Below are 55502 nucleotides of genomic sequence, written 5' to 3' on the forward strand. Positions count from 1 at the left end.
GCCGAAACCTTGACCGGCTCACTCCGCCGGTCCTCATGCCGGGCAGCCCTGTCCATCCGATCCGCCCTCTTCCTGAGCCTTGACCGCTACGCCAGCCCGTCTACCCAGGAATGCGTGAAACATCACCGGCCGCAGCGACCACAGGGTGGCAGCGGCACCACGCTCGTACGATGGCCGTCGTGGATCTCAGCGCCGTACGCACCTTCGTCGCCGTCGCCGAGGCGGGGCAGTTCCAGGTCGCCGCCGCCCGGCTCACCGTCACCCAGCAGGGCGTGTCCAAGCGGGTCGCCGCGCTGGAGAAGGACCTGGGGGTGACGTTGTTCACCCGGACCGCGCGTGGAGCCCGGCTCACGATCGACGGGCAGGCGTTCCTGCCGCACGCCCGTGCGCTGCTGGACGCCGAGGAGCGGGCCGTCGCCTCGGTGCGGCCGGGGCGCCGTCCGCTGCGGGTGGACGTGATCGGCAGACGGGCCGCGACGGCCGGTCTGCTGCGTGACTTCCACCGCGCCCGTCCCGACGTCGACCTCGACGTGGTCACCCTCCCCGACGCGCACACCGCCGTCGCCGCCATCGGTTCCGGGGCCATCGACGCGTCGTTCCGCTGCGTCACCATGCCGGGCCGGCGGCTGCCCGACGGCATCGAGGCCACGCCGGTCTTCGACGAGCCGCTCCAGTTGTTCACCGGGCCCGCCCACCCGTTCGCGAAGGCACGGGCGGTCACCCCGGGGCAGCTCGCCGGGCAGCGCGTCTGGATGCCCGGGAACGTCCCGGGCACCGAGTGGTCGGCCTACTACGACGCGTTCGCGGCCGAGTACGGGTTCACCGTGGACGCGATCGGCCCGAACTTCGGCGTCGAGGCCCTCCTGGACACCATCTCCGAGTCGTCGACGGTGTCGACCTTCCTCAGCGAGCACACGCCGCTGGTCTGGCCGGCCGGCCACGACCTGCGGCGCATCCCGGTGCGCGATCCGGCGCCGGTCTATCCGCACTCCCTGCTCCGGCACACCGACAACGCGCATCCGGGGCTGGCCGCGCTGCACGCCTACCTCGTCTCGCGCCCGTCCGTCCGGCTCGACACGGAGGTCTGGTCACCGGCCTGGGCCCTGCGCCGCGGGGCGCAGGGCGCGGCCGGCCGGAGGTGAGGTCTCAGCCGCCCAGGGCGCCGAGGACGACGAGCTTGGCCTCGTCCTGCACCTGCCGGAGGTGGTCGGCGCCGAGGAACGACTCCCCGTAGATCTTGTAGACGTCCTCGGTGCCGGAGGGGCGGGCCGCGAACCACGCGTTCTCGGTGGTCACCTTGATGCCGCCGATGGGCGCGCCGTTGCCCGGTGCCTCGGTGAGGACGGCGGTCACCGGCTCGCCGGCGAGCGTGTCGGCGGTGACCTCGGCCGGGGACAGCCGGGCCAGCCGGGCCTTCTCCTCGCGGGTGGCGGGGGCGTCGATGCGGGCGTAGGCGGGTTCGCCGAAGCGGGCGGTGAGCGCGGCGTAGTGCTCGGAGGGGCTCCGGCCGGTGACGGCGGTGATCTCGGAGGCGAGCAGGGCGAGGATGATGCCGTCCTTGTCGGTGGTCCACACCGAACCGTCCCGGCGCAGGAAGGACGCCCCCGCGGACTCCTCGCCGCCGAAGCCGAGGGAGCCGTCGAGGAGACCGCCGACGAACCACTTGAAGCCCACCGGGACCTCGACCAGCCGCCGGCCGAGGTCGCCGGCGACCCGGTCGATCATGCCGGAGGAGACCAGCGTCTTGCCCACGCCCGCGTCGGCGGGCCATTCGGTGCGGTGGGCGTAGAGGTAGGCGATGGCGGTGGCGAGGTAGTGGTTGGGGTTCATCAGGCCGCCGTCGGGGGTGACGATGCCGTGCCGGTCGGCGTCGGCGTCGTTGCCGGTGGCGATGGCGAAGCGGTCGCGCTTCTCGATGAGGGAGGCCATCGCGTGGGGCGAGGAGCAGTCCATGCGGATCTTGCCGTCCCAGTCCAGCGTCATGAAACGCCAGGTCGGGTCGGTGAGCGGATTGACCACGGTCAGGTCGAGGCGGTGGTGCTCGGCGATCCGGCCCCAGTAGGCGACGGAGGCGCCGCCCAGCGGGTCGGCGCCGATCCGTACGCCGGCCGAGCGGATCGCGTCGAGGTCGAGGACGGCCGGCAGGTCGGAGACGTAGCGGTCGAGGAAGTCGTAGCGTCCGGTGCCGGGGGCGGCGAGCGCCCGGGCGTAGGGGATGCGCCGTACGTCCTTCAGGCCGGCCGCGATGATCTCGTTGGCCCGGTCCTGGATCCAGGAGGTGGCGTCCGAACCGGCCGGTCCGCCGTTGGGCGGGTTGTACTTGAAGCCGCCGTCGGCGGGCGGGTTGTGCGAGGGGGTGACGACCACGCCGTCCGCGAGGCCCGAGTCGCGGCCCCGGTTGTGGGTGAGGATGGCGTGCGACACCGCGGGGGTGGGGGTGTAGCCGTCGCCGGTGTCGATGAGGACGGTGACGTCGTTGGCGGCGAACACCTCCAGCGCGGTGACCCTGGCGGGCTCGGACAGGGCGTGCGTGTCGGCACCCAGGAAGAGCGGGCCGTCGGTGCCCTGCGCGGAGCGGTACTCGCAGATGGCCTGGCTGGTGGCGGCGATGTGGTCCTCGTTGAACGCCGTCGCGAGGGACGAACCCCGGTGCCCGGACGTGCCGAAGGCCACGCGCTGGGCGGGCTCCGACGGGTCCGGGTGCAGGGTGTAGTACGCCGTCACCAGCCGGGCGACGTCGATCAGGTCCTCGGGGCCGGCCGGCTTCCCGGCTCGGTCGTGCTGCATGCGCCCACTCCTCCGCATCGGTAGGGACTTCGCTCGCGGTCCCATCTTCCCCTGTCCGGGGAGCGGCGCTGTGCCTTCCGGCCGGGGCCGTCCGGTAACGGCGTCAGATCCGGCCGCCGGTCATGCGGGTGAGGGGCCCCTGCGCGTGGCGGCCCGACCGCCGGCCCACCGCGTACGAGGCCGCGCTCAGGGCGGTGATGCCGGCGCCGACGCCCGCGGCGACGAGCTTGCGGTGGGCGATGACCGTCCAGGCGGTCTTCGCCCCGGCAACGACCTGGCCGGAGGTGGTGATGACGGCCTGACGGCCCGCCTCGACACCCTTGGCCGCCGTCTGCACGGCACCGTTCGCGGCCTGGGCGGAACGCTGGGCGCCGGCCTTGGCGGCCGACGTGGCGTCACCCGCCTTGTCGGCGGCGGCCCGTGTCGCCCGGGAGGCGGGGGCGGTCGCCTTCTTGGCGGCGCTCTCGGCCTTGGCCTCGGCGGTCCGCGTAGTGGTGGGCTTCTTGTTCGTGTCCTTGTTCGGATCGCTCATGGACACCGCATTGCCCCTCACCGCGACCGCAAACACCCGCAGTTCGCGCGGTCTCCGATCTCAGCGGGCGGCGGTGGGCGGCAGTTGGGCGGGGCTCACCTGTTCGCCCAGGACCTCCGCCATGAACTGGACGAGCCAGCGCTGCGCGGGAGCGCGCGAGGACTCGTGGCGCGCGTACAGGGCGATCTCGATCGGCTCGGTCTCGAACGGCAGGCGCACCAGGCGCACCCGGTGCGAGGCGGTGAAGACCTCGCCGACGAACTCGGGGACGATCGCGACGAGGTCGGTCTGCTCCAGCAGGTAGGGCAGCATCGAGAAGCGGGTGGCGTCGACGGCGACCCGTTCCAGGAGTCCGTGCGCGGCCAGCACCGCCCGGGGCGCGACGTGTCCGCTCGGCCCGAACACCGTCGCGTGGTGCTCGGCGGCGAGGTCGGCCAGCGTGGCCGCGTCGCCCCGGATGCGCGGATGGTCCGCGGCGACCATCAGGACGTAGCGCTCACGGAAGAGCGGGACCCGCACGGTCAGGTGCGAGGTGATCACCGGGGTGGCCACGAAGACGTCGAGGTCGCCGCGGCGCAGCTGGCTCTCGGCGTCCTCCACGTCGAAGGGCCGGACGGTGAACGACACGCCCGGCGCCCGCTCGCGCGCGGCGGCGAGCAGCCTCGGCAGCAGCGTCGCCTCACCGAGGTCGGACAGCGCGATGGTGAAGCGCCCGGACATGGTCGCGGGGTCGAACACGTCGCCCTGCCGGACCGTCCCGTCGATCTCCGCCAGGGCGCGCTGGAGCGGCTCGTACAGCCGCCGGGCGCCTGCCGTGGGCGTCAGTCCGCGCCCGTTGCGGCGGAACAGCTCGTCGTCGAAGTGGCGCCGGAGCTTGCCCAGGCTGTAGCTGACGGTGGGCTGCGTGACGTGCAGCGTCTCGGCGGTGGCCGTGACGCTGCCGGTCTCGTACAGGAGCACGAAGACCCGGGCGAGGTTGAGATCGAAGCTCCCCATATCGACGGAGTCTATATCGGGGCACCGAAACATCTATTGGTGCCCATGTCGCGGGGTGCCTAGCGTGTCGGACGTCACTTCGAAAGGAACGTCCGTGTCATCCGTGCGTCGTGTCTCCCACGATTTCCTGGAGCGCCAGGGACTCACCACCGTCTTCGGCAATCCGGGCTCCAACGAGCTGCCCTTCCTCGCCGGACTGCCCGACGGATTCCGCTACGTCCTCGGCCTGCACGAGGGCGCCGTCGTCGGGATGGCCGACGGGTACGCCCAGGCGACCGGGCGCCCGGTCCTGGTCAACCTGCACGCCGCCTCCGGTTCCGGCAACGCGATGGGCGCGCTGACGAACGCGGTGGCCGCGCGCACCCCGCTGGTGGTGCTGGCCGGCCAGCAGGTCAGGCCCGCGATCGGCCCGGAGGCCAACCTGGCCAGCGTCGACGCCCCCGCACTGATGAAGCCGCTGGTGGGCTGGGCGGCGGAACCGGCGTGCGCCGAGGACGTGCCGCGCGCCCTCGCCCAGGCCGTGTTCGAGGCGCGGCTCCAGCGGCGGCCGACGTACCTCTCGGTGCCGTACGACGACTGGTCGGCCGAGGCCGGCGACAACGCGGCGGCGGTGCTGGACCGGCGGGTCGAGCTGGCCGCCGTGCCCGGCGCCGGGCAGGGTCACCGGCTCGTCGAGCGGGTCGCCGCCGCCCGGCGCCCCGCCCTCGTGCTGGGCGGCGACATCGACTCCGACGGCCTCTTCGACGACGCGGTCCGGCTGGCCGAGCGGCTGGGCGCTCCGGTGTGGGCGGCCCCCTCGCTGTTCCGGCTGCCCTTCCCCAACCGGCACCCGCAGTTCCAGGGGGTGCTGCCCGCCGGGATCGCACCGGTCTCGGCGGCGTTCGAGGGCCACGACCTCGTGCTCGTGCTGGGCGCGCCGGTCTTCCGCTACCACGAGCACCTCCCCGGCGCCTATCTTCCCGAAGGCACCCGGCTGGTCCAGGTGACCGGGGACGCGTCGGCCGCCGCGCGGGCGCCGATGGGCGAGGCCCTGGTCGCCGACCCCTCGGCCGTCGTCGACCTGCTCCTGAAGTCGCTGGACGCGCCCGCGCGGCCCGCGGCGCCCTACCGGCCGGTGCCCGCACCGCTCACCGCCGAGGGTCCCGCTCTCCACCCCGAGCAGGTCTTCGCTGCCCTGCGCGACGAACTGCCCGAGGACACGGCGTACGTCGTCGAGTCGACGTCGACCAACGCGGCGTGGTGGCGCCAGATGGATCTGCGCCGCCCCGGCTCCTACTACTTCCCGGCGGCCGGCGGGCTCGGTTTCGGCCTGCCCGGCGCGGTGGGTGTCGCGATGGCCCGGCCCGACCGCCCGGTCGTGGCGGTGGTCGGCGACGGCTCGGCCAACTACGGCATCACCGCACTGTGGACGGCGGCGCAGCACCGGGTTCCGCTGACCGTCGTACTGCTGCGCAACGGCACGTACGGGGCGCTGCGCTGGTTCGGCGGGCTGCTCGGCGTGCCGGACGCCCCCGGCCTCGACATCCCGGGGCTGGACTTCACCCGTATCGCGGAGGGCTACGGCGTCGCCGCCCGGCACGTCGAGGGCGCCGAGGAGCTGCGCGCCGTCCTCGCCGAACCGGCGGCCGGGCCCCGGCTGATCCAGGTGGACACGGCGCTCACCACTCCCTCCTGACCGCACCGACACTCCGAGCATCCCGATAACGCGCACGAAGAGCACGAGGAAAGGGACACGATGACACTCCTGGACAGCGACGTCTGGGGCCGGAAGTTCTACAGCGACGGCTGGCAGGACTCCCCGGTCGAGCATCCGGTGACCGAGCCGGCCACCGGCGACCGGCTCGGTGCGGTCGGGCTGGCCACGGCCGAGGACGTGGGCCGCGCCGCCGCCCGGGCAGCCGAGGCCCAGCGCGTCTGGGCGGCGACCGGGCCGCAGGAGCGGGCCGCGGTACTGCGGCGCGCGGGTGAGCTGTTCACCGAGCACGCCGCCGAGATCGAGGACTGGCTGGTGCGCGAGGGCGGCTCGGTACGGTCCAAGGCCGCTTTCGAGGTGGGGCTCGCGATCGGCGAGTGCTTCGAGTGCGCGGGGCTTCCGACGCACCCGCAGGGCGAGGTGCTCACCTCCGAGGAGGCCCGCTGGTCGCTCGCCCGCCGCCGGCCGGCCGGTGTCGTGAGCGTGATCGCACCCTTCAACTTCCCGCTCATCCTGGGTCTGCGCTCCGTGGCGCCGGCGCTGGCCCTGGGCAACGCCGTGCTGCTCAAGCCCGACCCGCGGACCGCGGTCGGCGGCGGTGTGGTCATCGCCCGGATCTTCGAGGAGGCCGGGCTGCCCGCCGGTGTCCTGCATCTGCTGCCGGGCGACGGCGTGGTCGGACAGGCCGTCGTCGAGGCGCCGGAGGTACGGGTCGTCTCCTTCACCGGCTCCACGCCGGTCGGGCGGGCGATCGGCGAGCGGGCCGGGCGGCTGCTGAAGCGGGCCCATCTGGAACTCGGCGGGAACAACGCGCTGGTCGTGCTCCCCGGCGCGGACGTGCCGAAGGCGGCCTCGGCGGGCGCGTTCGGCTCCTACCTGCACCAGGGGCAGATCTGCATGACGACCGGCCGGCACATCGTGCACGAGTCGCTGGTGGAGGAGTACACCACCGCGCTCGCCGCGAAGGCCGACGCCCTGCCGGTCGGCGACCCGGCCCGCGAGGACGTGGCGCTGGGCCCGCTGATCGACCGCCGTCAGCTGGAGCGGGTGCACGGCATCGTCACCGACAGCGTCGCGGCCGGCGCGAAGGTCGCCGCGGGCGGCGAGACCGACGGCGCCGGTTACCGCGCCACCGTCCTCACGGGTCTGACGACCGACATGCCCGCGTGGCGCGAGGAGATCTTCGGCCCCGTCGCGCCGGTCATCGCCTTCTCCACGCTGGAGGAGGCCGCGCGCATCGTCAACGACTGCGAGTTCGGGCTGTCCGTCGGCATCCTCGGCGACGTCGGTACGGCGATGAAGCTGGCCGACCGGATCGACTCCGGCAAGGTGCACATCAACGAGCAGACCGTGAGCGACGAGCCCAACGCCCCCTTCGGCGGGGTCAAGTCCTCCGGCACCGGCTCCCGTTTCGGCGGCGCCGCGGCCAACGTCGAGGCGTTCACGGAGACCCAGTGGGTGACGGTCCGCCCGGACATCGCCGACTACCCGTTCTGATCCCTCCGGCCGCCCCGGCCGTTCCGGCCCCGCTCACTCACACCCGTCCCCCGGGGGGAGAGTCACCATGGCTTCCGCCACCACGTCCGACGCGCCCGCACAGGCCGGCCGCGCCGGCAACAGCTCCTGGACGGTGGTCCTTTGCTGGATCACCGTCCTGCTGGAGGGTTACGACCTCGTCGTCCTCGGCGCCATCATCCCCACCCTGCTCAAGACCCATCACCTCGGCATGACCGCGGGCGACGCGACCACCATCGCGACGCTGTCGCTCGTCGGCGTCGCGATCGGCGCGGTCTGCGTCGGTCCGCTGGCCGACCGGCTGGGCCGCCGCCGGCTGCTCATCGGCTCGGTCGTGCTCTTCTCGGTGCTCACCGTCGTGGTGCCGCTGGCGGACTCCGTCGCGATGTTCGCCGCGCTGCGCCTCCTCGCCGGTCTGGGCCTGGGCGCCTGCATGCCGGTCTCGCTGACGATGATGGCCGAACACATGCCCGCGGCCCGCCGGGCGCGCGCCAGCACCCTGACGATGACCGGCTACCACACCGGTGCGGTGATCACCTCGCTGCTGGCCCTCCAGGTGGCCGACGACTGGGAGATCCTCTTCTACCTGCTCGGTGTCGTCGGCCTCGTGATCGCCGTCGTCCAGTGGTTCAAGCTGCCGGAGTCGGAGGCGTTCGTCCGGGCCAAGCAGGAGGGGGCCCGGCGGCTGCCGTTCACCGAGCTGCTCAAACCGGCCTACCTGCGGGCCGGCGTCGGCATCTGGGTCGCGTCGTTCATGGGCCTGCTGCTCGTCTACGGCCTCAACACCTGGCTGCCGAAGCTGATGAACGACGCCGGCTACCCCGTGCCGACCGCCGTCACCCAGCTCCTCGTGCTCAACGTCGGCGGTGTCGTCGGCCTGGTCCTCGGCGGGTTCGTCGCCGACCGGCGGGGCATCAAGGGCACCACCATGGTCTGGTTCGCGGTCTCGGTGGTGATGCTGGGGTGCCTGAGCATCCGCATGGAGAGCGACCTGATGCTCAACGTCGTCGTCTTCCTCACCGGCGTGTTCGTCTTCTCGGCGATGGTGCTCGTCTACGCCTACGTGACGAGCTTCTACCCGGCGTCCGTGCGGAGCACCGCGCTCGGTTCCGCGTCCGGGATCGGCCGGATCGGCTCGATCGTCGGCCCGTCGATCACCGGCGCACTGGTCGCCTCGGGGGTCGGTCACCCGTGGGGCTTCTACTTCTTCGCCGCGGTCGCGGTCCTCGGCTTCCTGGCCGTCATGACGCTGCCCCGCGTCCGGGGGGCCGATCCGGCGGAGGCCGCCGCGCCCGCGGGGTGACGGCGCACGGCACGCGGAACGGGAGCAGTGGGTCCGGTGACCCGCTGCTCCCGTCGGCGTCCGGGGTTCGGTGACTCAGTCGTTGTCGACGTCCTCGGTCAGGACCTTGCCGTTGGCCGCGTCGACACCGACGGTGGTCTTGTTCCAGTTGTCGGTGGAGACCACGTCGACGGCCCAGACGACCTGCTGGTTGTCGTTGTCGCCCAGTTCGACGTGGGTGACGGTGCCCTTGGCCGCGCCGGTGGCCGCCTTGACCGCCTGCTGCGGCGTCTGCTTGGCCTTGCCCAGCCAGTCGGCCGTCTGCTGCTTGTCGTCGGCGTCCTGGTCCGGGTCGGCCTGGACGCGGAAGACCTTCCCGCTGACCGCGTCGACGTCGACGCGGTGCACGGTGCCGTCGGTCTCGGCGACCTTGGCCTCCCATTCCGGCGCGCCCTGACTGGGCGCCGGGTTCGGCATGCTGGGGCTCGGGGAGCCGGTCGGCGACGCGGTGGCGTCGGCCTCGGTGCGCTTGAGTTCGAGGTCCACGAGCTTGCCCTCGGGAACCTCCTTGACAGCGGTGTCGGCGGCCTTGTCCCAGGTGACCTTGGTCGCCGAGACGAGGTCCTTCCGCTCGGTCTGGTCCTCGTTCAGCGAGGGAGACCCGGAGGGGGACGCGGTGGAGGAATCGGTCGCGGTCGGAGACCCGGTCTGGGCCGCCTCCGCGACGCTCGAACGTGTCGTATCGGCGTTCGTGCAGGCGGTCAGCAGCAGAACGGAGGTGCCCAGGGCACCCATCACGGCCAGCGAACGCAGCGGCGGGAGTCGTCGTGCAGAGCTCATGATGCTCTCCGTAACCCCTCCGTCACCCGGACACACCGGCCGGTGGGAAAATCACTCCATCGGCCGGACCGCGGGCTCAGCGGGCCCGGACGAACTCGACCCGGTCGGTGCCGCCCCCGGTCAGCGGGCGCCGGGGCAGCATCCGGATCCCCGCGCCCTCCAGCCACTCCCGGTACGCGGTGGACTGGCGGGCCACCTCCCAGTACGCCTCCTCCAGCGCCGGGAAGACGGCGTCCAGCTCGGCCCGGGTGCGCGCGGCCAGCAGCAGGCGTACGCCGATGGGGTCGCCGTACAGGCGCCGCACCGCCATGTCGGGACGGGACTGGGAGCTGGGCTGGCATACGGTCACGACCTCGCCGGTGGCGACGAGGGACGCGGCGGTGTGGTAGTCGCCGTGCAGGACACGCGGGTTGAGGCCGACGGCGCGCAGCATGCGGTGCACGCCGTCCCACTCGCCGTCGACGGTGGGGTCGACCATCCAGCGGTCGTCGGCCAGGTCGGCGAGGCGGACGACCGGGCGGGTGGCGGCGGGGTGGTCGGCGGGCAGCATGACGAACTGGGGTTCGCGCTCGACGAGGACGCGCAGGCGCAGCCCCTCGGGGACGTGCAGGGCACTGCCCTCGACCTCGTGCACGAAGGCGACGTCGAGCTGCCCCTCGGTCACCCGGCGCAGCAGCGCGTTGGCGGAGACGTCCATCTGGAGGGTGGGCTCCAGGCCCGGGCGTCTGAGCCGGCGCAGCCAGCCGGCCAGGGCGCGGCTGGCGGTGGAGCCGACCCGCAGCCTGCTCTCGCCGCCGGCCGCGGCGGCGCGGGCCTCCAGGACCAGGGTGCTCATGTCGGCCAGCAATGGACGGGCCCGGCCGAGGACGGAGCGGCCGAGCGGGGTCGGGCGGCAGCCGGTGCGTTCGCGGACGAACAGGGGGCCGCCCAGGGCCTGTTCGATGCGGCTCAACTGGGTGCTCAACGTGGGCTGGCTGACACCGAGTTGGCGCGCCGCCCGATGCAGGCTGCCGGCGTCGGCGATGGCGCACAGCGCGCGTAGGTGCCTCACCTCGAGCTCCATGCAGGGAGCGTAGGGCGGAACAGTTGGTTGCGCCAGGTGAACAAAACGCGGCGGATCAGGGCGAGTTCTGCACTCCGGTCCAAGCCGCACCCGAGTCACGGTGAACGGTGATAGCCCGGGCCTATCACCGTTTGCCATCATCACAGCGGGCTCACGGGCGCTCCACACTCACCGGTGACGACTTCTCCCCACTCCCCCACTCTAGGAGTCATCGATGCGCATCAGCATGCCCCTCCTGTCCACCGCGGCCGGTCTCGGCCTGACGGCGGCCCTGCTCGGTACCGCTCCCGCCGCGACGGCCGCCACTCCCCAGGAGCCGTCGCACGCCGCTCACCTGGGCTTCGAGCCCTCGGCCGGCTCGGGCGAGGACGCGGCGGCGAACCGGGCGTTCTTCGAAGCGGTCATCAAGTCCGTGGCCGAGAAGCGCGCCGCCAGTCCGTCGTCCGCGGCGGCCGTCACCGTCTACTACAGCACCACCAACGCGCCGAGCTTCCGCTCGCAGATATCCCGCTCCACCCAGATCTGGAACGGCTCGGTGTCCAACGTGCGGCTCGCGGAGAGAAGTTCCGGCGCCGACTTCGCGTACTACGAGGGCAACGACTCGCGCGGCTCGTACGCCTCGACGGACGGGCACGGCAGCGGGTACATCTTCCTCGACTACCGGCAGAACCAGCAGTACGACTCGACGCGGGTGACCGCGCACGAGACCGGGCACGTGCTCGGCCTGCCCGACCACTACTCGGGGCCGTGCAGCGAGCTGATGTCCGGCGGCGGCCCCGGCACGTCGTGCACCAACGCCTACCCGAACTCCGCCGAGCGCAGCCGGGTGAACCAGCTGTGGGTCAACGGCTTCAAGGCGGCCCTCGACAAGGCGCTGGAGAAGACCTCCGCGCGCTGACGGCCCGGTGACACACGCGGGGGCGGCCCGGCCGGGGCCGCCCCCGCGTGCGCGTATGCCGGCCCGCTTGCCCAACCCCATCGCGGGTAACCGGAGTTCACATCTCTACGACCTCCGTGAGGAGTCCGACATGGACGAGCGGCAGACGCCCGCCGGCAGCGATCTCGGCGACCTGGAACCGGGCACACGCCAGCGCGCCCAGTTGCGCACCCGCCTGTCCGACATCGCCTGGACCGCGCTGTGCACCGTGCTCGCCCTGTGGGCGGTGTGGAGCGTCGTCGATCTCGCCCGGGGCGCGACCGCGTGGGCGTACAGCGCCGTGGCCTGGGTGCTGCTGGCCGCGGCACTGGTCCTGCGCACGATGGCGGTGCGGCGCAGGACGTCGTTGTAGCGGGGGCGCCTGGTCACCCGGGGGCGGGCAGCGCCGCCCCCACGGCCCGGTGGACTGCGCGGGCCAGCCGGGCTCCCCATTCGGAACGGGGGCCGGCGAAGGAGTGCGTGACCTCGGCGCCGCGGGGCGCCCGGGCGGCGACGCACACGGCGTCCGTGGGGGTTCCCGAGCAGTTAAGTCCCGCGTCCAGCAGCGCCTGCACCTTGGCCTCGGTCGCCGTCATCACCGCGTTCACCAGTGCGGCGTCGCTCAGCGCGACCGGCACCGCGGCGACGATGTTGATCGTCCCGGGCGGGGCGGCGGCGGGGGCGCCCTCCTCGGGCGAGGCCGCCCAGCCGCGTACCGAGACACCCGCGGTCACGACGGCTTCGGCCCCGCCGTCGCGTGCGCGGGCGAACGCGGACACGTCGGCGGCCGTCATCAGACCCACCCCGGGCCCCCGGGCGCCGGCGGCGCGGGCGAGGCCCGTCAGGTGGCGGGCGGGGTCGGTGCGCCGGTACCCGTGGGCGACCTGGGCGTTGAGCACCCACGCGCGCTCGGCGATCCCGCCGCCCAGCACGGCGCTGCTGGCCATCCGCCAGCCGGGGCCCGGACGCCAGAGCAGGGCGTGCAGCCGTTCGCCGTCCTCCAGCCGCGTCAGGTGCTCCGGGGCCGGCAGTCGGTGCCCGGTGCGGGGCGGGGGCAGCAGGGCGGGCACGAGTCGGGGCTCCTCGGGGTGGCCGGGCTGGGGTCCGGGCGGACCGGACGATCGTACTCAGCGGCGGTGCGCCCGGAGCGGTGCCGGGTGCGCCGTGGTTCTGGGGTGCGTTGCGGACCCGGTTCGGGGGACCTTCACTGAACACAACTTCGCCACCAGGCGACGGATCGGAGGCCGCGATGCTGTCCCACACCCTGGAGCATGGGGTCCTGGTCATCACGGTGGACCAGGACCCGGGAATCGACGGGCGGGCCACGCTGACCACGCACATCACCAACCTGGTCGACGCCCATCAGCCGACCCCCGTCGTCATCGTGCTGACCGACGGGGCCGACGGCCACGCGGCGGTCAGTGCCGTACTCCGGGCCCATCAGTGGTGCGGCCGGCTCGGTGTCCTGATGTCCGTGGTCACCCACAGCGCGCCGGTCCGGCGGCTGCTGGAGAACAACGCGGACACCTCAGGTACCCGACTGGTGGTGCACGCCCGCGTCGACACCGCCATCACGACCGCGTTCACCGCTGCGGCCTAACGTCCGCGCGCGATTCCGCCATGCCGGTGCGCGTGGGGCCGGCGGCCGCTACGAGCGTCCGAGCCAGAGGTCGGGTCCGAAGACCTCGTAGTGGACGGCCTCGGCGGGCACACCCCGGCGCAGCAGCTCGCCGCGGACGGCGCGCATGAACGGCACCGGGCCGCACAGGTAGGCCGTGAGCCCCGGGGGCAGTTCGACTCCGGCGAGGTCGACGAGACCGGCCGTCGCCTCGGGTGCCGCCGCACCGGGCTCCTCGTAGAACAGGTGCAGCCGGGCGTCGGGCAGCGCGCGGACCAGGTCGCGCTGTTCCCGCCGGTGCGCGTGGTGGGCAGGGGTGCGGTCGGCGTGCACGACGGTGACCGGCCGGGTGGCGCCGGCCGCGGCCAGGTGGTCGAGCATGGCCAGCACGGGGGTGACGCCGATGCCGGCGGAGGCCAGCAGCAGCGGTCCGTCGTCCTCGGCGAGGGCGAGGTCGCCGAAGGGGGCGGAGACGGTGAGGACGTCGCCCTCGCGGGCGTGCGCGTGCAGCCAGGAGGAGACCTCGCCGTCGGGCCGCCCGTCGCCGTGCACGTGTTTGACGGTGATGCGCAGGCCGGTGCGGCCGGGTGCGGCGGAGAGGCTGTACTGGCGGATCTGCCGGGAGCCGTCGGGCAGTTCGGAGCGGACGCTGACGTACTGGCCCGGGCGGAAGGGAGCCGCGGGGTGGTCGTCGGCGGGCCGCAGGACGAGGCTGAGCGCGTCGGGGCCCTCCTCGCGCCGTTCGACGATCTCCATCCGGCGCCACACGTCACCCTCGGCCACGCCGGCCTCCGCGTACAGACGGGCCTCGACGGCCATCAGCGCGTTGGCCATCAGCCAGTAGACCTCGTCCCAGGCGGCGGCGACCTCGGGGGTCACGGCGTCGCCGAGGACGTCGCCGATCGCGGCGAACAGATGGCGGTGGACGGTCTTGTACTGGTCGGAGGTGATGCCCAGCGAGGCGTGCTTGTGCGCGATCCGGGACAGCATGACGTCGGGCCGGGCGTCGGGCCTCTCCAGCAGCAGGCCGGCGAAAGCGGCGATGGAGCCGGCCAGGGCCCGCTGCTGCTCCCCGCTCGCCTGGTTGCCGCGGTTGAACAGGTCCCGGAGCAGCTCGGGATGGGCGTCGAAGAGCTTCCGGTAGAACAGCTCGGTGATGTCGCCGATGGCCGCTCGGACGGCGGGCAGGGTCGCGCGGACCACGGGGACGGACTGTTCGGAGAGCACGGCGGCTCCTTAATTGGTAGATGATATTCGTGTTTTAGGCCGCGGGTACCCGCGGCCGCGGGCGCGCGCCCGTCAGCCGGAGGGGCGGTCCGAGAGGCCGACGAGCACCGGGCCGGTGGGCGAGGCCACCAGGTCGGCGACGGTCAGCGGGTCGAGCGCGGCGTAGAACGCCTCCTGGGCCTCGCGCAGCGCGGCCCGCAGCCGGCAGGCCGAACGCAGCGGGCACGGCGGGTCGCCTTCGCAGGCGACGACCTCACCGTCGCCTTCGAGCTCCCGCACCAGCCGGCCGACCGAGGCGTCGCGCCCCGCGCCGGTCAGCGCCAGCCCGCCGCCACGACCGCGCCGCGCCTCGACCACTCCGAGGTGCTGGAGCCGCGTGACGGCCTTCGCCGCGTGCGTGTACGGCACGCCCATCGCGTCGGCCACCTCGCGAGTGGTCAGCGGGTCGTCACCGTCTTTCACGACCGCCAGGCGCATGACGGAACGCAGCGCCAGGTCGGTGAACTTCGTCAGCCGCACAGCCGTGACGCTATCAAATACGCATAATGGATTCGTGTTTATTGACGGCTATGACCCTGTGGCACGCGTCACCGGGCGCGGAAGGCACGGTGACCGCCGATGACAGGGCACGAAGACGGCTCCCCCGCACCGGCACCCGGCCCTCCCCTCCCCCGGGTCCTGTGCGACACCGCGCGACTGCTGCCGCCCGGCGACGAGGCGGCCACCGGCGCGCTGTGGCGACTGGCGGAGCCGGGGCGGCAACTCGACGCCAACGTCGTCCGCCTCCCCGCGGCGGGGCGGGTCGGCACGCACACCGAACCGGACCTCGACGTCCTGCTGCTCGTCCTCGACGGGGCGGCCTCCGTGGCCGGTGCCGACGGCGACCACCCCCTGCACCCGGGCGTCCTGACCTGGCTGCCCCACGGTTCGGCCCGGAGTGTCGTCGCGGGCCCGGACGGGGTGACGTACCTGACCGTGCACCGGCGGCGTCCCGGCATGCGTGTGCAGCCGCCGGGCGCGGCCGGCCGGCTCCTGCCCGGCGGAGACTGACACCGGGCCGTCCGCACGGCTCAGGCCTCGGCGCGCAGTTCCGTCAGGGACCGCGCGGTCAGGGGGCGCGGGGCGTCGTCCGGGTCGACGAGGACGACGGTGCAGGTGGCGGCGTGGGTGAGGGCGCTGGTGAAACTGCCGTCGGCGAACTGCTCCAGCGGGCCGCGCGGCGAACGGCCGACGGCGACGGTTCGGGCCCGCGTCTCGGTCGCGTGCCGGGCCAGGGCGCGACCGGCGGCGGCGTGGTCGCCGACGCCGCCCAGGACCTGGCCGGTGGCGGCGACACCGAGGGCGCTCAGCCGGTCGAGGTGGGCGGTGACGGCGCGCCGGGCCTCCTCCTCGGTCTCGGTGTCGACGGCCTGTTCCTCCACCACGGCGGTCAGCCGCACGTGGACGATCTCCAGCGGACTGCCGGTGTCGCGGGCGAGGAGGGCCGCGCTGTCGACGATGACGCCGGCCCGGTCGTGGGCGCCGACGGCGACGATGACGGGGCGCGCGGCGGCCGGGGTACCGGTCCCCACGGGGGTGAGCGACGGGGCCACCGCTTCGCCGTCGCCGGCGCCCGCCTCGGCCTCGCGCAGCAGCCGGTGGCCGCAGGCCAGGACCGGGATGGCGAGGAGGAAGGTGGCGGCGCCGAGGTAGAACGGGACGCCGAGGTCGGTGGCGTCGGCCAGCTTCCCGGCGACGTAGGGCGCCAGGCCCCCGCCGATGAAGCGAAGGAAGCCGTACGCGGAGGAGGCCACGGGGCGCTCGACGGGCGAGACGAGCATGACGGCCTGCGTGGTCAGGGTGTTGTTGATGCCGATGAACGCGCCGCTGACGATGACCGCGACGACGACGGTGGCGGGACTGGTGACGCCGGCCGCGATGACGGCCATCACGACGCCGAGACCGAGCAGGTTGGCGTACAGGACCGGCGCGGTGCCGAACCGGGCTTGAAGGCGCGGGGCGAAGAAGACGCTGAAGGCGGCGACCAGCAGGCCCCAGGCGGTGAAGACCAGCCCGAGCCGGTGGGCGTCCAGCTCCATCGGGTACGGGGCGTAGCCGAGCATGGTGAAGAAGCCCCAGTTGTACAGCAGGGCCATGATGCCCATGGTGAGCAGGCCGCGATGGCGCAGCGCACGCAGTGGCGCCATGGGTGAGGTGCGCCGTGCGGGTCTGGGCAGGTCGGGGACGAAGGCCAGGGTGGCGACGAGCGCCACGGCCATCAGGACGGCGACGCCGAAGAAGGGGCCGCGCCAGCTGATGGCGCCGAGTTCGCCGCCGAGCAGCGGGCCGACGGCGATGCCGAGGCCCAGGGCGGTCTCGTAGAGGATGATCGCGCCGCCGAAGCCGCCGCTCGCGGAGGCCACGATGACCGCGAGGGAGGTGGCGATGAACAGGGCGTTGCCCAGTCCCCAGCCGGCGCGGAAGCCGACGATGCCGTTGATGGAGCCGGTGGCGCCCGCCAGGGCCGCGAAGACGACGATGATCGCCAGGCCGGTGACCAGGGTGCGCTTGGCGCCGATACGGCTGGAGACCCAGCCGACGAAGAGCATGGCGACGGCGGTGACGATCAGGTAGCTGCTGAACAGCAGGCTGACCTGGCTCGGCGTGGCGTCGAGGCTGTCGGCCAGCGCGGGCAGGATCGGATCGACCAGACCGATGCCCATGAACGAGATGACGCAGGCGAAGGCGACGGCCCAGACGGCCCTGGGCTGACGGAACGGGCCACCGGAGCTGCCCGGCTCGCCGGCTTCTCCTCGCGATGCGCTCATGTGCGGTGCTCCTCCGAGGTATCCGGGTCCTGGGGAGTTTCCCTGAGCGCATGATGCATTTAGATGTAGCGTGAATCAAGATGCATGAGGCCGGCTTCCGCTGTTGCTTCCGCGCCCCTGAGGGCACTCGCTTGCAGGAAGCGAGGGAGGTACCGGCATGGACTGGCGCGGTTTCGCGCAGCAGATGGCGTCCTTGGCGCGTGATCTGCTGGCCCAGGAATCGGTGAACGACACCCTGGAGCGGATCACCGGCTCGGCCACGGAACTGGTGGACGGCTGCGACGCCGCGGGCATCCTCATCCTGCGCGGGCGCCAGGTGCGGTCGCTCGCCCCCACCGACCAGGTGGTCGAGGAGAGCGACGCGCTCCAGGAACGTATGGGCGAGGGGCCGTGCTTCGACGCCGCCCGCACCACGGACGGGCAGCGGCAGTACCGGATCGCCGACTTCCGCGACGAGGCGCGCCGCTGGCCCAAGTACGTCCCCGAGGCCCGCAGGCTGAAACTCGGCAGCATGATGGGGTTCCTGCTGTTCACCAAGGACGAGGACCTCGGGGCGCTGAACCTCTACTCCTACCGTCCCGGCGCCTTCACCGAGGCCGACGAGACGGCGGGCTGGCTGCTGGCCTCGCACGCGGCGGTCGCCTTCTCCACCGCCCGTACGCACGCCCAGCTCCAGGAGGCCATCGGCACCCGGCACACCATCGGGGAGGCCATGGGCATCCTCATGGGCGGCCACCGCCTCACCGAGGAGCAGGCCTTCGCCACATTGCGCCGGTACTCGCAGGACAACAACGTCAAACTGCGCGATCTCGCGGCCCGGGTCTGCGAGTTGGGGCGCCTGCCCTGAGTGCCGTGCGCACGCATGAGCAAAGATTGACCGACTTCCTCTCGTTTCGATCACGAACTCTCGTATAGTGATCGTCCGTTGAGTGGCGTGTGACTACCCCCTGCTCGCACGCGCCCCGTTGGACGACACGAGGGCCGCTCCGGCGGCCTGGCGAGGACCCGATTGATGACCGCGCCCGCCCGCCCCGGCGACCGATCCGCTCCCCGCACCCTGGTGGCCGTGGCCCTGCCCTGCGCCGTGGTGTCGGCGCTCGCCGTCGGCGGCGCCGTCGCCGCGGCGCCCTCCTCGGTACGCCTTCCGCTCGGCCTGGGCGCGAGCGCGGCGGCGATCCTGCTCTGTGTCGCCGTGACGGTGGCCGTGCACGCCGTCCGCCGGGAACGGGCCGCGCGCCGGCTGCTGGATGCCGCCCGCGCGGAGGCGGGAGCCCTCGCCCAGGAGCGCGGGCAGCTGTCCGAGCGCGCCCGGCAGGAGCGGGAGCGGCTGCGGGCGGAGGCCGACCGCGAGCAGGCCGACCTCGTCGCCCAGGCCGACCGCGAACGCAGCGTCCTGCTGGACGGGTTCGACCGCGAGCGGGAACAACTCGCCGCCGGTTTCGAGCAGGAGCGGATCCGGCTGGCCGAGCGGCACGCGCAGGAGGTCGCGCGGCTCGCCGAGGAGACCGGCCTGCTGCGGTCGCGGCTGGACCGGGCGCGCGGCGAACGTGCCGCCGCTGTCTCCGCGACCGCCAACGCGGCCGGCCGGATGCAGGCGCTGGCCACCGGGATGCTCGCGGACCTGCGCGCCATGGAGGAGCGGCACGGTGACGAGGACGTCCTCGCCGACCTGCTCCACCTCGACCACCGCACCGCACAGGCGGGCCGGCTCGCGGACTCCGTCGCCGTCCTCACGGGGGCGCGCTCCGGACGCCGTTGGGCGCGGCCCATCGGCATGGAGTCCATTCTCCGCGGCGCCATGGGACGTATCGCCGGGTACCAGCGGGTGCGGGTGCACTCCGCCAGTGACGCCGCGGTCGCCGGGCACGCCGCCGAGGGTGTCATGCACGCCTTGGCCGAGCTCCTCGACAACGCGGCGAACTTCTCGCCGCCGACCGCCGAGGTCCACGTCTACGTGGAGGCGGTGCCGGCCGGGGCGATCGTCTCCGTGGAGGACAGCGGACTCGTGATGGGCGAGGTGCAGCTGCGCCGGGCCCAGCAGGCGGTGGCCGGCGAGGCCGCCGGGCTCGGTGGTCTGACCGGCACCCGGCTCGGCCTCGCGGTCGTGGGCCGGCTGTCGGCCAAGTACGGCCTGAAGGTGTCCTTCCGGCCGTCGGCGCGCGGTGGCACGGGCGTGCTGATGCTCATCCCCCAGGACATTCTGAGCGGCCCCGGCGCTTCCGACGGTCCGGCGGCCCCCGCCGAGCGGACGCGGGGCTCCGCGCCGACCGCGACCGCCGACGCTCCCGCGCGGGAACCGGGAACCGGGGTGGCCTCGGCCGAGGCCACGCCCCTCCTGGAGACCGGAGCCGCGGAGGCCACGTCCGGACGGGAGACCGGGTCCGCCCCCGCCACCCCGGAATCCGGGTCCGCCCCCGCCACCCCGGAATCCGGGTCCGCCCCCGCCACCCCGGAGTCCGGGTCCGCCCTCGCCACGCCGGAGTCCGGTTCCGCCCCCGTGGAACCGGCGCCCACGCACGACCTGGCGGACCGGGAGCAGGACGACGGCGTCGCCGGACTGCCCAAGCGCCGCCGGGGCAGGACTCTCGCCGCGGCCGAACGCGCCCGGGCCACCGCCCGGGCCGCCGAACCGCGCCCCGCGCCGGCGGCCGACGACGCGAAGGTGCGCGCGGCCCGGTTCAGCAGCTTCCGCCAGGCCGTGCGCTCCGCCGACACCGGCGCCTCGCGGACCGGCACCAACCCGATGCCGGACGGCACCGACTCCACGCGGGACGCGGCTGCCCCACCGGCACCGCACGAGACCACCCCCGACCACCCCTCCCACTCGCACGCGCACCCGGAAGGCGACACCACTTCATGACCGGCTCGACCACCGCCGACGAGAAGCTCACCTGGCTCATCGAGGGCCTGCTGGAGCGCACGCCGGGGGCACGGCACGCGCTCGTGCTCTCCCGCGACGGCCTCAAGCTGTGCCGCACCCCGGAACTCTCCGTCGACCAGGCCGATCAGCTGGCCGCCATCGCCGCCGGCATCCAGTCGCTGTCCCAGGGCGCCTCCGTGGAGTTCGGCGACGGCAGCGGCGGCGTGCGCTCGGCCATGACGGAGTTCTACGGCGGAATCCTGTTCATCGTCGAGGCCGGAGAGGGCGCGCACCTCGCCGTGATCACCGCGGAGGACGCGGACGCGGGGTTGGTCGGACACAACATGAGCGAGCTGATCGAGCAGCTCGGGGAACACCTCACCGCGCAGCCCCGCACGTCATGAGCCGCCCCGGCAGGGACGACTCCCCCGACCGGCTGTACACCGTCACCCAGGGCCGCAGCCGGTCCGCCTCCGACAACCCCTTCGACCTGGTCACCCTGGTGGTCGCGGAGTGCGAGCCGACGCGCGGCATGCAGTCGGAGCACACGGCGATCCTGCGGCTGACCCAGGCGCCCACGGCCGTCGTGGAGATCGCCGCCGAACTGCGGCTGCCCGTGAGCATCACCAAGATCCTGCTCTCCGACCTGCACGCCGCGGGCCGGGTGAGCGCCCGCCATCCGTACACCGCAGCCGTCCCCGATCCCGACATCCTGGAGCAGGTGCTCGTTGGACTCCGCAACCTCTGACGCCCGCACCCCGCTGGGTGCGTCCGCCGACAACGGCCTCAAGATCGTGGTCGTGGGCGGGTTCGGCGTCGGCAAGACGACCCTGGTCCGCTCGGTCAGCGAGATACGTCCCCTCAACACCGAGGAGACGATGACGCAGGCCGGCGAGACGGTCGACGACATCAGCGAGGTGCGCGGCAAGACCGCGACGACCGTCGCCTTCGACTTCGGCCGCATCAGCCTCGACGCGCGCAACGTGCTGTACCTGTTCGGCGCGCCCGGCCAGGAGCGGTTCTGGTTCCTGTGGGACCGGCTGTTCTCCGGCACGCTCGGCGCGGTGGTCCTCGTCGACACCCGGCGCATCGACGACTCCTGGTACGCCATCGACCGGCTGGAGCACCACGGCACGCCGTTCATCGTCGCCTGCAACGACTTCGGCGGCCCGCGGCACCAGCCCGAGGCGGTCCGCGAGGCACTGGACCTGGACCCGGGGGTGCCGCTGGTGTTCTGCGACGCGCGGTCCCGCGAGTCCAGCAAGCAGGTGCTGATCTCACTGGTCGAGCACCTGAGGACCCGTTACGCCGGCCATGCCGCCCCGCCCCGACAGGAGTTCGTGTGAGCACCGACGCCACCGACGCCGTACCGCTCAGCGGCCCCCGCTTCCAGACCGAGCCCGCGCTGCTGTACCGGCAGATGCGGCGCGACCACGGTGCCGTCACACCGGTGCTGCTGGACGGGGACGTCCCGGCCTGGCTGGTGGTCGGCTACCGCGAGCTGCACCAGGTGACCGGCGATCCGGTGCTGTTCAGCCGGGACTCGGAGCTGTGGAACCAGTGGGAGAACATCCCGGAGGACTGGCCGCTGCTGCCGATGATCGGGCGCAGGCAGCCGTCGATCCTCTACACGGTCGGCGAGCGGCACCGGGAGCGCGCGGCCATGATCAGCGACGCGCTGGAGGCCGTCGACCCGCACGTCCTGCGCGGCCACGCCGAGCGGTTCGCCGACGAACTCGTCGACCGGCTCTGCGCCAAGGGCGAGGCGGACCTGGTCGCCGACTACGCCATGCTGCTGCCGGTGCGGGTCCTGGCCCGGCTGTACGGGTTCTCGGACGAGCAGGGGCCCGCCCTGGTCACCGCCCTCAACGACATGATCGACGGCCGGGAGCGGGCCATCGCGGGCCAGACGCACCTCGGTACGTCGATGGCGCGGCTCCTCGCCGACCGGAAGGCGGCGCCCGCCGACGACGTCGCCTCCCGGATGCTGGCCGACGAGAGCGGCTTCACCGAGGAGGAGGTCGCCCAGGACCTCATGGTGATGCTGGCCGCGGGCCACCAGCCGACGGCGGACTGGATCGGCAACTCGCTGCGCCTGATGCTCACCGACGAGCGGTTCGCGGCCTCGCTGTTCGGCGGCCGCAACAGCGTCGCCGAGGCCATGAACGAGGTGCTGTGGGAGGACACCCCCACGCAGAACGTGGCCGGCCGCTGGGCCTCGCGCGACACCCGGCTCGGCGACCGCCGGATCCGCGCCGGCGACCTGGTGCTGCTCGGCCTCCAGGGCGCCAACTCCGACCCGCAGGTACGCACCGACGGTTCCGCCCTCACCGGCGGCAACAACGCGCACTTCTCCTTCGGCCACGGCGAGCACCGCTGCCCCTTCCCCGCGCAGGAGGTCGCCGAGGTCATCGCGCGCACGGGCATCGAGGTCGTCCTCGACCGGCTGCCGGACATCGACCTGGCGGTGCCCGCCGCGTCCCTCACCCGTCGCCCCTCGCCCTGGCTGCGGGGGCTGACCGAGTTGCCCGTGCGGTTCACCCCGACCACTGCCCTGGGAGGCACGTCAGCATGACGACCGGCACCGAAGAAGCCCGCATCCCGCTGGACCCGTTCGTCACCGACCTCGACGGCGAGGGCGCGCGGCTGCGCGCGGCCGGACCGCTCGCCGCCGTGGAGCTGCCGGGCGGGGTCCCCGTCTGGGCGGTCACGCACCACGCGGAGGCCAAGTCCCTGCTGACGGACCCGCGGCTGGTCAAGGACATCAACGTGTGGGGCGCCTGGCAGCGCGGGGAGATCCCCGCCGACTGGCCGCTGATCGGGCTGGCCAACCCCGGCCGTTCGATGCTCACGGTGGACGGCGCCGAGCACCGGCGGCTGCGGATGCTCGTGGCGCAGGCGCTCACGGTGCGCCGGGTGGAGCACATGCGGGAGCGGATCACGGAGCTGACCGGGCGGCTGCTCGACGACTTCCCCGCGGACGGCAGCGTGGTCGACCTCAAGTCGGTCTTCGCCTACCCGCTGCCCATGTACGTCGTCGCTGACCTGATGGGCATCGAGGAGGCGCGCCTGCCGCGCCTCAAGGTGCTGTTCGAGAAGTTCTTCTCCACCCAGACGCCGCCCGAGGAGGTCCTCGCGACCCTCACCGAGCTGGCCTCGATCATGGCGGAGACGGTCGCGGCGAAGCGGGCCGCGCCCGGTGACGACCTGACCAGCGCGCTGATCGAGGCGTCCGAGAACGGCGACCACCTCACCGACGCGGAGATCGTCTCCACGCTCCAGCTGATGGTGGCCGCCGGTCACGAGACCACCATCTCGCTGATCGTGAACTCGGTGGTCAACCTGTCCACCCATCCCGAGCAGCGGGACCTGGTGCTCTCCGGGAAGGCGGACTGGTCGGCGGTGATCGAGGAGACGCTGCGCTGGTCCACCCCGACCTCGCACGTCCTGATCCGCTTCGCGACCGAGGACGTGCCGGTCGGCGACCGGGTGATCCCCGCCGGGGACGCGCTGATCGTGTCGTACGGCGCGCTGGGCCGGGACGAGCGGGCGCACGGGCCGACGGCCGGGGCGTTCGACATCACCCGCACGTCGGAGAACCGGCACATCTCGTTCGGCCACGGCCCGCACGTGTGCCCCGGCGCCGCCCTCTCCCGCCTGGAGGCCGGCGTGGCGCTCCCCGCCCTCTACGCCCGCTTCCCGGATCTGGACCTCGCGGTGCCCGCCGCGGAGCTGCGCAACAAGCCGGTGGTCACGCAGAACGACCTGTTCGAGCTGCCGGTCAAGCTGGCTTGACGAACCCGGGCCGCGCACCGGCGCGGCCCGGCCGCCTCCCGGTCGCCCACCCGCGGGGCGTTTGCTTCCCGCCCCGCGGGCAACTCCGACATTCCGGACGTCGACCCCGTTCCGGCAACCGGCGTCGACACTGCTGTGTGGCACCCCCGGGAGTCGCCATGTGGAAGCGCAAGGGCAGGAAGGACCGGACCCCTCGGCCGGTCCCGATGGAGCTGTGCGACCTGTGCGCCAGGGTCTTCCCCCAGGACGAGTCCGTGACCGGCTACGTGCCGGACTCCTCCGCGGTACAGGCCGCCCATGAACGGTTCGACGGGCTTCGGCTCATCACCGCGTGCTCGGACGACCACTTCGACGTGATCAAGGAGGGCTACTCGCACCGGCCCTTCGTCGACGAGGAGCTGTGGGCCGCCAAGCTCACCCGCGCCCTGACCCAGGGTCCGTCGGCCCTCTCCATGGACCAGCTCGGCTCCCGGACCGGTCTCCAGGAGCCGCAGATACGCGCCGCCATCGCCTGGCACAACGACTGGCTGCGTGAGCAGCAGCGCACGGACCCCTGATTCGCGCGGCGCTCCGGATGACCGGGGCCGTCCGGGTGGCGCGACGTTTGCCCGGACGTCCCCGGGGTCACTCAGTTCCCCGTCGACGAGCCATCGAAAGGACGCCCGAGGAGCACCCGTGAACCGGTTGTGGCGGCCGTTCCACCGTGTGTGGGACCGGCTGGCCGCGTCGTCCCTCGTCCGGCGCGGCCGGGACCTGGAACTGATGCACAGGGCGATGGGCTTCGCCACGCTCGCCCTGGTCACACTCGCGCCCCTGCTGATCGTGGTGGCCGCCGCCGATCCGCTGGGACGCGGCGGATTCGCCTCCTGGCTGGCGGACGGGATGGGGCTGTCGGGACGGTCCGCCAAGGCGCTGACCGACATCATCAGTCCCCCCACCAAGGTCGTCGGCACGACGAGCGTGTGGGGCGGCATCCTGCTCGCCGTCTTCGGCGTGTCCTTCGCGGCGAGCGTCCAGAACGGCTACGAACGCATCTGGGAGCTGCCCTCCGGCCCGTGGCACCGCGTCTGGCGCCAGGCGACCTGGGTGGTCGCGCTGACCGCGTACCTCTACCAGGAGGTGCAGACGCGGACCGCCCTGCACGGGACGGCCCGGATCGCGCTCTCCACCGCCGTCGGCATGCTGTTCTTCTGGTGGGGCCAGCACTTCCTGCTGGGCGGCCAGGTGCGCTGGCGGGACCTGCTGCCGGGGGCGCTGGCGACCATGGTGGGCCTGATCGGCCTGCGGGGGTTCTCGTACCTGGTCTTCACGCCGCTCATCCTCGACAACGCGAGCGGCTACGGCACGGTCGGCATCGTGCTGGTGGTGGAGTCCTGGCTGATCGGGGTGGGGTTCGTCGTCTTCGGGGGCGCGATGGTCGGCCACTGGTTCTGCGAGCACCACTGGTGGACGCGGAACATCGACCGCCTCCCGGACTGATCCCGCGCCGGCGGGCGGGCCCGGCTACCCCGGCGGTGGCGCGGTGCTCGCGCGGGTCACCAGCCGGGTCGGTACGAGCGTCGTGCCCCGCTCCGGGGCGGCCTCGCGCATCTTGCGGAGGACGGCCCGCACGCAGAGCCGCCCCACCTCGGCGAAGTCCTGGTGGACGGTGGTCAGCGGGGGCAGGAAGGAGCCGGCCTCGGCGATGTCGTCGAAGCCGATGACGCTGACGTCCCGCGGCACGCTGCGGCCGTGTTCGTGCAGGGCCCGCATCAGGCCGAGGGCCATCTGGTCGTTGGCCGCGAAGACGGCCGTGCAGTCGGGGCGGGCGGCCAGCTCCAGGCCGGCCCGGTACCCGGACTCCGCCGACCAGTCGCCCCGGACGAGGGGCGGCACGGCGCGGCCGGCCTCGGTGAGCGTGTGCCGCCAGGCGTCGGTGCGGCGCTGCGCGGCGAAGGAACCCTCGGGGCCGCCCAGGTGCCACACCGTGTCGTGCCCGAGGTCGAGCAGGTGGCGCACGGCGGTGCGGGAGCCGCCGGCCTGGTCGGTGTCGACGACCGTGTAGTGGTCGCCGGCGTCGGAGTCGACCACGACGACCTGGACGTGGGGCGGCAGGGTGAGGCTCGCCGCGTCCAGGAGGTGCACCTCCATGATGACGATCACGGCGTCGACGGCCAGTTCCTCCAGCCGCGAGAACGCGCCCCGCACCTCGTCCTGGGTCGGCACGGCGACCGGCAGCAGCGTCACCGCGTACCCCTCGCTCGCCGCGGAGGTGGCGATGGCCTCCAGGGTGCGCACGTTGCCCGTGGTGGCCAGCGTGAAGGTGATGACGCCGATGGTGCGGAACTCGCCGCGCTTGAGGGCCCGGGCCGCGCTGTTGGGCCGGTACCCCAGCTCCTTCATGGCCGCCAGCACCTGCCGCCGGGTCTCCTCGGTCACTCCGGCGTAGCCGTTGGAGACGCGGGAGACGGTCTGCGAGGAGACCCCCGCCAGCCGGGCCACGTCCGCCATGGACGCCGTCGGCACCCGTCCGCCGCGCCGGCGCCGCGGAACCGTGTTCGCGGCGCCTCTCGCGTCCGCGGCCCCCTCAGCGGTGTCCACTGCGTTCCGCCACCTCTCCGCACTGTTCCGGTCCCCGGCCCCGAAGGACCCTTGACCGTCGTCCTCGGGGCAGTGTAGACATGCCGCCATCAAATGTTTACGTAAACATAACAGCAATCCTCCGGCCGGAGTGCTTTCCGCGCCGCGCGATGTTTACGCAAACACGCTAGGACTCCCGGACGTGGACGAGCGAGGACCGACATGACGACGCTGCAACCGCCGGCCATCGCAGAGCCGCGGCCCGCCCCGCCCCCGGCGCGGCGCGACCGCCGCTCCTGGACGGGGTGGGGGTTCCTCGGCCCCTTCGTGGCCGTGTTCGCCCTGGTGTTCCTCGCGCCGATCGCCTACTCGGTCTACCTCAGCCTCTTCCGCGACCAGCTCATCGGCGGAACCACCTTCGTCGGGCTGGACAACTACGGCCAGGCCCTGACGGACGACCGGTTCTGGGCCTCGCTCGGCCGGGTCTCGCTCTTCCTCGCCGTACAGGTGCCGATCATGCTGGGCATCGCGCTCCTGGTGGCGCTGGCGCTGGACAGCGGGCGCCTCTACGGCCGGGACTTCTTCCGCGTCTCGATCTTCCTGCCGTACGCCGTGCCCGCCGTGGTGGCCACCCTGATGTGGGGCTTCATGTACGGCACCCGCTTCGGCCTGGTCGGCGACATCAACGGGGCGCTGGGCGTCTCGCTGCCCGACCCGCTCTCCCCCGACCTGGTGCTCGCCTCCATCGGCAACATCGTCACCTGGGAGTTCGTCGGCTACAACATGCTGATCTTCTACGCGGCCCTGCGGGTCGTCCCGCACTCGCTGTACGAGGCGGCGCAGATCGACGGGGCGGGCCAGATCCGCGTGATCACCGCCATCAAGCTCCCGGCGATCCGCGGCGCCCTGGTGATCGCCACGATCTTCTCCATCATCGGCAGCTTCCAGCTCTTCAACGAGCCCAGCATCCTCCAGCCGCTCGCGCCCAACGCCATCACCACCGACTACACGCCGAACTCCTACACCTACGCGCTCTCCTTCAACGGACAGCAGCACAACTACTCCGCGACGGTCGCCATCGTGATGGGACTGATCACCATGGCCATCGCCTACGTCGTCCAGCTGCGCGGCATGCGCAAGGGAGTGTGATCCGGCGATGACCAGTCCCGCCGCCACCGCCGTCGACCGTTCCACGCCCGTGCCGTCCGGCCCGTCCGGCTCCGCCCCCCGGCTGCGCGCGTCCCGGCGCCGGCACTCCGCGGACCAGCCCCGGCGCAGCGTCCTGCTGACCGTGCTCACCGGTCTCGTGCTGCTGTACAGCCTGGTACCGCTGATCTGGCTGGCCGTCAGCGCCACCAAGACGCAGGAGGGTCTGTCGCGTTCGTTCGGCCTCTGGTTCGACGGCGACTTCGCACTCTGGGACAACATCCGCGAGACGTTCACCTACGACGACGGCGTCTTCACCCGCTGGCTGCTCAACACCCTGCTGTACGTGGGGCTGGGCGCGGGCGGCGCCACCCTCCTCGCCGTGCTCGGCGGCTACGCGCTCGCCAAGTTCCGCTTCCCCGGCCGGCGCGCGGTCTTCGCCGTCGTCATCGGCGCGGTGGCCGTACCGGGGACCGCCCTGGCGGTGCCGACCTTCCTGATGTTCAGCGAGATGGGACTCACCAACACCCCCTGGGCGGTGATCATCCCGTCCTTGATCTCACCGTTCGGCCTCTATCTGATGTGGGTCTTCGCGACCGAGGCGATCCCCACCGAACTGATGGAGGCCGCCCGCATCGACGGCGCCGGCGAGGTGCGCACCTTCTTCCGGGTCGCGCTGCCGCTGCTGGCGCCGGGCATCGTCACCGTCCTGCTCTTCACCATGGTGGCGACCTGGAACAACTACTTCCTGCCGCTGGTCATGCTCAAGGACCCCGACTGGTATCCGCTGACCCTGGGCCTGAACAGCTGGAACGCCCAGGCCGCGACCGCCGGTGGCGAGGCCGTCTTCAACCTGGTCGTCACCGGGTCGCTCATCACGATCCTCCCGCTGATCGCGGCGTTCCTGCTGCTCCAGCGCTACTGGCAGTCCGGCCTGGCCGCCGGAAGCGTCAAGGAATGACCCCCACGCGTCCCTCCTCCCCTCCGACCCTCAACCGTGCCGGTCACGGCCACGAAGAAGTGGAAGCACACCCATGCCCAAGCACTCGCGCCGCCTGCTGAGCGGTATCGGCCTCGTCTGCGCCCTCGCCCTGACGGCGACCGCCTGCGGCGGCTCCGACGACGGGGGATCGAGCCAGAAGCCGGTCTCCCAGGACGACGTCCGAGCCGCCCTGGAGAAGGGCGGCACGATCACGGTCTGGGCGTGGGAGCCCACGCTCGAGAAGGTGGCCGCGGACTTCGAGAAGAAGCACCCGGGCGTCAAGGTGAACCTCGTCAACGCCGGCACCAACAACGACCAGTACACCGCCCTCCAGAACGCCGTGTCGGCGAAGAAGGGCGTCCCGGACGTCGCCCAGATCGAGTACTACGCGATGGGCCAGTACGCCCTCACCAAGCAGCTCACCGACCTCACGGCGTTCGGCGCGGACAAGCTCTCCGCCAAGTTCTCCCCCGGACCGTGGAACGGGGTCAAGGCCGGCTCGGACGGCATCTGGGCGCTGCCCATGGACTCCGGCCCGATGGCGCTCTTCTACAACAAGAAGGTCTTCGACAAGTACGACATCGAGGTGCCCACCACCTGGGCCGAGTACCTGGACGCCGCGCGCACACTGCACAAGGCCGACCCGAAGGCGTACATCACCGCCGACACCGGCGACGCCGGGCTCACCACCAGCATGCTCTGGCAGGCCGGTTCGCGCCCCTACACGGTGAACGGCACCAAGGTGAGGATCGACTTCTCCGACCGGGGCGCCAAGACGTACACCGACACCTGGCAGAAGCTGATCGACGAGAAGCTCCTCACCTCCGTCAACCCCTGGACCGACGAGTGGTACAAGGGTCTCGGCGACGGCACCATCGCGACGCTCGCCACCGGCGCCTGGATGCCCGCGAACCTCGCCTCCGGCGTGAAGGAGGCGGCCGGCGACTGGCGCGCCGCCCCGCTGCCGCAGTGGACCGCGGGCGGGAAGGCGAGCGCGGAGAACGGCGGCAGCGCCCTCGCGCTGCCGGAACTCGGCAAGAACGAGGCGCTGGCGTACGCCTTCGTCGAGTACGCGAACGCGGGCGACGGCGTGGGGACCCGCCTGGAGGGCGGCGCCTTCCCGGCGACCACCGCGGAGTTGCAGTCCACGGCGTTCCAGGACACCGCGTTCCCCTACTTCGGCGGCCAGAAGGCCAACGAGATCTTCGCCGAGTCGGCCGCGAACGTCGCCGACGACTGGTCGTACCTGCCCTACCAGGTGTACGCGAACTCGGTCTTCAACGACACCGCGGGCAAGGCCTACGTCTCCGGCACCCCGCTCGCCGAGGGGCTGAAGTCCTGGCAGGAGGCCTCCGTCAAGTACGGCGAGGACCAGGGCTTCACCGTCGAGAAGTAGCCCCCCGACCGCACGCACCACACCGGAAGGACCGCCATGATCTCCACCTTCGCGTCCCGCCTCCACCGCGGGCCGGACGGTGCCCCGACCCCCCGGCTCGCCTACGGCGCCGACTACAACCCCGAGCAGTGGCCCAGGGAGGTGTGGGAGGAGGACGTACGGCTGATGCGCGAGGCCGGCGTCACCATCGTGTCGCTCGGCATCTTCTCCTGGGCCCGCCTCCAGCCCGGCCCCGGCACCTGGGACTTCGGCTGGCTCGACGACGTGATGGACCTGCTGCACGAGCACGGCGTCGGCGTCGACCTGGCCACCGCCACCGCCTCCCCGCCGCCCTGGCTGACCACCGCGCACCCGGAGATCCTCCCGGTGACGGACCGGGGCGAGACGCTGTCGCCGGGCGCGCGCCAGCACTGGCGGCCGACCTCGCCCGTCTTCCGCGAGCACGCCCTGCGCCTGGTCCGGGAGATGGCGACCCGGTACGCCGGACACCCGGCGCTGGTCGCCTGGCACGTCAACAACGAGCTGGGCTGCCACAACGTGTACGACTACTCGGACGACGCGACCCGTGCCTTCCGCGACTGGCTGCGCGCCCGGTACGGCACGCTCGACGCGCTCAACCACGCCTGGGGCACGGCGTTCTGGTCGCAGCGCTACAGCGACTGGGAGCAGATCCTGCCGCCGCGACTGGCCGCCTCCCACCCCAACCCGACCCAGCAGCTGGACTTCAAGCGGTTCTCCTCGGACGCGCTCAAGGAGCACCTGCGGGCGGAGCGCGACCTGCTGCGGGAACTGACCCCCGACGTCCCCGTGACCACCAACTTCATGGTGATGCCCGGCACCAAGGGCATGAACTACGCGGACTGGGCCGCCGAGGTCGACTTCGTCGCCAACGACCACTACGTGGTGCCGAGCGGGCGCGAGCGGGACGAGCTGTCGTTCTCGGCGAACCTCACCAGCGGCATCGCGGGCGGCCGGCCGTGGTTCCTGATGGAGCACTCCACCAGCGCGGTGAACTGGCAGCCCGTCAACCTGGCCAAGCAGCCGGGCGAGCTGGCCCGGGACTCACTGACGCACGTGGCGCACGGCGCCGACGCGGTCTGCTTCTTCCAGTGGCGGCAGTCGGCGGCGGGTGCCGAGAAGTACCACTCGGCGATGGTCCCGCACGCCGGCCCGGACAGTGACGTGTTCCGCGCGGTCACGGCGCTCGGCGACACGCTGGGGGCACTGGCGCCGGTCGCCGGGAGCGAGCGGGAGCCCGCGGAGGTCGGCATCCTCTTCGACTGGGAGTCCTGGTGGGCGAGCGAGCAGGACTCGCACCCGACCTCCCTGCTCGACTACCACCGGGAGGCGCTCGACTGGTACTCGGCGCTGCTCTCCCTCGGCGTCCGCGCCGACGTCGTCACCACCGGCGCCGACCTGAGCCGCCACCGGGTGCTGATCGCACCGGTGCTGCACATGGTCCCGGCCGGGACGGCCAAGGACCTCACCCGGTACGCCGAGCAGGGCGGGCACCTGGTCACCACGTACTTCTCCGGAGTCGTCGACGAGAACGACCACGTCTGGCTCGGCGGCTACCCGGGCGCCCTGCGGGACCTGCTCGGCATCCGCGTCGAGGAGTTCGGCCCGCTGCCCGCCGGGGAGCGCGTGGAGCTGGACGACGCGAGCACCGGCGACCTGTGGACCGACCAGGTCACCGTGACCGCGCCGGAGACCGAGGTCCTCGTCCGCTACCGCACCGGCACGCACGCGGGCCGCCCGGCCGTCACCCGGCGCCCCACCGGGAGCGGTTCGGCCGCCTACGTGTCCACCCGGCTCGGCGCGGCCGGGCTCGCCTCGCTGCTGCCGCGGCTGCTGGAGCCGGCCGGTGTCACCAGCGAGCTGCCCGCCGGGGTGCGCGGGGCGGTCGAGGCCACCGTGCGGCGCGGCCCGGGCGGCCGGTTCCTGTTCCTGGTCAACCGGACCGACGCGGCGGTGACCGTTCCCAAAGTCGCCGGAGAGGCCCTGGTCGGCGACTTGGGCACCGACGGCACCCTCGTCCTCGCACCCAGGGGCGTCGCCGTGGTGCGCACGTCCACCGACTGAGCCGCAGCGACCACACCTTCCAGTTGGGAGCACAGATGGCACGCCGTACCCGCAACAGACGCCTCATCGGGACCGCCGTCCTGACCGCCCTGGCCACGGGGGCCGCCCTGATGGGCGTTCCCGCCCAGGCGGAACCGGCCGCGCCCGCCGCCTCCGTGACCGTGCGGCCCGACCCGTCGTACCGGCAGGAGAGGTTCGAGGGCTGGGGCACCAGCCTGGTCTGGTTCGCCAACGCGACCGGCGACTACCCGCCGGAGATCCGCGAGAAGCTGGCCCGGCTCCTCTTCGACGACGACGGCCTCGGGCTGAACATCGCCCGCTACAACATCGGCGGCGGCAACGCCCCGGACGTGCGGGACTACCTGCGGGCCGGCGGCGCGGTCGAGGGCTGGTGGAAGGCGCCCGCCGGCACCACCCGCGAGGACACCGGCTGGTGGAGCGCCGACGACCCGGCCGACTGGAACGAGGACGCCGACGCCACCCAGCGCTGGTGGGTCGAACGCATCAAGGACGACATCGACCACTGGGAGACGTTCAGCAACTCGCCGCCCTGGTTCATGACCGTCAGCGGCTACGTCTCCGGCGGCTTCGACCCCTCCGCCGACCAGCTCAGGGCCGACGCGGTCGACGACTTCGCGGCCTACGTGGCCGGGGCGACGCGGCGGCTGGAGCGGGCCGAGGGCATCCGGGTCGACACGGTGGACCCGTTCAACGAGCCCAACACCCCCTACTGGGGAACCCGGCTGGGCGCGGACGGCGAACCCGTCGGTGGCCGGCAGGAGGGCGCCCACATGGGACCCGAGCTTCAGACCGAGGTCCTCCGGGCCCTCGCCCCCGCGCTGAAGCAGGCCAGGGTCGGCGCGGACATCTCCGCGATGGACGAGACCAACCCCGGCATCTTCGCCCGGAACTGGGACGCCTACTCCGCGGCCGACCGCGACCTGGTCGGGCAGATGAACGTCCACACCTACGGCACCGGGCAGCGCACCACCGTGCGCGACCTCGCCAAGGCGGCCGGCAAGCCGCTGTGGATGAGCGAGGTGGGCGGCGACTGGGGCGACGGCCAGGACTTCGAGGACATGCGGCCCGGTCTCGGTCTCGCCCAGCAGATCGTCGACGACCTGCGTGAACTGGAGCCCCGCGCCTGGGTGTTCTGGCAGCCCGTCGAGGACTACGACAACATGAAGCCCGGCGGCGAGTCGGCGAAGGGCGGCAACTGGGGCAGTATCCAGCTCCCGTTCGGCTGCACCGCCGAGGACACCCTTGAGACCTGCCCGATCCGGACCAACACCAAGTTCGACACGGCCCGCAACTTCACCCACTTCATCAAGCCCGGCGACCGGCTGATCGGCACGGACGACACCTCCAGCGCCGCCGCCGTCGGCCGTGACGGCGAGAGCGCCTCGCTCGTCCACGTCAACCGCACCACCGAGGCCCGCGCCGTCACCCTCGACCTGTCGAAGTTCGGGGAGGTGAGCCGCCGCGCCACCGTCACCCCGGTGGTCACCGACGCCGGCGGCCGACTCGAACGCAAGGCCCCGATCCGGGTGAAGGACCGCACGGCCGCCTTCACCGTGCCCGCGCAGTCCGTCACCTCCTTCGAGATCAAGGGCGTCTCCGGCGTGGCGAAGGACGCCGCCCCGCTGCGCCGGGGCCACGGCTACACCCTCACCGGTGTGCAGAGCGGGCGGGCCGTCACCGTCGGGGACGACGGCACCGGGCTGGTCCTGGGCGGTGGGACGAACTGGCGGCTGAGCGCGGTCCGTCACGGCGGCGGCGCCCGCGACCGCTACGTCTTCACCGACCCCGGGCACGGCACGCGGCTGGCGGTGCGCGGCGACGTCCCGGTGGCCGAGCCCGACACCGGGCGGCCCGGCAGGGCCGCCGAGTGGCTCGCCTCCACCACCGGCGACGGCACCTGGACGCTGGTCAACGCCGCCACCGGGCGCCTGCTCGAAGTAGGCGGTCAGGCGACGCACGAGGGCGCGGCCGTCACGACGTGGCCGCCCAACTCCGGTGCCAACCAGCGCTGGACGCTGACGGACACGTCCACCGGCTGAACCCCCTCCCCCCTCCTCCCCCGAGAGACCGAAGGAGACGGCATGACCATCGACCCCCGCGAGCGCGAGGTGCGCCGCAGGATGGCGGCCCGGGAGCTGTACTCCGACGGCGCCCCGGGGCTGGAGGGGCTGGCGGAGGAGCGGCTGCGCGGCAAGGAACTGGCGCACGCCTACAACCGGACCCGGGCGCGGGACGAGGAGGGCCGCCGGGCGATCCTGAAGGAGATGTTCGCGGCCGTGGGCACCGGCGTGTGGATCGAGCCTTTGCTGCACGTGTCCTACGGCAACCGCGTGCACCTGGGTGACGACGTGTACGCCAACTTCGGCCTCACCCTCGTCGACGACGTCGAGGTCTTCGTCGGGGACCGGGTGATGTTCGCGCCGCACGTCACCATCAGCACCACCGGGCACCCCGTCCACCCCGGGCTGCGGCGGGACGGCACGCAGTTCTCGGCGCCGGTGACCGTCGAGGACGACGTGTGGATCGGGGCCGGCGCGCTGGTCATGCCGGGGGTCACCGTCGGCCGCGGCTCGGTGGTCGGCGCGGGCAGCGTCGTGACGGCGCACGTTCCGGCGATGACCGTCGTCGCCGGGACCCCGGCCCGCGTGCTGCGCGCGATCACCGACGCGGACCGGGAGTGGACCTACTCCCCGCCCCGCACCCTGGGCCCGGTCTGATCGACAACTTCCGCCGCGCGCCCCGGACATGGCGCGGGGCGGGGGGGCAGTACGATGATCGAAATTTACGGCGGAGCGTCACCTCCCGAACCACGGAGCCTGCCATGACGACGGACCATTCCCAGCCTCCCCACATCGACACCGGCCGGGCCCACCCCGCGCGGGTCTACGACTGGCTGCTGGGCGGCAAGGACAACTACCCCGTCGACGAGGCGGTGGGCGAGACCCTCCCGCCCGAGGCGCGGGACGCCGCGCGGCAGAACCGCGCGTTCATGAACCGCGCGGCGGCCCACCTCGCCGCGCAGGGCGTCGACCAGTTCCTGGACATCGGCACGGGCATCCCGACCGAGCCCAACCTGCACCAGATCGTGCAGCGGACGGTCCCGGCGGCCAGGGTCGTCTACGCCGACAACGACCCGATCGTGCTGCGGCACGCGGAGGCCCTGCTGGTCAGCAGCCCGGAAGGGGCCACGGACTACATCCAGGCCGATGTCCGCGAGCCGGAGCAGATCGTGCGGCACGCCCGCGAGGTCCTCGACTTCGACCGGCCGATCGCCCTGTCGCTGATCGCCCTGATGCACTTCATCACGGACGACCAGGACGCCCACGGGATAGTCCGCGGGCTGGTCGAGACCCTGCCCTCCGGCAGCCACCTGGTCCTCTCGCACGCCTCGATCGACCTCTTCCCCGAGCTGTCGGAGCAGGTGATCGCCCAGTACGCCAAGGGCGGCATCCGCCTCGGCTTCCGCACCCGGGCGGAGGTGACCCGCTTCTTCGACGGGCTGGAACTGGTCGGGCCGGGCCTGGTCACTGCCACCGAGTGGTACGGCGAGGGCCAGGAGCCGCCGGCGCCGGAGGACAGCGGCATCTACGCGGCCGTGGCGCGCATCCCCTGACGGGGAGGCGCGCACGGCTCAGCGGCGACGCCCGCGTGCCGCCCAGCCGCTGCCGATCCCGGCGACGTGCAGGGCGAGCAGGGCGAGTCCGACGAGCATGACGTTGGTGGAGGTGAAGACGTCGTTGGTCGACACCTCCGCCGCGTTGATCAGCCAGGCGATGAGGAACAGAACCGCCGCGATGATGGCGAGCACGGTGTAATCCCTTCGGATCGGTGGCACCGGACCGGCGCCGTGTCACGCGTATGCCCCGGACGGGGGACGTGACACGGCGGAGGTTTCCCGTGCTTCGTACAGTGGGGCCGGCCCGTCCCCTCACTCTCGCCCCGGAGCACGCATGCACGATCCGTCCGCCGCATCGGACGACGGCTCCGGCGCCCTGTTCGGGCTGGACGCCCTGACGCCGGGCGGGCCGGCCGCCGAGCCCTCCGGGCCGCGCTTCCGTGACTCCGCCGCCGCCCGCCGTCTGCTGCCGGTCCGGGAGATCCACGCCGAGCCGGCGGCGGCCGCCTCCCCGCGCGGCCGGCAGGTGCTCGCCCGGTTCCCCGAGGCGCGCGTGGTGGAGGTGGACTCCCACTGGCGCATCCCGGGTCTGCACGGCAACGAGGGCAACGTCGACCGCTGGGTGCGGATCAAGGGCGAGACCCTCGTCCTGGGTGAGCGCAAGACCCTGGCCACCCGCCCCAACGGCCGCTCCGCGGACTGGATCGCGCCCGGCGCCTCCAACGGCTGCGCCATGGCCTGCGCCTACTGCTACGTGCCCCGGCGCAAGGGGTACGCCAACCCCGTCACCGTCTTCACCAACATCGACGGGATCATCAGCCACCTCGGCCGGCACATCGCCCGGCAGGGGCCGAAGCCCGAGCCGAACCAGTGCGACGCCGAGGCGTGGGTGTACGACGTGGGCGAGAACGGCGACTGCTCGGTGGACGCCCTGATCTGCGACAACACCGCGGACCTGGTGCACGCGTTCCGGCAGTGGCCGACGGCAAAGGCGTCCTTCGCCACCAAGTTCGTCAACCCCGACCTGCTCGCCCTCGACCCGCGCGGCCGCACCCGGATCCGGTTCTCCCTGATGCCGCCGGACGACTCACGGCTGCTGGACGTGCGCACCTCGCCGGTCGCCGAACGGATCGCCGCGGCGGCCGACTTCCTGGACGCCGGGTACGAGGTGCACTTCAACCTCTCCCCCGTGGTGGTGCGGCCGGGCTGGGAGGAGGCCTGGGCGGAGCTGCTGCGCCACCTCGACGACGTCCTGCCGGAGCGGGTCAGGCGGCAGGCCGCCGCCGAGGTGATCATGCTGACGCACAACCGCGAGCTGCACGGGGTCAACCTGGGGTGGCATCCGCGCGCCGAGGAGGTGCTGTGGCGGCCGGAGCTGCAGGAGGCCAAGCGCTCCGAGAACGGCGCGCTCAATGTGCGCTACCGCGCCGGGGTCAAGGCCGGCGCGGTCGCCCGGCTGCGCGCGCTGATCGATGCCCACGCACCGTGGCTGCGCGTGCGGTACGCCTTCTGACCGCCCGCGCGCGTCACTTCACCGCGTCGGCGAACAGGGGCACCACCTTCTCGATGGCGTAACCGACGGACAGCACGGAGTTGGTGGCGAAGGCCGTGCTGATGTTCTGGTCGTCGAAGACGACGGAGTGGCCCTGCTCGACCGCGGGGAGCGTCCTGAAGAGGGGGTCGGTGGAGATCTTCTTCGCGTCGATGCCGATGGGCGACATGACGACCAGGTCGGCGTCCAGCATCTGGAGGTTCTCCTCGGAGACCTGGACGGAGAACCCGGCGCCGGCCTCGGCGTCGACCTTCGGATTGTTGCGGAAGCCGAGCTGCTGGACGAAGTTGACCCGGTCGGTGCCCTTCACGTACGCGCCCCAGCCGGCGGAGGTGCGGGAGCCGACGGTGACGGTCCGGTCCTTGAACTCGGGGTGCGCCTCGGCGGCGGCGGTGAACTTCCGCTGGGTGTCGGCGATCAGCTTCTCGCCCTTGCCGGCGACGCCGAGGGCGGTGGAGATCATGGTGGTCTGCCGCTGCCAGGCGATCTTGTACTGGTCGCCGCCCTCGGGCACCCCGACGGTCGGGGCGATCTTGCTGAGGGTGTCGTAACGGGTCTGGTCGCCGCTGGACTTGACGTCGAGGATCAGGTCCGGCTTCAGCGCGGCGATCTTCTCGTACTCGGGCTCCAGGGTGCCGATCTTCTGCGGGCTCTCGTCGTAGAGCCCCTTCGCCCAGGGGCCGACGCCATCGCCGCCGAAGGCCAGCCAGTCGCTCTGTCCGACCGGCTGGACGCCGAGGGCGAGGGCGGTCTCGGCGTCGCCCCAGCCGAGGGCGACCACGCGCCGCGGCTTGGACTCGACGGTGACCTCGCCGAACTTGGTCTTCACCTTCGCCGGAAAGGCGCCGGACGACCCGGCGGCGGAGCCGGAGTCGCCGGAGTCCCCGGCGGAGGAACCGGAGCCGCAGGCGGTGAGGGCGCCGAGCAGGAGCGCGGCGAGGACGGCGGCCCACGGACGCCGGGTGCGGCGGCCGGTGCGGGCGGGAGGGCGGTGCGCGGACATGGGGGCTCTTTCCGTCGGTGGGGGCTTCAAGGGGTGCGGGGCGTGCGCGGGCTTCAGGGGTTCGGGGAGGTGACGTGGTGCCGGCCGAGGGGGACGATCATCGGGGTGCCGGACGCGGGGTCCGGGATCACCGTCGAGCGCAGTCCGAACACGTCCCGGACCAGGGACTCGGTGACGATGTCCGAGGGGGTGCCCTCGGCCACGACGCGGCCGTCCTTCATGGCGATCAGGTGATCGGCGTAACGGCAGGCGAGGTTCAGGTCGTGCAGGACGACGGCGAGGGTGACGCCGCGGTCCCGGTTGAGGTCGGTGAGGAGGTCGAGGACGTCCAGCTGATGGCTGATGTCGAGGTAGGTGGTGGGCTCGTCGAGCAGGAGGATGTCGGTCTCCTGGGCGAGGGCCATGGCGATCCAGACGCGCTGGCGCTGCCCGCCGGAGAGTTCGTCCACGGAGCGGTCCGCCAGGTCGAGCACGTCGGTGGCGAGCATCGCCGCGGCGACCCCCTCGCTGTCGGCGGCGGTCCAGCGGCGGAACCAGCCCTGGTGCGGGTAGCGGCCCCGGCCGACGAGGTCGGCGACGGTGATGGCGTCGGGCGCGACCGGGGTCTGCGGCAGCATGCCGAGGGCGGCGGCGACCTGCTTGGTCGAGGTGGCGTGGATGTCCCGGCCGTCCAGGAGCACGGTGCCGGCGGTCGGGGTCAGCAGCCGTGCCATGGCGCGCAGCAGCGTGGACTTGCCGCAGGCGTTGGGGCCGACGACGACGGTGAGGCGGCCGGGCGGCAGGTCGACGTCGAGACCCGAGATGATCTCGCGCTCTCCGTAGCCGAGCCCGAGGCCGCGGGTCTGAAGGGCGTGCTGGGCCGTCACCGTGCTCTCCTCGCTGTCACTGCACTGTCGCTGGTGTCGCCGCCGTGGCTCGTTGTCGCCGCGGTGGCCGCTGTCGCCGTCGTCTCGTGTGCGGGCGCGGTCATCAGCCGCCCCGTCCGGCCCGGCCCGCGCGGGCGAGCAGCCACAGCAGGTAGGGGGCACCGACCACGCTGGTCACCACGCCCACCGGCAACTGGGTGCCGGGCAGCAGGTGCTGGGCGGTGAAGTCGGCCGCGCAGACCAGCGCCGCGCCGGTCAGGGCGGACGGGACCAGGGCGGCGCCCTGGCCGGGCAGCAGGCGGCGGGCGATCGGCGGGCTGACGAAGGCGACGAAGCCGATGGGGCCCGCGGCCGCCGTCGCCACGCCCACCAGTGCGGTGGCGCAGGCCAGCAGGGCGAGGCGGCCCCGCTCCACCCGGGCGCCCAGCCCGCCGGCCGCCTCGTCGCCGAGTTGCAGCGCGGTCAGGCTCCGGGACGCGGCCAGGGTGAGGGGGACGAGCGGCGCGGCGCAGCCCAGCAGCGGCCACAGGTGGTCCCAGGAGCGGCCGTTGAGGCTGCCGGCCAGCCAGACGAACGCGTTCTGCGCCTCGGTGACCTCCGCCCGCGTCATCAGGTAGGAGCGCAGGCTGACCAGTCCGGCGGCGACGCCGATGCCGATGAGCACGAACCGTCCGCCGCTGACGCCGCCGCGCCAGGCCAGCAGGTAGATGACGGTGCCGGCGAGGAGCGCACCGGCCAGGGCGCCGCCGGACAGAGCGAGGCCGCTGAGGCCGAACGCCAGGGACGTGAGCACGGCGGCGGCGCTCGCGCCGGCGCTGACGCCGATGATGTCGGGGCTGGCGAGGGGGTTGCGCAGCAGCGCCTGGAAGACGGCGCCGGAGAGCCCGAAGCAGAGGCCGACGGTCAGGGCCAGCAGTGCGCGGGGCAGCCGCAGTTCGTGCACGACGAAGCGGCTGCCCGGGTCGCCGACCCCGGTGAGGACGGCCCACACGTCGGCGAGCGGTACGTCGATGTCGCCGACGGTGAGGGACAGCAGCAGTGCGGCGAGCGCCGCCAGGAGCAGGGCCGCGCAGACCAGGGCGAAGCGGGTGCGGCGGGCGTGCCGGAGCCGCTCGACGCGGGTGGCGGCCTCGGCGGTGGGCGTCTTCGCGGTGGGCGTCTTCACAGTGCGGCCTTCCCACGCCGGCGGACCAGGAGGATGAACGGCACACAGCCGATGGCGGCGGTGACGACGCCGACCTGGACCTCGCCGGGCGGGGCCACGACCCGTCCGACGACGTCGGCGACCAGGAGCAGGGCGGGCGCGAGCAGGGCGCTGTAGGGCAGGATCCAGCGGTGGTCGGGTCCGGTGATCACGCGGACCGCGTGCGGAACGGCGAGGCCGACGAAGGCGATGGGGCCGGCCACGGCGGTGGCCGCCCCGCACAGCAGCACGGTGCTCGCGGCCCCGGCGAGCCGGGCGACGGCGACGCGCTGGCCGAGAGCGCGGGCGACGTCGTCGCCGAGGGCCAGCCCGTTGAGCCGGGGGCCGAGGCCGAGGGCGAGGACGGCGCCGGCGACGACGAAGGGCAGCGCCTGGAGGAGGACGTCGGTCTCGCGGCCGTCGAGGGCGCCCACCTGCCAGAACCGGAACTGGTCGTAGGTCCGGCTGTCGGTGAGCAGGATGGTGTCGGTGACGGAGACCAGCAGCGCGGTGGCGGCGGCTCCGGCGAGGGCGAGCTTGACGGGCGTGGCGCCCTCGCGTCCGAAGCTCGCGACGCCGTAGACGAGGACCGCCGCCAGGCAGGCGCCGAGGAACCCGAACCAGATGTACTGCCCGGGCTCGGTGAGGGACAGCACGCTCATGGCGAAGACGACGGCGACCGCCGCGCCCGCGTTGATGCCGAGCAGGCCGGGGTCGGCGAGCGGGTTGCGGGTGACCCCCTGCATCACGGTGCCGGCCAGGCCCAGGGCGACACCGGCCAGCAGGCCGGCCAGGGTGCGGGGTATCCGCACCTCCCGGACGACGAGTTGGCCGCGCACGGAGCGGTCCGGATCGAGGAGGCCGTGCACGAGGTCGTGCGCGGACACGTCGCCCGAACCGACCGCGAGACTGAGGGCGGTGACCGCGAACAGCAGCACGGCCAGCCCGCAGAGTCCCACGGTGAGGGCCGCGCGCCGGGGTACGCGGCGCGTTCGGGCAGGTGGGGCTGGGGGCATCTGCGGAGTTCCTCGGGAGGGCAGGGGGAGCCCGAACTCACCGGAGTGGTCACTTCCGGCCGTTAGGTAAGGGGAACCTAACATCAGATAATGTTCTATGTGCAACCACCCAGCCGGAAGCACCCGCCTCCGGTCAGCACGCACCCGGGGAGCCGGCCTTGCCACACACGATCGACGCGACCGGAGACCGGACGGACAGCGCCAAGGAGGACGGCTGGGTCGAACTGGACTCGCCCGCCGAGCTGCGCGAGCTGCTGGGCGAGCCCTGGCCCGTCGTCATCGACAAGGTGCACGAGCGGCTCACGGACGACGACGTGGACATCCTGGCCCGCTCCCCGTTCTGCCTGCTGGCCACCTCCGACCCACTGGGCAACTGCGACGTGTCGCCGCGCGGTGACGCGCCGGGCTTCACCCGGGTCCTGGACACCGGCACCATCGCCCTGCCGGACCGGCCGGGCAACCGCCGGGGGGACAGCTTCCACAACATCCTCGGCAATCCGCACGCCGGCCTGCTCTATCTGATCCCCGGCGGCAAGCAGGTACTGCGGATCAACGGCCGGGCCCGCATCCTCACCGACGCGCCCTTCTTCGACGCGATGGCCCGCGACGGCAGGCGTCCGGATCTCGCCCTGATCCTGGAGATCGACGAGATCTATCTGCACTGCCCGGCGTCACTGAATCGGGCGGGACTGTGGAAATCCCCCTCCCCGAAGGGGAGTTGAGCGCGCCTTCCGACCCGGGGCGCAGGGCGGGCCCGGAGCCGGGGCGACCGGTGTGAGCCCCGCCTCTACCAGCAATTATTAGGTTAGGCTAACCTTCGCCACGTGAGATCTGGTGAAGACACGGCCGGCACCCTGCGCCTGCGCGGTCATCGGCTGTCGGCGACGGGTGTGACCGTCGCGTACGACGGCGTCGATGTCGTGCACGACGCGGAGGTCACCCTCCGGCCCGGCGAAGTGACCGTTCTGGTGGGCCCGAACGGCAGCGGGAAGTCGACGCTGCTGCGTACCGTCGCCCGCCTTCAGCGGGCCCGCAGCGGGGCGATCGGCATCGACGACGACACCGACGCCCTGGCGCTGACGCCCCGTGAGTTCTCGCGGTACGTCGCCCTGCTGACACAGGGCCGTCCGACACCGGGCGGGCTGACCGTGCGGGACGTCGTCGAGTTCGGCCGCTATCCGTACCGGGGCCGCTGGGGGCGGCCCGATCCGGACGGTCCGGCCGCGGTCGACCGGGCGCTCGCGCTCACCGGCGTCGACGGCTTCGCCGACCGCGGCGCCGACCACCTCTCCGGCGGCCAGTTGCAGCGGGTGTGGCTCGCGAGCTGCCTGGCCCAGGAGACCGGCGTGCTGCTCCTGGACGAACCCACCACCTATCTCGACCTCCGCTACCAGGTCGAACTCCTCGACCTGATCCGCGATCTGGCCGACGTCCACGGGATCGCCGTCGGCGTCGTGCTGCACGACCTCGACCAGGCGGCGGCAGTCGCCGACCGGATCACGCTCCTCGAAGCGGGCCGGATCGTCGCCGACGGCCCGCCCGAGGACGTACTGACGCCGGAACGGCTGAGTGCCGTCTACGGCATCCGGATCGACGTCGACACCGACCCCCTCACCGGCCGGCTGCGCACCCGCCCGATCGGCCGCCACCACATACGAACCGAAAGGCTCGGCACCACCTCATGAGACGCCTCCTGCTCACCGCGGCCGCCACCACCGCCGCGGCGCTCACCCTCGCCGCCTGCGGCACCACCGAACCGGCCGCCGACAAGTCCGAGAAGAAGGCCTCCGAGGCCATCACGCTCAAGGACGGCAAGGGCACCGAGGTGAAGCTCGACGGCCCGGCCACCAAGGTCGTCGCCACCGAGTGGAACGTCGTCGAGAGCCTGGTCTCCCTGGGCGTGGACCCGGTCGGCGTCGCGGACGTCAAGGGCTACAAGACCTGGGACAGCGCCGTGCCGCTGAAGAACGAGCCCAAGGACATCGGCACCCGCGGCGAGCCGAGCATGGACACCGTCGCCTCCCTCGCCCCCGACCTCATCGTGGCCACCACGGACCTCACCCCGGCCGCCGTGAAGCAGCTGCGCGAGGTCGCCCCGGTCATCGAGGTCACCTCTGCCGACGGCACCGGCCAGATCGACCAGATGCTGGAGAACATCGACCTCATCGCCAAGGCCACCGGAAAGACGGCCGAGGCGAAGACGCTGCGCACCGGCTTCGAGGCCAAGGTCGCCGAGGGCAAGAAGGCCCTGGCCGACGCCGGGATCGCCGGCAAGGACTACGCCTTCGCGGACGGCTACGTCGCCTCCAACCAGGTCTCGATCCGTCCCTACACCGCGACCTCCCTCATCGGTGAGGTCAACGAGGCGATCGGTCTGAAGAACGCCTGGACGGTGAAGGGCGACCCCGCCTACGGTCTCGGCACCACCGACGTCGAGGGCCTGACCAAGCTGCCGGGGGACACCCAGTTCGCCTACATCGGCAACGACGACGACCCGACGGCCACCCCGTTCACCGGTGAGCTGGCCAAGAACTCGGTGTGGAAGTCCCTGCCGTTCGTGAAGTCCGGCGACGTGCACCGGCTGGACGACGGCATCTGGATGTTCGGTGGTCCCGGGTCGATGGAGGCGTACATCGACGCCGTCGTCGGCGCGCTGACGAAGTAGCGAGGCCATGGCCGTCACCGCAACCGAACCCGCGACCCGTCCGTCGACGGTCCCCACGTACCGGTCGGGCGCGGCCGCGGTGACGGCCGGGATCGTCCTGCTGGTCGCCGTCCTCGCCGTCGTCGACATCACGCAGGGCACCGCCGCCGTCGGACCGTCCGAGGTCTTCAAGGCCCTCACCGGACGGGCCGACCCGGACGACGCGTCGGTCGTCGTCGCCTCGCGGCTGCCCCGGATGGCCGCCGGCCTGCTGGTCGGCGTCGTCCTCGGGATGGCCGGCGCCGTGCTCCAGTCGGTCAGCCGCAACGTGCTGGCCTCCCCCGACACCCTGGCCGTGAACGCGGGCGCGTACCTGGCCCTCGGGGTGGCCGGCGCCACCGGCGTCTCGCTGCCGATGATCGCCTCCTCCGGCGTCGCCTTCGCGGGCGGGCTGGCGGCGGCGGCCGTGGTGCTCGGACTGTCCGGCCTCGGCACCGGCACCGTCCGTCTGGTGCTGGCCGGTACCGCGCTCATGCTGGGCCTGAACTCCATGACGGAGGGACTGCTCCTGCTCTTCCCGGAGCAGACCGAGGGCCTCTACGCCTGGAACCAGGGCAGCATCTCCCAGAACGGCTTCGACGGCGTCCTCCAGATGCTGCCGATCGCGCTGGCCGGGCTGGCGGGCCTGATGCTGACGGCCCGTCGGGTGGACGCGCTGGCGCTCGGCGACGACGCCGCGCGCGGGGTCGGCGTGCCGGTCCGGGCGACCCGGGTCACGGTCGTCGTGCTGGCGGCGATGCTGTCCGCGGCGGCCGTCACGCTCGCCGGTCCGATCGGCTTCGTCGGCCTGTGCGCACCCGCCCTGGTCCGCCCGCTGGCCCGCCGCTTCCGCGGCTTCGCCCGCTCCCGCACGTCGATGCCGGCGGCCGGGCTCACCGGCGCGGCCCTGGTGCTCGGTTCGGACGTGCTGCTGCGCACCCTGGTGTCGGCGAACCGCGCGGTGGGCGTGCCCACGGGCGTGGTCACCAGCCTGGTCGGGGCCGTGTTCCTCGTCGTCATGGCGATGCGGCTGCGGGACACCGCCGGGGCCGGCGCCCCGGACCGGCTGCGCATCCCGAGCCGGGCGGTGTTCCTGGCCACGGTCGCCGTCCTGGTGGCCGTACTGGTGGGCCTGGTCATCGCCTCGGTACTGATCGGCGACAGCAAGCTGCTCCTCGGTGACGTCGTCAACTGGGCGCAGGGCAGGGCCGGCCGGACCGTCTCCTTCGTGCTGGACACCCGGGTGCCCCGGGTGCTCGCGGCGCTCGGCGCGGGTGCGGCGCTCGCCCTGGCCGGCACGCTCGTGCAGGCCGTGACACGCAACCCGCTCGCGGAACCGAACGTCCTCGGTGTCACCGGCGGTGGCGCGCTGGGCGCGGTGATCCTGGTGACCACCGTGCCGGCCGCCGGGACGTGGGGCGTCGCCGGCGCCGCGTTCGCCGGGTCCGCCGTCACCGCGGTCCTCGTCTTCGGGCTGGCCGCCCGGGGCGGCTACCGGCAGAACCGGCTGGTCCTCGTCGGCATCGGCGTGGCCTCCGGGACGGCGGCCATGATCAGCCTGCTGATCGTGCTCACCGACCCGTTCAACGCGAACAAGGCGCTGACCTGGCTGTCGGGTTCGACCTACGGGCGGACCATGCCGGACGTCGTGCCGGTCACCCTGGCGCTGGCCGTCGGCATCGGCGTGGCGGTCGCGCGGCGCACCGAGCTGGACCTGATCTCGCTGGACGAGGACACGCCGCGGCTGCTGGGCCTGCGGCTGGCGCCGGGGCGGCTCGGGTTCCTGGTGGTGAGCGTCGTACTCAGCTCCAGCGCCGTGGCCTGTGCGGGCACCATCGGGTTCGTCGGGCTGGTCGCCCCGCACGCGGCACGGGCCCTGGTGGGCCGGCGGCACGTCCGGGTCGTGCCGGTCTCGATCCTCCTGGGCGCCGCCCTGGTCTGCGCGGCCGACCTGATCGGCCGCACGGTGATCGCCCCGGCTCAGCTCGGCGCGGGGCTCATGACGGCCGTGATCGGGACGCCGTACTTCCTGTACCTGCTGGTCCGCGGCCGCCGGTAGCGGGCGGCCGGTCCGGCGGGGGCACGGATCCCGCCGGGCCGGCACCTTGCCGGACACAGCTTGTTAGACGCAGCGTCAAGTTACTGAACCGTAATAAGCATGGTGCTACCGCCGGTAACTCCTGTCCGGGTACGGTCCCGTCACCCCACAGGAGCAGTGCGGCCACGGTCCTCCCCCAACGGACCGCGGACGACCGGTTCCGGCCCTTCCCCCAGGAGGTTCGCCATGCCCGCACGTCCCCGCATGCTCGCCGCGGCGATCACCGCCGCGCTCGCCCTCGGCGCCCAGGCGGTGCCCGCCGCCGCGGCAGGCACCGCCGGCGACCCGGCCACCGGACCCGCCTCGGAGGTGTCCCGGGGTGTGGAGATACCCGCCTTCTACACGCCGCCGGCCGAACTCCCGGCCGCCGACGGCACGCTGATCCGCAGTGAGCACCTGCCGCTCGCCCTGAGCCTGCCCGGTCTGGAGGGTCCCCTCCCGGGGCGGGCGACCCGCCTGATGTACAAGTCCACCGACGCGAACGGCGAGGCGGTCGCCGTCACCGGCGCCTACATCGAACCCGCCGCGAAGTGGCGCGGCGACGGACCGCGGCCCCTGGTCGCCGTCGCCCCCGGCACCATGGGGCAGGGCGACCAGTGCGCCGCCTCCATGGCCCTGGAGAACCCGCTGCGGCTCGGCGACGGAACGGTCTCCGTGGGATACGAGAACCTGTCGGTCTACCGGCTGCTGCTGCGCGGCGTCGCCGTCGTCGTCACCGACTACGTCGGCCTGGGCACCACCGACCGGCTGCACACCTACGTCAACCGTGTCGACGGAGCCCACGCCGTACTGGACGCCGTGCGCGCCGCGCGCTCGCTCGACTCGGCCACGGTCACCGCCGGCTCCCGGGTCGGCCTGTTCGGGTACAGCCAGGGCGGCGGCGCCACGGCTGCCGCGGCCGAACTCCAGCCGGCCTACGCCCCGGACGTGCCGCTCGCGGGCACGTACGCGGGGGCGCCGCCCGCGGACCTGACCGAGGTGACCGAGGCGATCGACGGCGGCGACCTGGCGGGCGCGCTGGGCTGGTCGCTCAACGGCTTCCTCCAGACGGAGCCCGCCCTGCGTCCCGTCGCCGACCGGTACATCAACGCGGAGGGCCGGGAGGCGCTCAAGGACCTGTCGACCATGTGCGTCGGCGACGCCCTCTTCGGGTACGGCGGCGCGAGCAGCGAGGACTGGACGACGACCGGTCAGTCCATCAGCGACATCATCCGCGCCGAGCCCGTACTGCGGGACTTCCTCGCCGAGCAGCGCATCGGCGCGCTGAAGCCCGGCAGCCCGGTCCGCGTGGCGACCGGCGTCAGCGACGATCTGGTCCCCCACGGCCAGTCCCGTCAACTCGCCGTCGACTGGTGCCGCAAGGGCGCCACGGTCACCTACGCCCCCGTCCTGCTGCCGGGCGTCGGAAGCGGCCTGCTCAACCACTTCGCCCCGCTCCTCACCGACCAGGGCAGCGCCATCTCCTGGCTGACCGACCGGCTCTCCGGGGAGCCGGCGCGCTCCAACTGCGGCAGCATGCCCCTACAGCCCTGAGCCACCGGGCCCGCCCGCGGGCGGGCGGCCTCTCCGGCGCCGAGGGCTGCTACAGCTTCTCGGCCGAGCGGGATTCGAAGGACCTCTGCCGCGCCGTCCGGGCCTCCCCCGGGCGGGCGGACGAGGCACCGCCCCGGCGGGCGAAGGAGAGCGACACCCCCGATCCCACGGCGACCCCGGCGCAGACCAGGGCGCTGCCCACGGCCTGCGCGGCGCCGTAGGAACCGGTGCCGACCAGGGGCGCGGTGCAGGCAGCGGCGACCGGGATCAGGCCGGAGAACAGGGTGGCGCGCTCCGCCCCGATCCGCTGCATGCCCATGTACCAGCAGACGAAGCCGACGACGGTGACCACCGCCGCCTGCCACAGCAGCGCGCCGGTCTCCACCGCGTCCGGCGGCCGCAGCCAGCCGGCGCCGTCGGCCAGGACGCCCGCCACCGCCGACTGGAGCGCCGCGATGCCGCACACCGTGGTGGACAGCAGTCGCGGGCCAAGCGGCCGCAGGACGGGCACGGCCAGGACCGCGAAGCCGACCTCGCCCAGCAGCGCGCACACGGAGAACGCGATGCCCGCGCCGTCGGTGCGCCCCCAGCCCTGGACCGTGAAGGCGCCCGCGGCCACCAGCGACGCCCCGTAGAGCACGACCCGTTGCGGCCTGCGCCCGTCGAGGAGGGGCACGAGGACGGCGACCACGACCGGCGCGCAGCCCACGAAGACGCCGGGGACGGCCGGTTCCGCGGTGCGTTCCGCAGCGAGGACGGCCAGGTTGAAGCCGACCATGCCGACGGCGGCCAGCAGGGCCAGGCGCAGCCACGGGCCGGGGCCCAGGGCGCGCAGCCGGGCCGTCGCGCCGGGCCCGGCGAGGGGGACGAGCAGCAGGAAGGCCAGCCCGTAGCGCAGGAACTGGCCCCCGGCGTACGGGTAGTCGCCGAGGAGGCTGTTGGCGGTGAAGGATCCTCCGACGAGGACGCAGGCGAGGGCGGCGAGCAGGGAGCCGCGCGCGGTGGTGGCGTTCATGGCACCGACGCTATGAAGCCGGCCGGTCTCGCACGGGGTCCACTTCCTCAGCGGTATGGGGGACCAATCGGTGACCGTGGCGGTCACACGGACGTCACCGCTCCCGCACCGGGTGCGGGGCGCGGTAATCGGGGTATGCGGAACGTCCGGCACCAACAGGCCATTAGGGCCCCTGACTTGACGGTTTCGAACCGACACGGGAGGGAACTGCCAGTGCGCACCCGCAATGTGACAACCGCCGTGGCGACCGCGAGCGCCTCCGTCGCACTCCTGGCCGGGTGCGGCGGCGGCTCCGGTGACGGGGGCGAGCCCTTCGACGGGCAGAGCGCCGACTCGGTCGCGGCGAAGGCGGTCGAGGCCACCCGGGAGGCGAAGTCCATGCACGTGAAGGGGGACACCCGCCAGGAGGACGGCTCCACGGTCACCATCGACGTCTCGGTCGACCGGGCGAAGAACTGCCAGGGCACCATCGGCGCCGGCGACACCGAGGCCGAGGTCCGGTACACTGGCTCGGTCCTGTACCTGCGCGGCGACCGGCAGTACTGGGGGAACGCCCTGAGGCAACAGCCCGACGAGGCCCGGGAGATGGTGCCCAAGCTGTCGGACAAGTGGGTGCGGATGCCGGGCAACGACGCCACGACCGCCGGGGTCTGCGACAAGCAGGGCTTCATCGCGGCGATGGACCAGGACAAGTCCCAGCGCCAGGGCATGGAGCGCGGGGAGACCTCCGAGGTGAACGGCGAGGAGGCGCTCAAGCTCACCAAGGAGGGCGACGGCGGCGAGACGCTCGCGATGTACGTGGCGACGGAGGGCGAGCCGTACATCCTCAGGACCACCACGGAGGGCGGCGAGAACCCGGGCAGCGTCACCTTCAGCGACTACGGCGAGCCGGTGGACCCCGAACAGCCGCCGGCCGGCGAGACGGTGGACCTGAAGGGGCTCGGCGCGCGGAGCTCCTGACGCCGCCCACGGCCTGCTACGTGCCGCTCGCCGGCTCCTCCCCCGACCGGTCCGAGGCCGGCCACACATAGGGAAGGTCGTCCGGCACACCGGGAAACAGCCCGCCGTAGGCTTCGGGGTCCTTGCGCAGCAGCGCCGACCTGTGGCTGCGGTGGAAGGCCTCGTCACCGAGCCACGGCGGCAACTCCCCGGCGCGGGCCAGGGCGGCCTGGTCCCGCACGGGTTCGTGCGGGCGGCGGGTGGCCAGGCCGGCGACGAGCGAGGCGGCGCAGCTGTCCTGGTGGCCCCGGTCGCGCCAGACCCGGCAGACCTCGAGGCCGTACCGCACCAGTGCCTCCTCGTAGCCGGCCCACATGCGCACCGCCGGGTGCCGACGCCAGCCGTAGCCGGGCACGGTCAGGCCGCGCAGCACCTGGAGCGCCTCCACCCGCTGCTTGCCCAGCCGGCGGCGGTCCAGCGTGAGCGCCGACTCCCGGAAACCGGGGAGGGGGAGAAACGTCTGCATGCCGTCCTCTCAGCAGCGGAACCGGTGTCCGGGCCCCGTGGACTACGCACCCGGCCCCGGCCCGTCCCGGTCGGCCAGTCCGCCGGCGCCGAGCGGGCCGGTGGCGCGCAGGGGTCCGTCGGCCTCCAGCCGGGGCAGCTCGTGGCGCGAGAGCCGCAGGACCACGGGCGGCAGCACGGTGCGCCCCAGTTGGGCCAGGCGCAGCCAGCCGGGGACGTAGACGGCGGTACGGCGGCGTTCCACGGCGCGGACCAGCCGGGCGGCGACGTCGTCCGCCGGGAAGGTGCGGCGGGCCGGCGGCGGCATGTGCCCGCGCAGCTCGCGCAGGACCGGGTGCTGGTCGGCGTCGCGGATCATGTCGGTGTCGATCCAGTTGAGGTAGGCGATGCCCACGGCGACGCCGTGGTGGGCCACCTCGGCGCGCAGCGAGTGGTTGAACGCCTCGACGCCCGCCTTGGAGGCGCAGTAGGCGCTCATCATGGGGGCGGCGCCGAGCGAGGCCAGCGAGGCGATCTGGAGGTGGTAGCCGGCGGTGCGCAGCAGGTCCGGCAGGAAGGCGCGGGCCGTGTGGGCGCTGCCGGTCAGGTTGACGTCGACGACGCGTCGCCACAGCGCCGGGTCCGAGGTGACGAACGGTCCGCCCTCCGCGATGCCCGCGTTGGCCACCACGACCGAGGGTGGTCCCAGGCCCCGGCGTACCGCGCCGGCCGCCTCCGCCAGTGCGGCGGGGTCGGTGACGTCGGCCTCGACGGCGAGCACCGGGGTGGGCAGGTCGGCCGCGAGGGCTTGCAGGCGGGACTTCTCCCGGCCGAGCAGGGCGACCCGGGCACCGCGCCGGGCGAAGGCACGGGCCAGGGCTGCGCCGAGTCCGCGGGCGGCACCCGTCACCACGACGGTGCGGTTCTGAAGGGGGCTGTCTGTCACCGGTCGGGCCTTTCCTCTGGGGGCTGCTCGGACGGTCACCGTCTCTCGCCGGCCCGGTCGCGGCGGGCCAGGGCCCGTTGCGCCCGGGTGAGGCCCGCGAAGCGGTGCCGGCGCAGTGCGGCGTGGGCGGCGTTGGCACCGGGCGCGCCGTGCACTCCGCCGCCGGGATGGGCGGCGGCGGAGGCGAGGTAGAGCCCGGCCACGGGGGTCTCCGGCCGCCCGGTGCCGGGCACGGGCCGGAAGACCAGTTGCTGGTGCATGGCGGCGGTGCCGCCGTTGATGGCGCCGCCCGTCAGGTTGGCGTCCAGGGCCTGGAGCGTCGGCGGGGCCAGCACCCGACGGGCCCGGATCAGAGCACGGAAGCCAGGTGCGAAGCGTTCCACCTGGCGCTCGACCCGGTCGGCCATCAGCTCCCGCTCCCCGGCGTCCCAGCTCCCGGTGATGCCCGCGTCGCCCGCGTCGCCCCGGACGTCGTGGGGGACGTGGGTGTAGGCCCAGGCGGACTCGGTGCCGCGGGGTGAGCGGGTCGGGTCGGACGTCGTCATCTGGCCGAACAGCGAGAAGGGACGGTCGGGGACGCGGCCCATGGCGATCTGGGCGGCGAACCGGGTCAGTTCGTCGAGACCGTCGGCCAGGTGCACGGTGCCGGCCCCCGCCGCCCGCGCGCACCGCCAGGGCACGGGTCCGTCCAGCGCCCAGTCCACCTTGAAGGTGGCGAAGTCCCACTCGAAGCGCCGCAGGTCGGCCAGGACCTGTCCGGGAAGGTCCTCGGGGGCGACCAGGCCGCCGTACAGGGCGGACACGGAGACGTCCGCGAGGACGGCGCGGCGCGCGGCGACCAGTTCCCCGCCGGCCGTGCGGACACCGACCGCGCGCCGGTCGCGGACCACGACGTGCTCGACCCGGTGCCCGCAGCTCACCGTGGCGCCGCGGGAGCGCAGCCGGTGGACCAGGGCCGCGGTGAGCGCTCCGGCGCCGCCGACCGGCACGGGGAACCCGTAGGTCTGCCCGAGCATCGACATCAGCCAGCCGAAGCCGCCGCTGCCGGCGGCCTCGGGCGCGAGGTCGGCGTGCAGGGCGTTGCCGGCCAGGAGCAGTCTGCCGCCCTCGCCCCGGAACTCCTCCGCGCCCATGCGGCGCACCGGCAGCACCAGGGTGCGGGCCAGCCTGAGCCCGCCCGCGCCGCGCAGCCGCAGGGCCAGCCGGGCGGCGGCGCGGACCGGCGGGAACGGGGTGAACAGGGCGTCCAGGATGTCGGCCCGGTAGCGGTCCCACACGTCGCACAGGCGTTCCCAGGCGGCACCGTCCCCTGGCGCGAAGGTGTCGAGGGAGGCGGCCGTGACGGCGACGTCGCGGTCGAGGACGGCGCACGTGCCGTCGCCCAGCGGGTGGGCCAGTACGTGGGGGGCGTGGGCCCAGCGCAGTCCGTGGTCCTCCAGCCGCATCCCGGCGAGCACCGGGGAGGCGGCGGCGAGCGGGTAGAAGGAGCTGAACAGGTCGCTGACGAAGCCCGGGGCGACCCCGGAGTCGTGACGTACCGCGCCGCCCGGCTCGGGCTGCTCCTCCAGGACCCGTACGCTCCAGCCGGCGTCCGCCAGCAGGTTGGCCGCGACGAGTCCGTTGGGGCCGGCACCGATCACGACGGCGTCAGGCACGGCCGTCTCCCGGTCGGTACTCCACGGACCCGGCCGTGTCCGGCTGATCGGGGCGGCGCCGCTCCCCGGCCCGGGACTCGCACAGCCCGGCCAGCCGGGCCAGCATCGCGCGGTGCCGCACCTGGATCAGCGCCTCGACGGCCGCGTTGTGCAGCAGGCCGCCGGGACCGCGCAGCGGGTGCTCGTCCACGATCACCAGGCACTCCTCACCCCAGGCGCGCAGCTCGACGGAGATCCGGGCGGTGCCGAGCCGGCCGGCCTTGGCCTCGATCTCCAGCAGGGACCCGTCGACCTTGTGCCGGACGACGGACTCGTTGTTCAGCCGCAGCGGTCCCAGCCGCACCTCGTAGGCGATGGTCGCCCCGACCTGCGGCCACTGTCCGGCCTCGGGGGTGGAGTCCGAGGGCCCGACCACCCACTGCACGTACAGGTCGCCGTCGGCGAGGACGTCCCACACCGCCTGCGGGGTCGCCTGGACCAACCGATGCCGAACCGCCACGCGTGCCTCCTGGTTCCGGTCGCCGTCACCGCCCGACGCAGCACTGAGTGCCCCTTCCGCGCGCGGCCAACCGGGGCGGAAGGATCCCTACCGCCCTGACATCTCTCAGGTACCGGGCACCGCGAGGCCCGCCTAACGTCGCTGACGGGGGTGGTCGCCGGTCCGGCTCACCGCCGACACAGTCATCACCGACACGGGAAACGAGGGCTCATGAGCCGCCGATCATCGCTCACCACTCTGCTGGCCGCGGGGGGCGCCGCCGTCGCGCTGGCGCTGTCCGCCGTACCGGCCCAGGCCGCACCGTACTCGGGCGGGAACTACGGCGCCTACGGCATGGAGGGGCAGTATCCGACCGTGTCCAGCTGCGCGGGGACGTTCCAGCAGGTCGGCGCCACCCGGTACGCGGAGGGCATGGCGCTGAAGTACTTCTACTCCTCCCGCTGCGGTTCGTTCGCCCGGATCGAGAACTCCCGGGCCAACTGCGCCGCCGTGCTGGAGCGCTCGAACTCGGGCGCCGGACGTGCCGACGGCTGGGTCTCAGAGACCGTCGACCCGGGCATCAACTACGCCTACTCGAAGATCGGCAACAACCTGAACGGCCGCGTCTCCCGCGCCCTGCTGACCTGCGACGGCCACGTCTGGGCGCAGACCGCCTGGTACTGACCGGCACGCCACGCACACCGTGCCGGCCACCCCGCCCGGGGTGGCCGGCACGGTGCCGTCCGGCCCCGGTCCCACGGAAAGGCCCTGCATTGGCATGGACCTGATAACGCTGGCTGGCTAAGCTCCAAGGAACCCGATGAGAGCGCTCTCAGTACGCGGTTGTTCCACCCCCACCTTGCTGGAACGACGAAGGGCAACTCCCGTGAGACGCAGCAGACTCAGGCACCTCGGCCTGGCCGGCCTCCTCGTACTCGGCAGCCTCACCGCGGTCGGCACCCTGCCGGCCTCGGCGGCCGACGCCCCCTCCCCCTCCACCGAGCAGCCGGCCTCCGCCGGTCTCCTGGACGCCATGCAGCGGGACTTCGGTCTCACCCGGGCCGAGGCCGAGGACCGGCTCGCGGCCGAACGCCGGGCCGGCGACCTCGCGCCCGAGGCACGCCGGGCCGCCGGAAAGGCCTTCGGCGGCTCGTGGTTCGACGCCGCCTCCGGACGGCTGACCGTCGCCGTCACCTCGGACGCGGCGCCGTCCACGGCGGCGGCGGTCCGCGCCACCGGCGCACAGGTGCGCACCGTCGAGCACAGCGCCGAGGCGCTCGACGCGACCAAGGCACGTGTCGACCGCCTCGACGCGCCCGCCGGGGTGAGCAGTTGGCGTGTCGACACGGCGGCGAACACCGTGGTCGTCGACGTGGTCCGGGCCGACCAGGCTGACAACGATGTCCGGCGCTTCGTGAAACAGGCCCGCGAGGCCGGTCCGGTCACGGTGCGGACGGTGGCCTCGGCCCCGCAGACGTTCGCGGCGGGCACCGTCGGCGGCGACCCGTACTACACGGGCAACGTCCGCTGCTCCATCGGCTTCTCCGTGCACGGCGGGTTCGTCACCGCCGGGCACTGCGGCGGGACGGGCGCGGGGGTGAGCGGCTGGGACCGGTCGTACATCGGCACGTTCCAGGGCTCGTCGTTCCCCGGCAACGACTACGCCTGGGTCAGCGTGGGCAGCGGCTGGTGGACCGTGCCGGTCGTGCTCGGCTGGGGCACCGTCTCCGACCAGCTGGTGCGCGGCTCCAACGAGGCGCCCGTGGGCGCCTCGATCTGCCGCTCCGGCTCCACCACCCACTGGCACTGCGGCACCGTGCTCGCCAAGAACGAGACGGTCAACTACAGCCAGGGCGCGGTGCACCAGATGACCAAGACCAGCGTGTGCGCCGAGGGCGGCGACTCCGGCGGTTCCTTCATCAGCGGCGACCAGGCGCAGGGCGTCACCTCGGGCGGCTGGGGCAACTGCTCCAGCGGCGGCGAGACCTGGTTCCAGCCCGTCAACGAGATCCTGAACCGCTACGGGCTGACGCTGCACACGGCCTGACCCCGTCACAGGCGGGAAGGGCCGCGCCGGGTGTCCGGCGGGCCCTTCCCGGACCACCGTCCGGCGCGGGGCGGCGGTCGGAACGGTCAGAGGTCGCCGGGGCCCGGCTCCGGCGACTCGGGCCCCGTCGCCGCGCCGAGCCGCCGGTAGGCGGCCCGCGCGTGCGCCACGCGGGCCAGCGCCGTGCCGACGAGGGCGGCGCCGAGCAGGCAGGCGAGCCAGAGCGCGTCCCGCCGGCCGGTCCACGTCAG

Annotated in this window: 55 protein-coding genes (2 of these 55 running past the window's edge); 33 read left to right on the top strand and 22 right to left on the bottom strand. The window is 73.2% G+C overall.

Annotated features, from left to right (window positions below; genetic code table 11):
• On the bottom strand, window positions 1-56 hold the 5' portion of the coding sequence (locus ACZ67M_RS28795) for an ATP-binding protein (RefSeq protein WP_361362667.1). It extends 412 nt beyond the left edge of the window; 56 of the gene's 468 nt are visible here — the first part of the coding sequence; it begins with the start codon at window positions 54-56; its stop codon lies off the left edge, out of view.
• 114 nt (window positions 57-170) lie between these two features.
• On the opposite strand from ACZ67M_RS28795, the gene ACZ67M_RS28800 reads away from it, so the two are divergent.
• Complete coding sequence (locus ACZ67M_RS28800) at window positions 171-1142, top strand: LysR family transcriptional regulator (protein ID WP_467322560.1); 972 nt, start codon at window positions 171-173, stop codon at window positions 1140-1142.
• Window positions 1143-1146: 4 nt separating this feature from the next.
• On the opposite strand, the gene pgm is transcribed toward ACZ67M_RS28800, so the two are convergent.
• From pgm to ACZ67M_RS28815, 3 genes are all read right to left on the bottom strand, one after another.
• Window positions 1147-2787: a phosphoglucomutase (alpha-D-glucose-1,6-bisphosphate-dependent) gene (gene pgm, locus ACZ67M_RS28805; RefSeq protein WP_382810702.1), complete on the bottom strand. Its 1641-nt coding sequence runs from the start codon at window positions 2785-2787 to the stop codon at window positions 1147-1149.
• 103 nt (window positions 2788-2890) lie between these two features.
• Window positions 2891-3319, bottom strand: coding sequence for a hypothetical protein (locus tag ACZ67M_RS28810; RefSeq protein ID WP_260473973.1), 429 nt, complete (start codon window positions 3317-3319; stop codon window positions 2891-2893).
• A 60-nt stretch (window positions 3320-3379) separates the two neighbouring features.
• A complete protein-coding gene (locus tag ACZ67M_RS28815; protein ID WP_307009325.1) occupies window positions 3380-4315 on the bottom strand; it encodes a LysR family transcriptional regulator in 936 nt (311 codons plus the stop codon).
• A gap of 94 nt (window positions 4316-4409) precedes the next feature.
• On the opposite strand from ACZ67M_RS28815, the gene mdlC reads away from it, so the two are divergent.
• The 3 genes from mdlC (at window position 4410) to ACZ67M_RS28830 (ending at window position 8826) form a co-directional block, all read left to right on the top strand.
• Complete coding sequence (gene mdlC, locus ACZ67M_RS28820; RefSeq protein ID WP_469853495.1) at window positions 4410-5990, top strand: benzoylformate decarboxylase; 1581 nt, start codon at window positions 4410-4412, stop codon at window positions 5988-5990.
• A gap of 60 nt (window positions 5991-6050) precedes the next feature.
• On the top strand, window positions 6051-7505 hold the full coding sequence (locus ACZ67M_RS28825; protein WP_469853496.1) for a benzaldehyde dehydrogenase: 1455 nt from the start codon (window positions 6051-6053) through the stop codon (window positions 7503-7505).
• 67 nt (window positions 7506-7572) lie between these two features.
• Window positions 7573-8826 carry an MFS transporter gene (locus tag ACZ67M_RS28830; RefSeq protein ID WP_469853497.1) on the top strand — a complete coding sequence of 418 codons (1254 nt, stop codon included), beginning with the start codon at window positions 7573-7575 and terminating at the stop codon, window positions 8824-8826.
• 75 nt (window positions 8827-8901) lie between these two features.
• Here the strand turns inward: ACZ67M_RS28830 and ACZ67M_RS28835 are convergent, their stop codons facing one another.
• Window positions 8902-9645, bottom strand: a complete 744-nt coding sequence (locus tag ACZ67M_RS28835; RefSeq protein WP_392236255.1) for a PepSY domain-containing protein — start codon at window positions 9643-9645, stop codon at window positions 8902-8904.
• A gap of 76 nt (window positions 9646-9721) precedes the next feature.
• Complete coding sequence (locus ACZ67M_RS28840; RefSeq protein WP_361362643.1) at window positions 9722-10708, bottom strand: LysR family transcriptional regulator; 987 nt, start codon at window positions 10706-10708, stop codon at window positions 9722-9724.
• A gap of 214 nt (window positions 10709-10922) precedes the next feature.
• Here ACZ67M_RS28840 and snpA point away from each other — a divergent pair, with 214 nt between their 5' ends.
• Together snpA and ACZ67M_RS28850 are read left to right on the top strand one after the other, a co-directional pair.
• On the top strand, window positions 10923-11606 hold the full coding sequence (gene snpA / locus ACZ67M_RS28845; RefSeq protein ID WP_361362640.1) for a snapalysin: 684 nt from the start codon (window positions 10923-10925) through the stop codon (window positions 11604-11606).
• 130 nt (window positions 11607-11736) lie between these two features.
• Window positions 11737-11997 (top strand): hypothetical protein, encoded by a 261-nt coding sequence (locus tag ACZ67M_RS28850; protein ID WP_385799764.1) that lies wholly within the window; start codon window positions 11737-11739, stop codon window positions 11995-11997.
• 13 nt (window positions 11998-12010) lie between these two features.
• Here ACZ67M_RS28850 and ACZ67M_RS28855 read toward each other — a convergent pair whose 3' ends face one another.
• Window positions 12011-12694 (bottom strand): adenosylcobinamide amidohydrolase, encoded by a 684-nt coding sequence (locus tag ACZ67M_RS28855; protein ID WP_392236253.1) that lies wholly within the window; start codon window positions 12692-12694, stop codon window positions 12011-12013.
• Window positions 12695-12873: 179 nt separating this feature from the next.
• Between ACZ67M_RS28855 and ACZ67M_RS28860 the strand changes: the two genes are divergently transcribed.
• Entirely contained in the window at window positions 12874-13224 is a 351-nt protein-coding gene (locus ACZ67M_RS28860) for a hypothetical protein (protein ID WP_122617737.1), read from the top strand.
• A 48-nt stretch (window positions 13225-13272) separates the two neighbouring features.
• Here ACZ67M_RS28860 and ACZ67M_RS28865 read toward each other — a convergent pair whose 3' ends face one another.
• Together ACZ67M_RS28865 and nsrR are read right to left on the bottom strand one after the other, a co-directional pair.
• Window positions 13273-14469, bottom strand: a complete 1197-nt coding sequence (locus tag ACZ67M_RS28865) for a globin domain-containing protein (RefSeq protein ID WP_469853499.1) — start codon at window positions 14467-14469, stop codon at window positions 13273-13275.
• Between the two features lie 72 nt (window positions 14470-14541).
• Complete coding sequence (gene nsrR / locus ACZ67M_RS28870) at window positions 14542-14988, bottom strand: nitric oxide-sensing transcriptional repressor NsrR (RefSeq protein WP_361362628.1); 447 nt, start codon at window positions 14986-14988, stop codon at window positions 14542-14544.
• Between the two features lie 99 nt (window positions 14989-15087).
• Here nsrR and ACZ67M_RS28875 point away from each other — a divergent pair, with 99 nt between their 5' ends.
• The gene (locus tag ACZ67M_RS28875) at window positions 15088-15519 is read left to right on the top strand and encodes a hypothetical protein (RefSeq protein ID WP_392014722.1); all 432 of its coding nucleotides are present in this window, start codon (window positions 15088-15090) and stop codon (window positions 15517-15519) included.
• A 20-nt stretch (window positions 15520-15539) separates the two neighbouring features.
• On the opposite strand, the gene ACZ67M_RS28880 is transcribed toward ACZ67M_RS28875, so the two are convergent.
• Window positions 15540-17276, bottom strand: a complete 1737-nt coding sequence (locus ACZ67M_RS28880; protein ID WP_392014723.1) for an MFS transporter — start codon at window positions 17274-17276, stop codon at window positions 15540-15542.
• Between the two features lie 157 nt (window positions 17277-17433).
• Here ACZ67M_RS28880 and ACZ67M_RS28885 point away from each other — a divergent pair, with 157 nt between their 5' ends.
• The 9 genes from ACZ67M_RS28885 to ACZ67M_RS28925 all read left to right on the top strand — a co-directional run bounded on the left by ACZ67M_RS28885 (window position 17434) and on the right by ACZ67M_RS28925 (window position 25410).
• Window positions 17434-18123 (top strand): GAF and ANTAR domain-containing protein, encoded by a 690-nt coding sequence (locus ACZ67M_RS28885; protein WP_361362619.1) that lies wholly within the window; start codon window positions 17434-17436, stop codon window positions 18121-18123.
• Between the two features lie 165 nt (window positions 18124-18288).
• The gene (locus ACZ67M_RS28890; RefSeq protein ID WP_469853502.1) at window positions 18289-20136 is read left to right on the top strand and encodes an ATP-binding protein; all 1848 of its coding nucleotides are present in this window, start codon (window positions 18289-18291) and stop codon (window positions 20134-20136) included.
• The gene (locus tag ACZ67M_RS28895) at window positions 20133-20540 is read left to right on the top strand and encodes a roadblock/LC7 domain-containing protein (RefSeq protein WP_122617730.1); all 408 of its coding nucleotides are present in this window, start codon (window positions 20133-20135) and stop codon (window positions 20538-20540) included. Before ACZ67M_RS28890 ends, ACZ67M_RS28895 begins: the two co-directional genes overlap by 4 nt.
• Window positions 20537-20884 carry a DUF742 domain-containing protein gene (locus ACZ67M_RS28900; RefSeq protein ID WP_161325855.1) on the top strand — a complete coding sequence of 116 codons (348 nt, stop codon included), beginning with the start codon at window positions 20537-20539 and terminating at the stop codon, window positions 20882-20884. The genes ACZ67M_RS28895 and ACZ67M_RS28900 overlap by 4 nt, the downstream gene beginning before the upstream one ends.
• The gene (locus ACZ67M_RS28905; protein WP_361362613.1) at window positions 20865-21482 is read left to right on the top strand and encodes a GTP-binding protein; all 618 of its coding nucleotides are present in this window, start codon (window positions 20865-20867) and stop codon (window positions 21480-21482) included. The genes ACZ67M_RS28900 and ACZ67M_RS28905 overlap by 20 nt, the downstream gene beginning before the upstream one ends.
• Window positions 21479-22711 carry a cytochrome P450 gene (locus ACZ67M_RS28910; RefSeq protein WP_122617728.1) on the top strand — a complete coding sequence of 411 codons (1233 nt, stop codon included), beginning with the start codon at window positions 21479-21481 and terminating at the stop codon, window positions 22709-22711. Before ACZ67M_RS28905 ends, ACZ67M_RS28910 begins: the two co-directional genes overlap by 4 nt.
• Complete coding sequence (locus tag ACZ67M_RS28915) at window positions 22708-23931, top strand: cytochrome P450 family protein (RefSeq protein ID WP_469853505.1); 1224 nt, start codon at window positions 22708-22710, stop codon at window positions 23929-23931. Before ACZ67M_RS28910 ends, ACZ67M_RS28915 begins: the two co-directional genes overlap by 4 nt.
• A 158-nt stretch (window positions 23932-24089) precedes the next feature.
• Window positions 24090-24488: a hypothetical protein gene (locus tag ACZ67M_RS28920; protein WP_122617726.1), complete on the top strand. Its 399-nt coding sequence runs from the start codon at window positions 24090-24092 to the stop codon at window positions 24486-24488.
• Window positions 24489-24606: 118 nt separating this feature from the next.
• A complete protein-coding gene (locus ACZ67M_RS28925; protein ID WP_307009358.1) occupies window positions 24607-25410 on the top strand; it encodes a ribonuclease BN in 804 nt (267 codons plus the stop codon).
• Window positions 25411-25434: 24 nt separating this feature from the next.
• On the opposite strand, the gene ACZ67M_RS28930 is transcribed toward ACZ67M_RS28925, so the two are convergent.
• A complete protein-coding gene (locus tag ACZ67M_RS28930) occupies window positions 25435-26421 on the bottom strand; it encodes a LacI family DNA-binding transcriptional regulator (protein WP_392015017.1) in 987 nt (328 codons plus the stop codon).
• 291 nt (window positions 26422-26712) lie between these two features.
• Here ACZ67M_RS28930 and ACZ67M_RS28935 point away from each other — a divergent pair, with 291 nt between their 5' ends.
• From ACZ67M_RS28935 to ACZ67M_RS28965, 7 genes are all read left to right on the top strand, one after another.
• On the top strand, window positions 26713-27639 hold the full coding sequence (locus ACZ67M_RS28935; protein WP_122617724.1) for a carbohydrate ABC transporter permease: 927 nt from the start codon (window positions 26713-26715) through the stop codon (window positions 27637-27639).
• 7 nt (window positions 27640-27646) lie between these two features.
• Complete coding sequence (locus ACZ67M_RS28940) at window positions 27647-28597, top strand: carbohydrate ABC transporter permease (RefSeq protein WP_469853507.1); 951 nt, start codon at window positions 27647-27649, stop codon at window positions 28595-28597.
• Window positions 28598-28670: 73 nt separating this feature from the next.
• Window positions 28671-30014, top strand: a complete 1344-nt coding sequence (locus tag ACZ67M_RS28945) for an ABC transporter substrate-binding protein (protein WP_469853509.1) — start codon at window positions 28671-28673, stop codon at window positions 30012-30014.
• 36 nt (window positions 30015-30050) lie between these two features.
• On the top strand, window positions 30051-32096 hold the full coding sequence (locus ACZ67M_RS28950) for a beta-galactosidase (protein ID WP_469853511.1): 2046 nt from the start codon (window positions 30051-30053) through the stop codon (window positions 32094-32096).
• 35 nt (window positions 32097-32131) lie between these two features.
• On the top strand, window positions 32132-34156 hold the full coding sequence (locus ACZ67M_RS28955) for a glycoside hydrolase (RefSeq protein ID WP_451856103.1): 2025 nt from the start codon (window positions 32132-32134) through the stop codon (window positions 34154-34156).
• A 42-nt stretch (window positions 34157-34198) separates the two neighbouring features.
• A complete protein-coding gene (locus ACZ67M_RS28960) occupies window positions 34199-34834 on the top strand; it encodes a sugar O-acetyltransferase (protein WP_469853513.1) in 636 nt (211 codons plus the stop codon).
• A gap of 104 nt (window positions 34835-34938) precedes the next feature.
• Window positions 34939-35730: an SAM-dependent methyltransferase gene (locus tag ACZ67M_RS28965; protein WP_385799787.1), complete on the top strand. Its 792-nt coding sequence runs from the start codon at window positions 34939-34941 to the stop codon at window positions 35728-35730.
• Window positions 35731-35748: 18 nt separating this feature from the next.
• Here ACZ67M_RS28965 and ACZ67M_RS28970 read toward each other — a convergent pair whose 3' ends face one another.
• A complete protein-coding gene (locus ACZ67M_RS28970) occupies window positions 35749-35925 on the bottom strand; it encodes a hypothetical protein (protein ID WP_174532189.1) in 177 nt (58 codons plus the stop codon).
• 142 nt (window positions 35926-36067) lie between these two features.
• Between ACZ67M_RS28970 and ACZ67M_RS28975 the strand changes: the two genes are divergently transcribed.
• Window positions 36068-37246: a spore photoproduct lyase family protein gene (locus ACZ67M_RS28975; protein ID WP_469853515.1), complete on the top strand. Its 1179-nt coding sequence runs from the start codon at window positions 36068-36070 to the stop codon at window positions 37244-37246.
• Between the two features lie 13 nt (window positions 37247-37259).
• Here the strand turns inward: ACZ67M_RS28975 and ACZ67M_RS28980 are convergent, their stop codons facing one another.
• The 4 genes from ACZ67M_RS28980 to ACZ67M_RS28995 all read right to left on the bottom strand — a co-directional run bounded on the left by ACZ67M_RS28980 (window position 37260) and on the right by ACZ67M_RS28995 (window position 41353).
• The gene (locus ACZ67M_RS28980; RefSeq protein WP_469853517.1) at window positions 37260-38288 is read right to left on the bottom strand and encodes an iron-siderophore ABC transporter substrate-binding protein; all 1029 of its coding nucleotides are present in this window, start codon (window positions 38286-38288) and stop codon (window positions 37260-37262) included.
• Between the two features lie 53 nt (window positions 38289-38341).
• The gene (locus tag ACZ67M_RS28985) at window positions 38342-39154 is read right to left on the bottom strand and encodes an ABC transporter ATP-binding protein (protein ID WP_361362584.1); all 813 of its coding nucleotides are present in this window, start codon (window positions 39152-39154) and stop codon (window positions 38342-38344) included.
• 103 nt (window positions 39155-39257) lie between these two features.
• Window positions 39258-40319, bottom strand: a complete 1062-nt coding sequence (locus tag ACZ67M_RS28990) for a FecCD family ABC transporter permease (protein ID WP_392014745.1) — start codon at window positions 40317-40319, stop codon at window positions 39258-39260.
• Window positions 40316-41353 carry a FecCD family ABC transporter permease gene (locus ACZ67M_RS28995; protein WP_361362578.1) on the bottom strand — a complete coding sequence of 346 codons (1038 nt, stop codon included), beginning with the start codon at window positions 41351-41353 and terminating at the stop codon, window positions 40316-40318. The genes ACZ67M_RS28990 and ACZ67M_RS28995 overlap by 4 nt, the downstream gene beginning before the upstream one ends.
• A 158-nt stretch (window positions 41354-41511) precedes the next feature.
• On the opposite strand from ACZ67M_RS28995, the gene ACZ67M_RS29000 reads away from it, so the two are divergent.
• From ACZ67M_RS29000 to ACZ67M_RS29020, 5 genes are all read left to right on the top strand, one after another.
• On the top strand, window positions 41512-42075 hold the full coding sequence (locus tag ACZ67M_RS29000; protein ID WP_469853519.1) for an MSMEG_1061 family FMN-dependent PPOX-type flavoprotein: 564 nt from the start codon (window positions 41512-41514) through the stop codon (window positions 42073-42075).
• A 102-nt stretch (window positions 42076-42177) separates the two neighbouring features.
• Window positions 42178-43038, top strand: a complete 861-nt coding sequence (locus ACZ67M_RS29005) for an ABC transporter ATP-binding protein (RefSeq protein ID WP_392014748.1) — start codon at window positions 42178-42180, stop codon at window positions 43036-43038.
• Window positions 43035-44018: an iron-siderophore ABC transporter substrate-binding protein gene (locus ACZ67M_RS29010; RefSeq protein ID WP_392014750.1), complete on the top strand. Its 984-nt coding sequence runs from the start codon at window positions 43035-43037 to the stop codon at window positions 44016-44018. Before ACZ67M_RS29005 ends, ACZ67M_RS29010 begins: the two co-directional genes overlap by 4 nt.
• A 7-nt stretch (window positions 44019-44025) precedes the next feature.
• Entirely contained in the window at window positions 44026-46095 is a 2070-nt protein-coding gene (locus tag ACZ67M_RS29015) for an iron ABC transporter permease (protein ID WP_469853520.1), read from the top strand.
• Between the two features lie 225 nt (window positions 46096-46320).
• Window positions 46321-47667 carry a lipase family protein gene (locus ACZ67M_RS29020; RefSeq protein WP_469853522.1) on the top strand — a complete coding sequence of 449 codons (1347 nt, stop codon included), beginning with the start codon at window positions 46321-46323 and terminating at the stop codon, window positions 47665-47667.
• 49 nt (window positions 47668-47716) lie between these two features.
• Here the strand turns inward: ACZ67M_RS29020 and ACZ67M_RS29025 are convergent, their stop codons facing one another.
• The gene (locus ACZ67M_RS29025) at window positions 47717-48682 is read right to left on the bottom strand and encodes a DMT family transporter (RefSeq protein WP_469853523.1); all 966 of its coding nucleotides are present in this window, start codon (window positions 48680-48682) and stop codon (window positions 47717-47719) included.
• A gap of 240 nt (window positions 48683-48922) precedes the next feature.
• Here ACZ67M_RS29025 and ACZ67M_RS29030 point away from each other — a divergent pair, with 240 nt between their 5' ends.
• Window positions 48923-49642 carry a hypothetical protein gene (locus tag ACZ67M_RS29030; RefSeq protein WP_469853525.1) on the top strand — a complete coding sequence of 240 codons (720 nt, stop codon included), beginning with the start codon at window positions 48923-48925 and terminating at the stop codon, window positions 49640-49642.
• 16 nt (window positions 49643-49658) lie between these two features.
• On the opposite strand, the gene ACZ67M_RS29035 is transcribed toward ACZ67M_RS29030, so the two are convergent.
• Genes ACZ67M_RS29035 through ACZ67M_RS29050 form a run of 4 tightly spaced genes read right to left on the bottom strand, consistent with a single transcriptional unit; the run spans window position 49659 to window position 53225 of the window.
• Window positions 49659-50147, bottom strand: a complete 489-nt coding sequence (locus ACZ67M_RS29035; protein ID WP_469853527.1) for an MSMEG_6728 family protein — start codon at window positions 50145-50147, stop codon at window positions 49659-49661.
• Between the two features lie 42 nt (window positions 50148-50189).
• The gene (locus ACZ67M_RS29040; RefSeq protein WP_361362553.1) at window positions 50190-51071 is read right to left on the bottom strand and encodes an SDR family oxidoreductase; all 882 of its coding nucleotides are present in this window, start codon (window positions 51069-51071) and stop codon (window positions 50190-50192) included.
• A gap of 35 nt (window positions 51072-51106) precedes the next feature.
• Window positions 51107-52726 (bottom strand): phytoene desaturase family protein, encoded by a 1620-nt coding sequence (locus ACZ67M_RS29045; protein ID WP_469853529.1) that lies wholly within the window; start codon window positions 52724-52726, stop codon window positions 51107-51109.
• Window positions 52719-53225 carry an SRPBCC family protein gene (locus ACZ67M_RS29050; protein WP_392014765.1) on the bottom strand — a complete coding sequence of 169 codons (507 nt, stop codon included), beginning with the start codon at window positions 53223-53225 and terminating at the stop codon, window positions 52719-52721. The genes ACZ67M_RS29045 and ACZ67M_RS29050 overlap by 8 nt, the downstream gene beginning before the upstream one ends.
• A 210-nt stretch (window positions 53226-53435) precedes the next feature.
• On the opposite strand from ACZ67M_RS29050, the gene ACZ67M_RS29055 reads away from it, so the two are divergent.
• Window positions 53436-53888 carry a hypothetical protein gene (locus ACZ67M_RS29055; RefSeq protein ID WP_361362546.1) on the top strand — a complete coding sequence of 151 codons (453 nt, stop codon included), beginning with the start codon at window positions 53436-53438 and terminating at the stop codon, window positions 53886-53888.
• Between the two features lie 202 nt (window positions 53889-54090).
• Window positions 54091-55251 (top strand): S1 family peptidase, encoded by a 1161-nt coding sequence (locus tag ACZ67M_RS29060; RefSeq protein WP_392104410.1) that lies wholly within the window; start codon window positions 54091-54093, stop codon window positions 55249-55251.
• An 86-nt stretch (window positions 55252-55337) separates the two neighbouring features.
• Here ACZ67M_RS29060 and ACZ67M_RS29065 read toward each other — a convergent pair whose 3' ends face one another.
• Window positions 55338-55502, bottom strand: the final stretch of a protein-coding gene (locus tag ACZ67M_RS29065) for a hypothetical protein (protein ID WP_385799811.1). The gene runs 273 nt beyond the window's last position; the window shows 165 of its 438 coding nt (coding positions 274-438); its start codon lies off the right edge, out of view; the stop codon is at window positions 55338-55340.

The sequence above is a fragment of the Streptomyces sp. NPDC107500 genome (assembly GCF_055582785.1).

Bases quoted from the DNA above. Each gene is read 5' to 3' on its own strand.
- ACZ67M_RS28965 (WP_385799787.1), top strand. From the start codon at position 34,939: ATGACGACGGACCATTCCCAGCCTCCCCACATCGACACCGGCCGGGCC.
- ACZ67M_RS28930 (WP_392015017.1), bottom strand. From the start codon at position 26,421: ATGGCGGACGTGGCCCGGCTGGCGGGGGTCTCCTCGCAGACCGTCTCC.
- ACZ67M_RS28960 (WP_469853513.1), top strand. From the start codon at position 34,199: ATGACCATCGACCCCCGCGAGCGCGAGGTGCGCCGCAGGATGGCGGCC.
- ACZ67M_RS29055 (WP_361362546.1), top strand. From the start codon at position 53,436: ATGAGCCGCCGATCATCGCTCACCACTCTGCTGGCCGCGGGGGGCGCC.
- ACZ67M_RS29015 (WP_469853520.1), top strand. From the start codon at position 44,026: ATGGCCGTCACCGCAACCGAACCCGCGACCCGTCCGTCGACGGTCCCC.
- ACZ67M_RS28940 (WP_469853507.1), top strand. From the start codon at position 27,647: ATGACCAGTCCCGCCGCCACCGCCGTCGACCGTTCCACGCCCGTGCCG.
- ACZ67M_RS28935 (WP_122617724.1), top strand. From the start codon at position 26,713: ATGACGACGCTGCAACCGCCGGCCATCGCAGAGCCGCGGCCCGCCCCG.
- ACZ67M_RS28815 (WP_307009325.1), bottom strand. From the start codon at position 4,315: ATGGGGAGCTTCGATCTCAACCTCGCCCGGGTCTTCGTGCTCCTGTAC.
- ACZ67M_RS28850 (WP_385799764.1), top strand. From the start codon at position 11,737: ATGGACGAGCGGCAGACGCCCGCCGGCAGCGATCTCGGCGACCTGGAA.
- ACZ67M_RS28880 (WP_392014723.1), bottom strand. From the start codon at position 17,276: ATGAGCGCATCGCGAGGAGAAGCCGGCGAGCCGGGCAGCTCCGGTGGC.
- ACZ67M_RS28920 (WP_122617726.1), top strand. From the start codon at position 24,090: ATGTGGAAGCGCAAGGGCAGGAAGGACCGGACCCCTCGGCCGGTCCCG.
- ACZ67M_RS29010 (WP_392014750.1), top strand. From the start codon at position 43,035: ATGAGACGCCTCCTGCTCACCGCGGCCGCCACCACCGCCGCGGCGCTC.
- pgm (WP_382810702.1), bottom strand. From the start codon at position 2,787: ATGCAGCACGACCGAGCCGGGAAGCCGGCCGGCCCCGAGGACCTGATC.
- ACZ67M_RS28825 (WP_469853496.1), top strand. From the start codon at position 6,051: ATGACACTCCTGGACAGCGACGTCTGGGGCCGGAAGTTCTACAGCGAC.
- ACZ67M_RS29025 (WP_469853523.1), bottom strand. From the start codon at position 48,682: ATGAACGCCACCACCGCGCGCGGCTCCCTGCTCGCCGCCCTCGCCTGC.
- ACZ67M_RS28840 (WP_361362643.1), bottom strand. From the start codon at position 10,708: ATGGAGCTCGAGGTGAGGCACCTACGCGCGCTGTGCGCCATCGCCGAC.
- ACZ67M_RS28895 (WP_122617730.1), top strand. From the start codon at position 20,133: ATGACCGGCTCGACCACCGCCGACGAGAAGCTCACCTGGCTCATCGAG.
- ACZ67M_RS28995 (WP_361362578.1), bottom strand. From the start codon at position 41,353: ATGCCCCCAGCCCCACCTGCCCGAACGCGCCGCGTACCCCGGCGCGCG.
- ACZ67M_RS28800 (WP_467322560.1), top strand. From the start codon at position 171: ATGGCCGTCGTGGATCTCAGCGCCGTACGCACCTTCGTCGCCGTCGCC.
- ACZ67M_RS28945 (WP_469853509.1), top strand. From the start codon at position 28,671: ATGCCCAAGCACTCGCGCCGCCTGCTGAGCGGTATCGGCCTCGTCTGC.
- snpA (WP_361362640.1), top strand. From the start codon at position 10,923: ATGCGCATCAGCATGCCCCTCCTGTCCACCGCGGCCGGTCTCGGCCTG.
- ACZ67M_RS28900 (WP_161325855.1), top strand. From the start codon at position 20,537: ATGAGCCGCCCCGGCAGGGACGACTCCCCCGACCGGCTGTACACCGTC.
- ACZ67M_RS28915 (WP_469853505.1), top strand. From the start codon at position 22,708: ATGACGACCGGCACCGAAGAAGCCCGCATCCCGCTGGACCCGTTCGTC.
- ACZ67M_RS28835 (WP_392236255.1), bottom strand. From the start codon at position 9,645: ATGAGCTCTGCACGACGACTCCCGCCGCTGCGTTCGCTGGCCGTGATG.
- ACZ67M_RS28885 (WP_361362619.1), top strand. From the start codon at position 17,434: ATGGACTGGCGCGGTTTCGCGCAGCAGATGGCGTCCTTGGCGCGTGAT.
- ACZ67M_RS28860 (WP_122617737.1), top strand. From the start codon at position 12,874: ATGCTGTCCCACACCCTGGAGCATGGGGTCCTGGTCATCACGGTGGAC.
- ACZ67M_RS28950 (WP_469853511.1), top strand. From the start codon at position 30,051: ATGATCTCCACCTTCGCGTCCCGCCTCCACCGCGGGCCGGACGGTGCC.
- ACZ67M_RS29020 (WP_469853522.1), top strand. From the start codon at position 46,321: ATGCCCGCACGTCCCCGCATGCTCGCCGCGGCGATCACCGCCGCGCTC.
- ACZ67M_RS28830 (WP_469853497.1), top strand. From the start codon at position 7,573: ATGGCTTCCGCCACCACGTCCGACGCGCCCGCACAGGCCGGCCGCGCC.
- ACZ67M_RS29035 (WP_469853527.1), bottom strand. From the start codon at position 50,147: ATGCAGACGTTTCTCCCCCTCCCCGGTTTCCGGGAGTCGGCGCTCACG.
- ACZ67M_RS28955 (WP_451856103.1), top strand. From the start codon at position 32,132: ATGGCACGCCGTACCCGCAACAGACGCCTCATCGGGACCGCCGTCCTG.
- ACZ67M_RS28875 (WP_392014722.1), top strand. From the start codon at position 15,088: ATGACAGGGCACGAAGACGGCTCCCCCGCACCGGCACCCGGCCCTCCC.
- ACZ67M_RS28980 (WP_469853517.1), bottom strand. From the start codon at position 38,288: ATGTCCGCGCACCGCCCTCCCGCCCGCACCGGCCGCCGCACCCGGCGT.
- ACZ67M_RS28975 (WP_469853515.1), top strand. From the start codon at position 36,068: ATGCACGATCCGTCCGCCGCATCGGACGACGGCTCCGGCGCCCTGTTC.
- ACZ67M_RS28810 (WP_260473973.1), bottom strand. From the start codon at position 3,319: ATGAGCGATCCGAACAAGGACACGAACAAGAAGCCCACCACTACGCGG.
- ACZ67M_RS28890 (WP_469853502.1), top strand. From the start codon at position 18,289: ATGACCGCGCCCGCCCGCCCCGGCGACCGATCCGCTCCCCGCACCCTG.